Genomic DNA, 57,671 nt, shown 5'->3' on the forward strand with positions numbered 1-57,671 from the left:
ACATATTTACGTTGAATAACACACGATATTAACATTAGTTGTCTATTTATTTTTAGTATTATATATTTAAGAAGGGTATTGTCATCCTTTCTAAAGAAAGCGTTTTTATAACAAAAGAATAATTTAAATTATAAAGTGGAAAGGAGAATATTTGAGAATAAGAGGAGAAATAAATTTTTTTTATGATGAAATACATAGGAGGTATAAAAAATGAAAAAGTATATTTTATTGGGCATGAGTTTTGTTGTTTTTTCAATATTTGGAATCATGAATACTGAGGTGAAAGCTGAACAGATGACCTTAACTTCCTCTGGGGAAACTGTTATTTATAATAAATTTGGACAAGAAGTCAAACCTGAAACACTGTTTGTACAACCAAGAGGCACAACATCCCCGACTACTTTAAAGTGGCTGAGGTTTGGATCTAACTATCACTCTAACCCATTTTCAGGAACAGGCACACGATATAGTGGCTATATTTTTGGAATTAATAATACAAATAAAGCTAAGTTGACTTTTTCATTAGGAGGATTTGCTTGCTTTGTGACTGATCGCCCCGATCCAGCTTCTGTAGTAAATATTTACAATATGCCTTTAAGCGGATCTCCTTATACCTTAGAGACAGCTAGCTATTTTTATTTTGCTGTAGATAATCCTATTTGTGGACAAACTTATAGCATAATTCCATTATAGAAAAGAAAAAAGGCATTATTTATATCTTTTTTGAAAATGATATGTGATATAATGTTCAAAAATTAGGAGTTTATATGAAAAGAAAATCTCTATTTGTAATTTTATTGATTCTTCTAGTATCAATGATTTTTATTTGGTTATTTACTTCAAAAATAAAACATGATAAGAATGAAGTAAATCGTACAATAATTATGGATAAAAATGGAAATAAAATAGATCCTATCCAAAAAGTGACTGGAAATTTAGGAAAATGAGATAACTTACTATGCTTGTTTTTAAACAAATAATTAACTAAGTTCTTCTCTAAAAGTATGAATGAACCAATGAGGTATTTATAGAATAAGTATAAAATATGACTCATTGTCAAATAGTTTTATTTCAATTAAATCACCTTTAGTAAAATTTTCGGCGTGTCCTCTTTTAATATTATTAAACAATCTTAGAGAGAATGGCATGACAGGAACATCCGTACATAAATGTTTCAGCGAGACCTAATCTACCAAGGAAAGTATGTCAAATAAAACTGGAAAAATTTATCCTTTAAAAAGGAGAGTATCAAATAAACGGCCAGTGTCTATTTAGGGTACACCCTATTGTTACATTTTTCAGAGATTTTATTATTTCAATTTTAAGTAATATATATAATGTTGCAATAGTATACAAATTGTAATAATAAAAATGGACTGATGCATACTGTATTTAAATAAATTAAATATTTATTTAAATACATAGGAATGGGGAAAAAAAATGAAAGTAATGTCTAAATTATTATTAGGTGCGGTGGTTGGAGTAAGTTTATTCGCAGGAGGTAATTCTGTAGCTGCAGGTTCTATTGATGATGGAACTGACCATGGAGGCGTTTTTGATAATATACCAGTTTATGTTAAAAGTTATGAGGATAAGTCATATGCTCTTACTTGGAGTAAAGTAGCAAATATGGATGAAGTTAGCATGCAAAAGACTACTAACGATGACTCTCAAAAATGGGTTATGAAGTATGATAAAGCTACAAATACCTACAAACTTCAAACTTATTCACAATACTTCACTAGTACTGGTATGCAATACGGATATTTACATTCATCGTCTGGTTTTGATGTGAATAGTGATAGAATCGTAGGAGCAATTCCGTCATCGAAACCAGTGGAAGCACAACAATGGAAAATTCGTCATCTAGGGATGGTTTCGGGAAAAGGGAATGTATATCGATTGATTAATAATCATGAACAGCGAGTGTTGAGCCATAGAGGTACTTTATTGGGTGATAATAACTATTTAGTTACCCAAGAATTTAATGATGCTAGCTATCAAACTTTTATTCTTACATCCGCTAGATAATTAGAGGGGATAGTTTAGTTCTTTATATCTTTTCTGATTTATGTCGATTGTACCAAATGATGTAAATTAAAAAAACACAACGAGAGTAGAACAATAATCTTTCTCGAAATACAATTAAGAGACCAATGTTGATAGATTGATATGCTCCCTATAAAGTAGGTAAGGAAAAAAATTCCAAATCTACTTTATAGGGAGTTTTTTGTATGCCTAAGAAAAGCCTTTGTTCTCCAGAAGAAACATATCAGGTCATTTCAGAGGTGATAGATGGTCGTTGCAACGTGAATAGTATCACTAAGAAATATTCTCTTTCCATTGGGATTATAGAAAGTTGGGTGCATAAATATAACGAGAATGCATTTGAGGGGGTAAAAGAGGCGAAACCCTGGAATAAGTTATTGATAGTATAAAATTTTCCGAAGTGAACAAAATTTCACATCAGTCCTTATCATTTCGTTACAACATAGTTAAGTATATATATAAATTTCTCCGATTAATTAAACTGAAAAGTTATTAATAATATACGTTATAATAATACTGATAAATTAAATAGAGGTGTTCAATATGAAAAAAATAGTACCAATCAGTATTTTATTATTAATTCTTCTTACCGGATGTGGATCAAAAAATACTGAAACAGCTCAATCCACCAATGGTCAAATAATTCAAAGTATTAATGAAACGGAATCCTCATCTAATACAAGTGAGAATCATTCACAACAATCAACTGTTCAAAAATCAGAAGAAACAACTTCTACTCTTTCAGAAAGCAAGACAATAGAGTCTACTGTCTCAGAGAGTGAAATAACTGAAAGCGAACAGTCAACAACGATTCCAGAGGATTCAGCAACATCCTCAACAGTACCCTCGGAATCCATAAATGATCCGTTAAGTGTTTACTCAGACGAACAAATTGAATATGCACGTGTGTGGTTAACTATTAATGGTATAGCTTATAAAAATGATTTAGGTAATGCAGGTTTTACATTAAATGTTACCCATTCTCCAGCGGGTACAAAAATCAATCCTTATGATGAGAATAGTATAGTTTATCCACAAGAGACAGTGACCTTAACCGGAAAATATGGGTATCAAGGTTTAGTTGTTTATTCTAGTAACCATGATGGTTCAATAATGTATTATCCTGTACCAAGTCACTTTCAACAGTCAGATGATCCAGTTATTATGAAGCAGGAAGAACAGAAAATACTCGATAATGCGCAGAGAATAACTATACCTACTGGAAATACAGAAGATATCCAGATGTTGATCAGTGCGATGAATATATTTAACTAAGTAAAAAATATCCTATACTAGCTTTACTGATATTTAAAAAATAATATATATATATATATAAACAAACAAGTACCTTGTTCTTTAGCAAGGTACTTGTTTGTTAGCTTAAGTGAGATTTTATTCATAATATCAATGTGTAACTGGAACTTTAAATTTTATTGAACTAAAATCTTGGCTATTTTGGTTGACTAAATCACGCACGTAATAATATTCAACGTTAATTTCATCAACGTTAGTATTCTTCATATCATCGTCTAATAAGAAGTAAGCTTGGACCACACCTGTGGTTCCCAATTTTAAAGGAGCTGTCTCTGGCTGACCGCTTGGTTGGTGTTGTAATGTAGGATAAACATTAATGCCATCTTCTGTAACTAAATCAAAGTTTCTATAAAATTGCGAACCATCGTTAAAACCATTAATTGAATGGTTTGTCATGCGAATGTCAAGTCTGATGATAGTGTCTAATTTTGGAACTAAGTAGGTTTGTCCTCGAGTGACATCATCAGGCTGGGCACTGGCCTTAATAATTTCGATAGTAACTGCAGGTTCTCCATTTAAGTAGATTGTGGCCGGATCGTTTAATCCATGAAGTGTTGTCGTATCATTTGATGATTCGCTCTCTGAATCTGAGTGATCAGAGGGTGTTGCGGATGATTCATTATCTGTAGTTACTGTACTAGCGATTACCGAAGAGACTGTGTTTGTAGGACTTGTAGGTTTGCAGCTTGTTAATGTAACCAAAAAAAATAAGCTACTCATTGTTAAAAAAACCTTGTTTTTCATATACTCGTGAACTCCTAAGTGATAGATATAGTTTGAATACATATTATTATAACGATGGATATTTTAAAGTAAAGAACAAACTAGGATACTTTCTTCTGGTAATGAAGAGCAAAAATAAGCATTATCCTAGATTATCTATAAAAGAAATATCGACTATAAAACTTTCTCCAAGTTTTTAGTCGATATTTCTTTATATTCAGTAACTATCTATGAGAGTTGTCCTAGTCTTTTCCACTATCGCTAGTTGATGGGGTGAAAAAGCTACTGGTAATAATCAAGAAATAGGCTCATATATTGGTGAAATCGCACATTTTTTTCCGATAACCTGTCGGAGTCATTTGCGTTTCACGTTTAAACAGGCTAGTGAAGTAATTAGGGTCTTCAAAACCAGCTTCCAAGGCAATATCGATGATTTTCAACTCTGTATGCAGTAACAGGTACTCGGCTTTTTTGATGCGCATTTGATTTAAATACGTGAAAAAAGTCATACGAAAATGTTTTTTAAAAAAACGACAGAAATGCTCTTTGCTATATCCAATATGACGACTGATTGCTTCAAGAGTGATCGTGTTTTGGTAATTTTCTTCAAGGTATAGAATGATTTTTTTACAGCGATAGGTGTTGAGTTTGTTTTTACTAGCAACTAGTTTCGCAGGATTTACTTGAGTACTACAGCGCGAAAAATGTTTGATCAGTAAGAACAATTGTGCTTTGATCGTCAGTTCAAAGCGAGATTCTTTCAGGGCAAATGTATCAATGATCGTGGTAACAAGTTGTTGGATTTCCGCAATACTTGAACAATCATTTGCAAAATGGATCGCTGCTTGTTCTGGTGAATGGAGCAATGGATCAAGATAAGTTTGCTGTATATGATCGGAAACGCGACTTTCAATGAATGAAGCATCAAATACGATGGCAAAAAAAGCACAGGCATTCACTTGGTGATTGAGTGCTTCATGTAATTGATTCGCAGGAATAAACATAACCTCTCCTTCATGAACAACGTAAGATACTCCTTCTATTTTGACTTCCATGAGTCCTCGATAGACATAAAGAATCTCTAGTTCTCGATGCCAATGGGGGTGGATCATATTTTCCTGATGGGCGGGATGATTCGTATAGTGAACGGCAATTGGAAACAAACTATCGCCATGTTCGGTCATTTCCTTTAGTGTCGTATCAATATCTTGTTGACTGGGATTGGGGGTAAAAATATCGTTTGGTCTAAACATCACATTTCCTCCATTTTGATCAATATTACAAGGTATTTTGATTAAGATAGCGATTACATACCGTTGTAAATATCAATATAATCAATTTGTGAATAAGAGGAGGAATGATCATGAAGAAACAACGAAGATTTTTGCTACTTGCTTTTGTCATGGTGTTAGGAATTACTGGCTGCGGTACGGCACAAAGCGAGTCTTCAGATGATGGTAGTGTAACATTAGAGATTTTCAATATCAAGACAGAAACAGCCGAGCAAATGGATGCCTTAGTGGAGGATTTCGAGAAAGACCATCCGCAAATCAAGATCAACTTGACGACGGTTGGCGGAGGAACCGATGCGACAGCAGCGCTGCAATCAAAATTTTCCTCAGGGGATGAACCAGATATCTTTATGTTGGGTGGCTTGGCGGATACGCAGATCTGGCAACATAAACTCTATGATCTTGGGGAAACGACATTAGCAAAACAGGCAATTGAGGGAACATTGGAGGGCGCCACACTCGACGAGACGATCTATGGGGTGCCGATGAATATCGAAGGATATGGTTGGTTGATCAATCAGGAGATTTTTAAACAAGCCGGAATCGATAGTGGATCAATCAACTCCTTTGAGTCATTTGAAGAAGCCGTTCAATTATTGGATAGAAAAAAAGACGAACTTGGGCTACAAGGCGTATTTGGTTTTAGTGGAGCAGAAACGTGGGTATCCAGTCAGTATAGTTCGAATTTTCTTGCTCCGGAGTTTGAGAACAGCTTAGAAGTGACCTATGAAGCACCGGAATTAAGCGTAGATTATGCCGAGCAAATGAAAAACTACACCGACTTAGTCATTAAGTACAATGCACAACCAATGGAGGCAATGGATTACAGTACGTCCGTTGAAGAGTTATTTGCCAGTGAAAAGGTGGCTATCATCCATCAAGGCAATTGGATCGTGCCGACATTGGATAGCTTAGATGAGACGTTCACGAAAGAAAAACTAGGGATTCTTCCTATGCAGATCGAATCATCAGGGGAAAGCAACATCGTGGCGGGGCCAGCTTGGTATTGGGGGGTCAATAAAGACAAAGACCAAGAAGTCATTGATGCGTCGATCGAATTTTTAACGTGGATGTATACGGATGAGCAAGCGATGACAGCAATCGTTGATGAGTTTCAATTTATTCCGGCTTATACCAACTTTTCCAGCGAAGCGATCAATGATCCGTTATCCAAAGAAATCTATACGTATTTAAGCGAAGGTAAAACCGTTCCATGGGTCCATAATTCCTATCCAGATGGGTTTGGGCAAAATATATTTGGCGTCCAGATCCAAGCGTATGCAGCCGATCGAATCTCTTGGGAGGAGTTTATCGATACCTTGCAGACCAGTTGGGCACAAGAGAGGAAGTAAAGTGGTGAACTGCTAGTTTTTATCTAGTGAGACACAAGGAGGGTTCTCATGTTAACAAATCGCACAAAAGCTTTTTGGTTACTACTTGCACCAGCGTTATTGGCGTTAGCGATTGTTTTATTCATTCCATTAATGACAGGGGGGTATTACTCACTCACAAACTGGAATGGCAATACAGTAGGTGAATTCGTTGGATTTGAAAACTATCTTCGGGCATTTAATGATCAAGGATTTATCGACAGTTTACTGTTTACCGCAAAATTCTCATTTTTCAGTGTGATTTTGATCAACATCGTGGCTTTAGGTCTAGCGATGTTCGTGACACAAAAATTAGGTAGATGGACGACTTTTTTCCGTACAATCTTTTTCATGCCAAATCTGATTGGAGGGATCATCCTAGGATTTATTTGGCAGTTTATTTTCAATAAAGCATTTGAAAGTCTAGCAACTATGACGGGTATCAATTTTTTTGCTGGTTGGCTGAACACGCCGGAAACGGGGTTTTGGGGGCTCATTATTTTATTTGTTTGGCAAATGAGTGGCTATATGATGCTGATCTATATCTCCTTTCTCAACAATATTCCAGAAGAGATTTTGGAAGCGGCAGATATGGATGGGGCGAATCCTTTGCAAGTCTTTTTCCGTATCAAATTACCCATGTTGATGCCAGCTTTCACCGTCACTTTGTTCTTGACGTTGTCCAACGCATTTAAAATCTATGATCAAAACTTAGCTTTGACACAAGGTGGGCCGTTCAATTCCACACAAATGGTGGCGATGAATATCTACAATGAAGCATTCGGGATGCGAAAAATGGGCTATGCACAGGCTAAAGCGGTGATTTTTCTGGTTATTATTGTGATCATCTCAGTGGTTCAAATCTCGCTGACACGAAAAAAGGAGGTCAGTGCATGAAACAACCAAAAGTAAAACATCCACGACAGTTTAAGAAGCCTGTACTGATTTTTAGCGGATTGGTGCTTGCTAGTCTGTGGTTTTATCCTTTTTTCTTAGTGGTGATCAACTCTTTCAAAACCAAAGCAGAGATATTCCAAAATACACTCACTTTACCAGCTGGGCTAACACTTGATAACTACATCGAGTCGTTCGAACGGTTAGATTTTTTCAAAAGTGCGGCCAATTCGTTACTGATAACGATCGGATCACTAGTGTTGATCGTGTTCGTTTCTTCAATGGCGGCCTACGCGTTATCGAGAAATACGAGTCGCTTAAGTTCATTTCTTTATTTTATTGTAGCAATTGGCTTATTGATTCCTTTTCAAGGAATCATGATCCCCTTGATTTCACTTTTTGGGCAAGTCAGTATGCTGAATCAGCCAGGTTTGATGCTGATGTATCTAGGATTAGCAACAAGTATGTCGACCTTTTTATATTATGGTGCTTTACGAGGGATTCCGAAATCATTAGACGAAGCGGCATTGATCGATGGGGCAAACACCTTCCAAATCTACTGGAAAGTCATTTTTCCTTTGCTGAAGCCTACGACAGTGACAGTGATCGTGTTGAACGCCTTATGGTTTTGGAATGATTATCTGTTGCCTTCATTAAGCATCAACAAAGCAGGAATGTATACGATTCCTTTACGGATGTTTTATTTCTTCGGCGAATTTAATAAGCAGTGGCACTTGGCACTGGCTGCGCTAGTGATCGTCGTCTTACCGATTATTATTTTATTTGTTGTCTTGCAAAAACATGTCGTAAAAGGCATTTCAGATGGCGCAGTGAAGTAGGAGGAAAATAAATGAAGTTTACAAACGGTTATTGGTTGGCAAAAGAAGGATTTCATCTTGAACACCCGAACCATGTCTATGAAGCTCAAGTGAATGAGGATAAGTTGACCCTTTTCTTGCCTTATAAACCGATCCAGACAAGAGGAGATACCTTGAATCTAGGGATGACGACCTTGTCTTTTGAATCACCAAGAGAAGATATCATCAAAGTACAACTGGTGCATCATGACAAAGCACAAGCAGGTCCACATTTTCAACTAAACAGGCAATCATCTTCTGTCATGATCGATACAGAAAATGAAGAATTTTATACCTTCCAATCAGGAAAATTAGTCGCGCGAGTGCCGAAAAGCGCCGCATTCCAGATTGATTTTCTCGCGGAAGGAAAACGTTTGACATCTTCTTTACCAAAAGCACAGGCATTGGTCAAAAGTAGTGACGGCCAGTGTTATATGCGGGAACAGTTGGCATTAGATCCGTATGAATATGTCTATGGCTTAGGTGAACGATTCACCCCATTCATCAAAAATGGGCAAATCATTGATTGTTGGAATCAAGATGGCGGTACTGGTAGTGAACAAGCGTATAAAAATATTCCCTTTTATTTAACGAATCAAGGCTATGGTGTCTTTGTCAATCATCCTGAAAATGTCTCATCTGAAGTCGGTTCGGAGAATGTTTCACGCACACAATTCAGTGTAGCAGGTGAACGATTGGAATACTATGTCATTTATGGACCCGATATGAAAACGATCTTAAGAAAATACACTGATTTAACTGGCAAACCTACCTTGCCACCTGCATGGTCGTTTGGTTTGTGGTTATCAACTTCCTTTACGACGGACTATCGTGAAGAAACAGTCATGCGATTTATTGAAGAAATGCAGACACGAGAGATTCCGTTTGATGTCTTTCATTTTGATTGTTTTTGGATGAAAGAATTCGAGTGGTGTGGTTTTGAATGGAATCGCGAGCTGTTTCCAGATCCGCAACAACTGATTGAAAAAATCCACCAGAAGGGCTTGAAGGTCTGCGTATGGATCAACCCGTATATTGGACAAAAAGCAGCAGCCTTTCAAGAGTGTAAAGAGAAAGGCTATTTCATCAAAGATAAAGATGGCGAAGTTTGGCAATGGGATCTTTGGCAAGCGGGTCAAGGAATCATTGACTTTACAAATCCAGAAGCACGTCAATGGTACAAAGAAAGACTGAAGGAACTCATAGAAATCGGTGTCGATTCCTTCAAGACGGATTTTGGTGAACGTATACCTACTGATGTGAGTTATTACGATGGTTCTGACCCGAAAAAAATGCACAACTATTATGCGTATCTTTATAACGAAGTCGTCTTTGAATTATTAGCGGAATTACGCCCAGATGAAGCCGTCGTATTTGCTCGTTCTGCTTCGGTTGGTTCACAAAAATTCCCAGTTCATTGGGGAGGGGACAACTTATCGGAATATCCGTCCATGGCGGAATCATTAAGGGGTGGACTCTCATTTGTGTTATCCGGTTTTGGCTTCTGGAGTCATGATATTGGTGGATTTGAAGAGAATGCGACAGCGGATATTTATAAACGTTGGACACAATTCGGATTATTGTCTACTCATAGTCGCTACCACGGCAACATTGAGTATCGAGTGCCATGGAACTTTGGGGAAGAAGCTGTGTTGGTCAGTCAACGATTTTCTAAATTAAAAAACCGCTTGATGCCTTATATCTATGAGCAAGCGGTAGAAACAGCGCAAACGGGCATCCCGATGATGCGTCCAGTGATGCTGGAATTTCCAGAAGACTATACGACGCATACGATCGACAAACAATATATGTTCGGTGAACGGTTGTTGATTGCACCGATTTTCAATGAGCAGGGAAAGGTCACTTTTTATTTACCAGAAGGGCGTTGGACGAATTATTTAGATAATCGTGTATATGAAGGACAACAATGGCACACACAGACCTATGATTACTTCCACTTACCCCTCATGGTCCGTCCTAATTCATTGCTCATTGAAGGTTCCATAGATACGACCGCTGCTTACGACTATACAAAAGACTTGACCGTGCACGTTTTTGAGCTGACTGAAAAAGTGACACAACGAGTGGTAGATCAACAGGGGGTTCCGGTTGGTACGATCACTGTTACCCCTGAAGATAATAGCTATCAGGTCAAGATAGAAGGGTTATCAAACGTCCAAGTGGTGTTCAGAAATCGAAAAGTTCAAGGAGCAATAGATCATCCACTAGGCTGTTCCATCCTCGTTGAACACTAGAAGAGTCGTTTGATTTCAGACAACCAAAAAGACGAAACGACACCTTCACATCAACCAATGGGAGTAGGTAGAGTGTGCGTGTTGTCTCGTCTGTTTTGTCTAGCCATCAATGGTGGTTCCGAATGAATGGGAAATCGAAAGAGAGAATTTACTCTCCCATCACCATGACGTGACAGGTTCGATTTCGTACACGGTTTTGGTCAAAGTCAACAAAGTAAATATAGCCAACAGACCCAATCTCTAATTTTCCTTCGCTCAAAATAAAGCTTTCGCTTGCACCGAAAAAGGAAGAGCGGATGTGGGCATCGCCATTTAAAATCGTTGCAGGATCGGTTGGATAGTTAGGATCATCCAGACCCATCAGGAATTCTAAATGCTTCGGTCCTGGATAACGATAATTTGTGTTCTCAGATAGTTCTCTCGGAATGATTTTATCTAAAATACGATTTAGATCTACTTGTAGAAATTCATCGCCATTAAAATCGGTATCGTGCATGTACTCTTCAAAAATCACTGAGCAAGTCGTATGAGGAGATTGAACGAGACAAATACCATTCGTGATCTGACTTTTCTCAACAATTGCTTTTACTTGTTCAGTAATATTATGATAAGACACACGATTACCGTTTGAAGTCAAAGTTAATTGGTCTTTTGCAAATTTCATCTATTTAAGCTCCTTTTTCAGTTCAGCTACTTTCTGGATCATATTCGTCAATGTTTGAACAGGGTCGTCAGCTGCTACGATGCCGCTCGTTCCCCCAGTGCCATCTGCGCCAGATAATAACGCCTTTTCTACATCTTCCACAGTAGAGATTCCCGCAGCTTGTAAGATTTGGATAGTTGGATTAATCGCACGAACAGCCTCATTGGTTGCCTTCATATAAGAGATATCGCTTGATTGCCCAGTACCAATCAACTCAGTTGGTTCGCACACCATCACATCAGGATGAAGTGTTGCCACTGCTTGTGCTTCTGCAATGGAATCTGCACAAACGATTGTAAGGATACCTAGCTCATCCGCACGTTTCACAGCTTTTGTCAGTTCGTTCACAGTCATTGGATGTTCCGCATGATTTAAAAATGTAGCGGTAACACCTGCTTCAGCAAGTGCTTCAGGAAGAATATAGCCCATGCCGCGGCCTACTTGAAGTCCGTCTAAATGTTGGACAGTAATGAATAAATGATCGGTTTCGTTTTTGATTCGTGCAGCATCGACATGCTGGACAGTGAATAAAATGTCAATATCGTGTGTACCAGATAGTTCATCTGCTACCTTGGCTAAGGCAAGTGCTTGGTCGCCATATAAATAAGCTTTTGGATTAACAACAAAGAATGGGGTACGTAAGGTTCTTTTTTGCATAATTACACTCCTTTATTCATGAGAAGCTGTGTGGAAGACATTAAAATAATGCTCTAGAGTTTTAGCGATTGCTTCGTTTGCATCATGGATCAAGTCAAAGTAATTTTCTGGTTGCTCTTCACGGATCTTATCCATTGCTGCCGTGATGAAGTCGGTGAAGATATTGATTTTACGAATGCCGTTGAGCGCACATTTCTCAAGATTTTCATCGCCAGAAGAAGAACCACCGTGTAATACTAAAGGAATAGCTAGTGCCTCATAAAGCTGCTGTAGAACATCAAAGTTGATTTTAGGTGTACCTGTATAGTGACCGTGGGCGGTACCGATAGATACTGCCAATGAGTCTACGCCAGTTGCTTCTGCAAATTTCACAGCTTCACTAAATTCTGTATAGATGGAGTCACTCTCCTCTGATTCTAAGCTATCTCCAGCGCCGACGTGACCGATCTCTGCCTCAACAACCACACCAAAAGGATGAGCATAATCAGCGATCGCTTTTGATCGGCGAACGTTCTCTTCGAATGCATCTTCTGATGCGTCGATCATGACAGAAGTAAATCCTAGATCAATTGCTTGCTTGATGATTTCTTCGTCTTGACCATGATCTAAATGCAAGGCGACAGGTGAAGTACTTTGTTCTGCTAAGAATCTACCAATCAAAGCGGCTTCTTCTAACGACATCATCGCCATATGAGACTGGGCGAACGCTAAGATCAATGGTTTCTTTAATCGTTCGGCCGTTTTTACGTACGTTCTTGCGCTATCTAAATCGAAGAAATTGGCAGCAGGGATCGCGTAATTATTTTTATCTGCCTGTTCAAATAATTCTTTTGTGGTAACCAGCATGTGGATTCTCCTTTATTCGTTGATTTTCTTCTCGATTTCAGCATACATCGCATCGGTACCGATACCTGTCAACAAAGGCAGACCCATAATGACACGATCTTTGATCGAATCTGGTACGACTGTCGTACTTACAATAATGTCGTATTCGTCGATTTTATTCATTTCGTCGGCTACTTTTGATTGATACAATTTCACTTGCTCCGTTAACCCTTTTTCTTTTAACCATTCTTTTACTTTGTTCGTTACAACAGTAGAAGTTGCAACACCTGTACCACACATAATCAATAATTTTTTCATTCTAGTTTCCTCCTATTCAGCTGTTTTAGCTGCTTGTTTTTTTGGTAAAATTTTGTTGACGTAGATCAATCCGAAAAGAACAACTGCCCCGATGATCGCTAAACCACCCCAGCTTAAAACTTTTGTTAGTCCGACATACATCCAAGTTGTCCAGAGTCCACCTTCTGCCATCGCAGTAATCGTTGAGTTTCCTTGTAAATCAAAGTTTGCCGAACGAGCAGCTGTTGTTACTAAAGGGGCAACCCAAGATGTGATGTAAAGAATACTTACCATGTAGAGTGTTCCAGCAATCACTGTTCGAATGATATTTCCTGCAAAGACTGCAGCCATCAAACAGATCAAGAATGGAATCGTTGCTAAGTCACCAAAAGGCAAAGTTGTATTGCCGGGTAGGATAACCGCTAATAAGATCGTAATCGGCACGAGTAATAAGGAAGAAGAAAGAACAGCTGGATGACCTACAGATAACGCAGCATCCATTCCGATATAAAGTTCTCTTCCTGGGAAACGTTTCTTGACAAATTCATTGGCAGCTTCTGATATTGGAGTAAGCCCTTCCATTAATAAAGCAACCATTTTAGGCATGATCACCATAACGGCACCTGTTTGAACCGCCAATTGTCCAGTACCCGCAACATCATAGCCAGCTAAAATCCCCATCACCAAACCAATCAAGAAGCCCATTACGGTTGAATCACCAAAAACACCGAATTTCTTTTGAATCGTTTCTGGGTCAGCTTTCCAATCTCTCAATCCTGGGATACGATCAAAAATCCAGTTCATTGGTAATGCAAAGACAAATCCTGGAGCTGCTGTTCCATGAGGGAACGTAATATTGGGGAATCCATAAAATTTGTTGATGATCGGTCCTAAAATATCGCCCATCAAAAGGATCATCATCAAATAAATCACTGTTGCAGCGATCCCCATAGCGAAATCACCGGTCAAAGCAAAAATAAGTGAAGAAATAAATGCAGCATGCCAGATGTTCCAGATATCGACATTCAATACTTTCGTCAAGCCGAGTAAAATCAGTACGATATTCAATACTACACCAATTGGAATCGCGAGACTCCCCAAAATCGTTCCATAAGAAATCGCTGCTGCTGCTGGCCAACCGACATCGATCGTGGTCAAGTTTAACCCTAATCGCTCAACCATGTGCTGTGCCGCTGGTCCCAAGCTGTTTCCTAGTAAGTCGATTACTAGGTTCAATCCAACAAAACCAACACCAACTGTCAACGCCGAAGTAAATGCTTTTCCTGGTTTTGTTCCTAAAATGATCCCGAAAATAAAGATAAGAATAGGAAGGACAACAATCGAACCTAAATCAACAAACCACTGTAATGCGTCTAACATAAATGTTCCTCCTTAATGTAAGCCATATTTTTTGATAATCGCTAGATATTCTGTTTCTGTAGTGAGTGTTAAGAGTTCCTCTAAAACGCCAGGTTTCTGGAACATCTCAATCAATTGTTGCAACATCTCCAGTTGTTCATGAGGTTCTTTCAACGCAAGCATGAACAACAATGAAACATCTATTTCTTTATCATTGGTGCCCATTTCAATAAATGGTAATGGTTTATTGAGTGACATGAACGCCACTTGTGATTCATTGACGTATTGACTATCTGTATGTGGGATCGCAACGCCTATACCGTTGATTGCTAAGCCTGTCGGAAATACTTCCTCACGACGAATAATATTTTGATAAAAATCATCCGTGACACACTGTTTTTTTCGTAGTTCTTCTGATAGTTTTTGCAACGCTTCTTCTTTCGTTGCGAATGATTGATTCAATAATGCAAGTTGATGATCAAAAAACAAGCTCATTCCCTCCTCTTAAAAGTCTGTGATAAAGTTCATCTGGTGTTTGACTCGCTACAATCCACTGGATTTCTTCTGAGGAATTGAATAAGTCATAAATTGAAGCAATCAATTCTTTTGCTTCGGTCATATTTTCTTCAGCGATTGCTAATAAAACAATCAATTGGATCTTCGTGTCTCCCCAAACAATTGGTGAAGCAAGTGTGACAAATGCCAATTTTGTTTCTTTCACTGTGTGTGGATCAGCATGAGGGATCGCAACTCCCGTTTTTAATCCTGTACTACCTAATTCTTCGCGATCAAATAAAGAGCGTTTAAAACCGTGACTAACTAAATCTTTTTCAAAGTAATCATCGGCCAAAAAAGACAAGATCGCTTCTTTTGTAGAAAAGGGCTTTTGTATATAAATGAAATCTGGGTCAAGATATTTTTTTAGTAAAGTGGGCGATTGATATTTTTTTGAATGGAATTTTTTTTCATTTTCGTTCAAATTAGAAATTCTTGCTGAAATGTTTGTGATTTCCTCGGTAGTTGGTAAAGCAGACACGTACATAACAGGCGGTTCTACTTCTTCTAAAGGAATTGTTGAAATGATTAGATCAACCATCTCCAAAGAAGTGTGAGAGAGTTTGTTTGATTGAATGATTTCTAAAACAGTATTCGCCGAAATGGTCTGCTTGATCCGATTGAAAATCAATTCTGAAGTGGCAAGGCCAGAGCGACAAACGATGAGGATATGATTTGTCATCTTTCGCTTTTCAAAAGCCAGTTGGAAATGAATCGTGAGAAAAGAGACTTCATCCTCTGTTAAAGAACAACGGAATTCTTTCTCTAACTCGCTAATCGCATACTTGGTCAATGTGAACATCGTCGAATATTGTGTTTTGATACTTTTAAGCAAAGGGTTCTTGATCAACATACCTGTTTTCAGACGATGGATCATGGGTACGATATGTGAGAGCAAGGCTTGTAATAACAGTTCATCTTGCGTCAAGTCGATTTTCAATAAAGTCGACATTTTATCAATGATTCGTTTCGTGGAAACAGTGATTACCGAATCTGGTTTATCCGTACTTTGGACATAAGGTTCGATCCCATGTGCAAGTAAGAGCGAGCAGATATATTGGATATCTGACTCCTGTAATGAAATAGACAAGGATTCATTGACCATTTCGGCAAATGAACGAGCAATCATATACAGTTTCATTCGTTTCAATTCATCAAAGACTAGCTGTTCTTGCTTTTCGATGTGATGATCTAAAAGAAGCCTAGATAAAAAAATCTGTAAAGATAAAGACAGTGATTCCACAAAATAGTTATTGATTTGTCGTCCAATTTGCTGGATCATCCCATAAATAAAATGCTCTGTCAGGTCGATAATTCGATCATCAAACAGCGAAGGAATAGAAGTATGTTGACTTCCTTCAGTTTCCATATATGGTTCTAAGAATGATTTGAAAGCATTCTGTTGAACAGACTCATCTGCGATTAATTGCAACCCATGTGACGTTACTTTTCCTGTGATCTGTTTCGATTGGCAAAATCTTACGATGTCATCTACATCATTTTTGATCGACTGCTGGCTCACAAAAAAGTATTCAGCAAACTCATGATAACGCATGGCTTTTTCTGAAAAAAAATAGTTCCCGAATATAAACAAGCGACGGTATTCTGGGGAGTATTCATCAAGAATGAGTTGCTCATATACCAACAAAGAACGTGCATTTTGTTTCGCTGATTCAGTACCTTCTAAGCGAATACCCTTGCGAGGTAGTTTAGTGATCACGGCACCAGTTTCTTTTATTTTTTCTTCCAAACTTGTTAAGTCGTTGTAAACTGTCTTAGGAGAGACATACAACTGTTTTTGGAAAAATGCTGCTGGTTGATACTTTTGTTGGTCTAAAAGTAGACGTAGCAACAGCTTTTCCCTTTTGCTTAAACTCATCAAACCCACCTCCGGAAGCGCTTCCTTAATTCTATCTTAATGAAATTTTGTTATGTAGTAAATGATAATTAATTACCACATTAATGTGGTAGTCCTTGGTATAACAATGTTTTTTCGATTTCAACGGACAGTTTATGAGTGGGACAAGGTAATGACAAAAAGGAATCAATCAAAGTTTAATGCTTAGCGGAATGTTTAAAGAGGACGAGTGAGTAAAAAAGAAGTTGTTGTTTCAATACTGATTTTTAGTTGTTATTGTTTGGCTTAAATAAATGCCAATAGAATCCAAGTGCATGAAAAACGAAGGCTTTAGAATGAAAAAGAGAATAGGCAAAGTGAGCAAATCAGTGTTAATTTTTATCAAGAGAATTTGAACAAATCGATGTATTTATTAAAGTGGATTTTACTCTGAGCGTTCTGATTTCATATGTGCAGCTGTGCGAGCGGAGCTAGAAAAAACATAAAGAGCATATAGCTATTATTTTAGAGAGTGACTATCCGTACAGAAGTAATGTTTTTTTTATTATTGATAAAGAAATCAGCGGAGAGTTGCCAAAAGAGACAGTTATCAGTATCAATGTTTGGGAAGAATCAATGTAACAGTTGGAATCAAAGAGATATTTAATAGAATTGGTACTTAAAATAGCATAAAAAATAGTCTAGATGACCTATTTAGAATAGAAGTGAGCATTCAAAATAAGCCATCAAAGCTAAAAAAAATTTTTGGCTTTGATGGCTTATTTTTTGAAAAAAATACTTTACGATTATGACCTCAAAAGGGTATTTTCTGACTAATATGAACAATTATCGACAGAAAATGGTATAAGTGATGTATATCCGCTTGTGAGAAAGTTAAATAGTTAGTCTATTTAAAAACATCTATTTTGGAGTTGACGCGAACATGAAAATCATACTAAGCAATATTTTAAGAAACGTGTTACTTGCTTCATATGTGAATTTAATTGCTATTGGAATTGCAAAAATATTTTCAAAACAAGAATTTGTTATATTGTACCCAAGTACTATTGGATTGATTTTAGGACTAGCTACACTAGGTGAACAAAGTATTGAACAAAAACTTGGCAAGCTCAAAGTTTTTTTACTGATGTTTCTTCTGTCATATACATTTGAAAAGACATTGGAATATCTAGATAGTATAAAAATCAGTATACCGCTTCATGAGTATCTATGGATAATGTTCGCAGCCTCTTTAGGGATGTGTTTTTATTATCTAAGGAATTATTTTATAAAAAAAGAGCCGATGTTTTAACTTGCTTTTAGATTCATCTAGTCAAAGATATTGAGAAAGGACTACAGAATCTGGTTAGATTCCTTAGTCCTTTTTACTATGTCAATAATAATTGAGTAAGCGCTTAATATTAGCGGAATTGATTTTTCTGACTCTTTTGTTTGTCTAGATAGGTTTCTTGGATCAGGAAGAGTAATTCTTTCCATCTTGTTTCATTATCTAATGACTCTAAATAAAAAATCTTCTTATTTGCTGTTGACCGTTCTAATGTATCTGTGATGACGATATCTGATAAAGAATAATTATCTGTGATCATAATTTGCTTTTCATTGAATAGATGTCTAAGCTGATTCTCAATAAAAAAACTTGCAGTAAAGTCTTTGGACAGATATAAATAGATTCTCACTTCTGACTTCATTTCAGAAGTGAGAAGAGTATATAGTTGATTTGATAAGTAATTTTTGTGCTTTTCATTAAGAGCAAGGGATGACAGATTCGTTTCAATGATCGACATATATTCATTTTTTACATCTGAATGAAAAGACCAAGACGGGACAAATAAATCATTAAAACAATCTAATACATCGCCAACTAAAAAATAAAAAGTATTGAATAATGTTATATAGTAGTTAAATAGATAGAGTTCTTCTTTAGAAGTGTTATCGTCTAACAAAATAGCGTTTAGGCTAAGAATATCTCTAGACAGCGCACAGTAAGGATGGTTTTCTTTAACAAAAGTTTTTCCTAAATCGATTTTGTCCTGTGTTTGAATGATATCTGAAATAAAAATACGTGCAAGGAAATTAAAATATTGAATTTCCGTTTTTTCCGCGTTTCTTTCGAGAGGACCCAATATATTCTGTTGATAAATCGAAGCTATACCAAGAATTTCATGAACAATCGTGAAGAGCGTTTGGATCAATCGGTCTTTTGGTGGAGTCACATAATTCTGATTTTTGACTCTGATTTGCAAAATAGCATAGAGAATACAAAGGGATCTATTTTTTATATTTGATCGTTTGTGTGAGTTGGTCAATATTTCTTCTGGAATATTCTTTAGAATGCTTTCAAGGGATATATCACAAAAAGGCCATTCTATATCTTGAAATGAATCCTGCAAGAATACATAAGAAAACAACCGTATATTCATTTCATTTCCTTTTAAAGAATAAATTCCTTTTGTAATAGTAATTGTGAAGTCGAAAGCTGAGAATAATTCATTTAGATTCTGGGTAATCTTATTCAGATAACTAGTTGAGATAAAAAGCTCATTTATGATTGTGTTTTTATCAAGTGAAGTTCTAGTGAGTAATAAAACAGTATAATTAAACATCGTATTTCTTTTAAGTAATTGAAGCTTTAGATTGTATGCCACATCGATTGCTTTTATTTTAAATGTGGGATGGATTTGAATAATACCAGATTTTTTTATCACGATAAAGTCTTTGAGATCTTGATTTTCTTCTAAATGTTTTTTTATAGTTGAAATGGCTTCTCTAACGGTTCTTTTAGATAACTTCAAATCTCGTGAAATATCAGCAGTCGTTGTTTGATCTTTATTTACAATAAAAAATAGAACTGCTAATTCTTTTCTTAAATAGTCTGGTATCATCCTCATTTACTCCATTTCTTGAATACAATTTTTGTCGTTTATTCTACAGAAATTGTGGATAGTAGTCGTTTTTTCGTCATGTTATTATATCACTGTTGGTATAGATATGTAAAACGATAAAATGTTATTTTTAAAAATTTCAAATCCTGTATTTAAATGTTTTTCATTTTTTTAATGTTATTTTTTAGATGGTTGGAAAATACATTTATCAAGTTTACACATCTGTATGGGGAAAATAGGTTGAAAATGAAATGGAGAGAAGCAATGAAAAAGAAATTTGTAGCTATTTTTAGTGTCATGCTATTAGTAAGCCCTTCCTTAGTAGGAACAGGACAAGTAGTGGCGGAGACTATTGAAACAGAGCAGTCACAGGAACTAGAGGCGCAAGAGGTCGACAAAGGAGATATGACTGGTAGCACTGAAAGCATGCTTGAAAATAGCACAACTAGTGAATCGATTGAGAGCATTGTAGAAGATTCTACCAATCAATCTAATAACACTGAGGGAGAAAATGAGAAAGCATCTTTCAGTGAAGATTCAACGCCCATTGTAGAAGTGGAAGATAGTTCTTTAGCTAACACAGTTGGAGAGGATTTAGTGTCGCAAGAAGAAACTACAAATGGAGAAGTCAGTTTAATAGTCAATGAAGTTGCATCTGGTCACTTGGGTACAGTTGATTGGGTAATTGAGGCCGATGGCACTTTGCATATAGGGGCAGGTCAATTATCGCCAACGGTTATGACGAATGGGCGTTCACCATTTTTTTCATACGCTGATCAAATTACTTCAATAATTTTTGAAGGAAAGGTAATAGCAGGTGAATTTTTAGAAATGCTATTTTGTGATTTGAACAAAGTTAGAAACATAGAAAATCTAAGCTATCTTGATACGAGCCAAACCACTAATATGCATTATATGTTTTCGGGTATGTCTGGATTAACTTCAATTGATGTATCAGGATTTGACACAAGTAAAGTGACGGATATGAGACAGATGTTTGCTGGAGCAAGCAGTTTGACCTCTCTTGATATATCAAATTTTGATACGAGTTCTGTCACGTATATGGGAGAAATGTTTTATGCAATGACAAATTTAACTTCACTTGATTTATCCAATTTTGAAACACCTAATCTTACGAATATGATGGGTATGTTTTCTTATGCGGGTATAAAATCACTGGATATATCAAATTTTAATACCTTGCAAGCAAAAATGGGTCCAGATACTTTTTGGCAAACGCCGATTGAACATATCAAGCTAGGAGAAAATTTTGTATTTAAAGATTCTCTATTAGGTTCACCACCAATTGATAATACCTACATTGGAAAATGGCAGAAAGACCAGTCAGGTCCTCTTTATACTTCTTTAGAGTTAGCAACTAATTATATGGGTGCAACCATGAAGGGAGATTGGTATTGGGCTACTTCACAAGAAAGTATTGAAGTGATTGATTCTTCTATCTATAAAGGGGATAAATGGGAAGCAAAAGATAATTTTGTTTCTGCGAAAGATAAAGACGGGAATCCAGTGGCTTTTGAAGATCTGACAGTTGAAGGCACAGTGGATACTACGAAGGCTGGTACGTATGAAGTGAAATACAGCTATGACGGAGCAACAAGCATTGCTAAAATCACCGTGAAAGAAATCCAAACGGCTGTAAATGTCCATGACTCCACTGTTTATATCGGTTCAACATGGAAAGAAGAAGATAATTTTGATAGTGCAGTTGATAAAGATGGGAATCCAGTAGGTATCGAGGCAGTGGCAGTTGAAGGCACAGTAGATACAACGAAAGTCGGCACATATGAAGTAAAATACAGCTATGACGGCGTGACAAGTATCGCTACAATTACGGTGAAGGCGAACCAAACAGTAGTGAATGTCCATGACTCCACGCTCTATATCGGTACGAATTGGAAAGCAGAAGATAACTTTGACAGTGCGCTTGACGGAGAGGGCAATCCAATAGGCATCGAAGCTGTGACAGTCGAAGGCACGGTAGATACCACGAAAGCTGGCACATATGAAGTAAAGTACAGCTATGCCGGCGTGACAAGTATCGCTACAATCACAGTGAAAGCAATCCAAACAGCTGTAAATGTCCATGACTCCACTGTTTATATTGGTTCAACATGGAAAGCAGAAGATAACTTTGACAGTGCGGTTGATGAAGATGGCAATCCAGTAGATTTCAAAGCTATAACGGTGGAAGGTGCGGTGGATACAACGAAAGCTAGCACGTATGAAGTGAAGTACAGTTATGCCGGCGTGACAAATGTCGCCACGATCACGGTGAAAGAAATCGGAGCGCCGACCATAAATGTCCATGACTCCACGCTTTATGTTGGCGCAACATGGAAAGCAGAAGACAACTTTGACAGTGCAGTTGATGAAGATGGTAATCCAGTAAGTTTCGAAGCTGTAACGGTGGAAGGTAGTGTAGATACAACGAAAGCTGGTACCTATGAAGTAACCTATAGCTATAAAGGTGTAACGAGCACCGCCGCGATCACTGTTAGAGCTAAGGACAAAAATGGAACTACAAGCAATGATAATAAAGGTACACATTCTCAAAATACAAACAATAAAACAAGCAACAAAACTAGTAATAGAACGAATAATAAAATCAGCAATAAAAATCTACCCCACACTGGAGAGCAAACAAACCATATATGGCAACTAGTTGGAGTAGTAACATTTCTTGTTTCATTAATCTATTTAACAAGAAGAAAGAAAGTCCAATAGGATGATTCAAGTAGATAGAATGTTCAATCATCTGCTAATAGACTAAAGTTGATTTCTTATTTTTTGATCAAACAATACCAGCATGAGAACGAATTTTGTTTGAAAAAATCAAAATTGTTGAGCTGATATTAGGTGGTTCTGATATGTATAGATTCACCTTTTATGCAAAAATTAGGTAGTTGAAGTGATTGAGATGCTTAGTGAGAAAATTTAAAAATGATTGGAGAGAGTGGGATAAAAAGAGTATTCCACCAGAAATAAGTCGAATAATCCGAATGTAATTCCATATATATTCAACATCTTTCATTTCGTTATTATGATATATTGTTTTTCGACATAATTAATTCGTTTTTAGACACAAAGTAAGGCTGGGATTCTATTAATGTCCCAGCCTCTTTTTTGATTATTTTATTCCTACGCAATAGCCTATTAAGTAGTAAAAAAATCTATACTGATTTATGGGGATTTTTATCGGTATTACTAAGGTATTTAGGATTTGAATTAAACTGTGACCATGAACACGTTGCGAACAAATAGTGTGTTTATGTGTATAGTATGAAATATAGTTAGTTTTTTTATAAATTTAAAAAAATGTGTTCAGATGTTATAAATAATTTTTAAACTTTAAAACTGCTTCTTTACGAAAAAAATTTTTTTGTAATATATAAATAACTCTTATTTAGAGTTATTATAATTATATATTGTGAAATAAATTATTTGTTAGGAGGAGTATTTATGCTTAAAAATTTTTTACAAAAAGTTATACATAAGTCAGAAGAAATAAATTCAAAAGAAGTTTTATCTAAAAAGTATCGCGAAGTAAAAGGGTTATCTTTTGTACAAAATGATGATGAAACAATAGTGATAAACTTTTTAAATAATATGGATAAAGAGTTTCCTGTATGTGAAACTGGTTGGAGACAGCAGGGAGATTATTTTGAGCAATTTTTAGCAGCGGTTTTTCGATTAGCTAATTATGAAGTTGAAATAACAAAAAAAGAATATCGAAAAGATAGATATGTATATACAGGAGACAACAATATAGATTTGATTCTAAAAAAAGATAATGAGTGTATTGCGGTGCAAGCAAAACATTACCGTTTAAATACTAAATCTCCAAAAATTATTACAGTAGACTATATCAAACATTATTCTGGAATTTCAGATAAAGGATGGACAAATAAATTATTCATCACTACTTCCTTATTTAATCCATATGTATATATGGAAATAGAAAAGAATGAAAAAGCGCAAAATATTGAATGGTATGACAGATATGGATTGTTACAGCTATTGAATCAGTTGATCCCAAAAACTATGGAAAAATATATTTTTTTAAAAAGTTTGCCTGAAAAAGTGGTTAAATGTCCAAAATGTGAATCTGGCTTTATTGTAGATAGATGGAGTGAGAAAAACCATAGTTATTTTAGAGCTTGTACTATGTATCCTGAATGTAAGTAAAGGTAAATAAGGACTTAAAATAAGCATTCATTAGAATCTAGGGTGGTTTTAACGAATGCTTATTTTTGACTTTAGGGAAGATAAAATGTAAATCGTGTTAGAAAAATATATTAACGAATGTTTTATCATTTCTATATATATACCTGTTTATTAAGCTACGAGCATAATACTGACCCCCAGAAGTTAGATCAAAAATCTAACTTTGAGTGGAATTAGCAAGAAAAACTAGAGAATAAGCTGAACTTTTTTCAAATTCTCTAGGAGATAGATAGCCAAGAGTAGAATGCATCCGCTTGGTGTTTTAGTAAGTTTCTATATATTTGAATATTTCCATTTGAGCCTGATCGATATCTTTGAATTGAGCATCATTAACCAACTCTCTTTTTATTGTTTTGTAAATAGATTCCATTAAGGCTTTATCGTAAGGGGTTCCTTTTCAAATCCTACTAGAAATTACCTCTTTTTTCTTATTTCTGAGTGGAATTTCGTACTTGTGTACTGCGATTCTAGGTCTGTATGAATAATTAATCCTGAATCAGAACGCTCTTTTCCAAATGATTGGAGGAACGAGTCTATAACTAATTGCTCTTTCATTCTCGGTGATATCGCCCACCCAAAAATTTTTCTCGTGCAAACATCAATAAAGACAGATAAATAAGGGGTGTCTTCTTTCAGCGGAATGTAGGTGATATGCCCTAACCAAATTTTATTTTTTTGCTTGAAATTTTTGAATAATAAGATTGGGGCGTGAAAGAGAGGGGGATTTCCGGGTATAACACTTATATTTATAGGTACTACCTTTTGCATAGAGGCCGAGTTATAGTGGTTTATAAAACTAATATGGCAAAAGTGATAGAATCAGTTTTACTTGTTTTACCTGATGATGAAACAAAAGAATTACATGTAGTTCAAAATTTAACACCTTATCTACAAACTACGTCTATAATTATAGAAGATGAAGAATATTCTGCTGTAGTTGGTGAAAAAGAAGAAATTGGTGATCTTTATGATTATACAATTCCAAAAGAGGAAGAAGAAATCTCCAATTAGCTTTCCCAGTGCAGTGTATTAAGAAAGGAAGTGCACAATGTTTTATGGGAAGAATCTTCAAATAATTAGGATGTTGCATGGTCTTTCACGTAAAGAACTTGGAGAAAAACTACGTGTGTCTGAGCAGGCTATATGGCAATTTGAAAAGCAAATGATAGAACCGTCATTTGAAAATATCTTACAAATGAAAGAAATTTTACAAGTGAAATCTTCTTTTTTCTTTGAAGAATTTATTATTGAAAAGACTTTTTTTGAAAGTAATGTTGCATATAGAAAAGCAGATATTTCTTCAAGAAAAAAACTAATAGCGAAGTAGTTTATTTAAATGTTGCTTCGAAAGTAATTAGTTATTTAGAAAGTTTTTTAAATGTGCCCCCTAATAAGTTATTAGATCTTAGACAAAAAATTTCTAAAATGTTATTTGATGAAATAACAAATGAAAAAATAGAAGAGATTGCTACTCTTTCAAGAAAGTTTTTAGATATTCAATCTGATAATGGTAATCTATTATTATCATTAGAAAAGGCAGGAATTTATGTTTTAGAGAAAAATGTTGGTGGGAAGGCAGATGCTTATAGTGCATGGTCAACACAAGATGTTCCGATCATTGTATTAGGTATAAAAAAATCAGCAGTGAGAAGAAATTTCGATTTGGCTCATGAATTAGGACATTTGTTACTACACCCACATGTTGACTTCTCTCTGTTAGAAAAAAATGAACGACAACAAGTAGAAAGAGAGGCAGATTATTTTGCTTCGTGCTTTTTATTGCCTTCACATATTATTCAAGAAGATTTAGAAAAAATAAAAAAGATTTCAAATCCAGATAGTTATATCTCTTTAAAAGCAAAATATAATGTATCAATTCAAGCACTTGAAATGAGAGCTTACAAATTAGGGTTTCTTACACCAAAACAACATAGTTATTTTTATCGACAAATTTCTATAAAAAATTACAGATTAGAAGAACCCTTGGATAGGGAGATTGTATTTAAGCGTCCCGGAAAAATCCGTAGTATTTTTAACTTGGTTCTAACGAATAAGTTAACTGATTTACCAAGTATTGAAAATAATTTTAGAGTTAATAGAATCTTATTAGAAGAAATGTTTTCAATTGAACCAGATTTCTTCGTTCCCTTTACAAAGGAAGAAAACTTTACAGATTTAAATAATGTTTTGAAACTTAACTTTGATTCTGTATAGTTTATAAGTTTTATCAAAGTATATATTTGATTTGAGAAACTAAGGATCAATTTGCAATAGGTAAAAAAGAATAATGAACGTAACTGTGGTCAAACTGTGACCACACCAAAAGAAGAACGCTAGAAGCCCCTATGTTATAGGATTTCTAGCGTTTTTCTTATTATTCCCACTCCACAGTTGCTGGTGGTTTAGAGGTAATATCGTACACGATACGGTTCACGTGTGCGACTTCATTGACGATGCGTACAGAGATTTTTTGTAGCACATCCCATGGGATACGTGCAAAGTCAGCTGTCATGCCATCGATCGATGTGACCGCACGGATACCGACTGTGTAGTCATACGTACGACCGTCACCCATGACACCAACAGAACGGATGCCAGGTAAGACGGTGAAGTATTGCCAGATGTCGCGGTCAAGACCGGCAGCGGCGATTTCTTCGCGTAAGATCATATCTGATTCACGGACGATCTCCAATTTTTCTTCAGTGATCTCACCTAAGACACGGATACCAAGACCTGGTCCAGGGAAAGGCTGACGCCAAACGATTGAATCAGGCATACCAAGCTGTGTACCTAATTCGCGGACTTCGTCTTTGAATAATGTATTCAATGGTTCGATCAATTCAAATTGCATGTCCTCAGGCAAGCCACCTACGTTGTGGTGTGATTTGATTGTTTGGGCAGTTTCTGTTCCACTTTCGATCACGTCGGTGTACAGTGTTCCTTGGGCTAAGAAAGACACGCCTTCTTCGCCGGCAAGTTTCGTTGCTTCATCGTCAAATAAGTACACGAATTCGTTACCGATGATTTTACGTTTTTGTTCAGGATCAGAGACACCTGCAAGTTTATTTAAGAAACGTTCTCTTGCATCTACTTTGATGATATTCAAGCCGAATTTTCCGCCTAAGCTCTCCATGACTTGATCCGCTTCGCCTTTACGCAATAGACCATGGTCAACGAAAATCGATGTTAATTGATCACCGATCGCTTTTTGTAAAAGGACACCAACGACACTTGAATCCACTCCGCCAGATAAACCAAGTAAGACTTTTTTATCGCCAACTTGTTCACGGATTTTTTCGATCTGCATGTCGATGAAATTGTTCATTGTCCAATTGCCTTCACAGTGACAGATGTCAAAAGCAAAATGACGTAATAATTCGATTCCGTATTCTGAATGACGGACTTCTGCGTGGAATTGGATACCGTAGAAGTTACGTTCTTTGTCTTGGATCGATGCAATTGGGCAATCGCTACTTGTAGCAACAGTTTCAAAACCTTCTGGTACTTTGGTTACTAGATCCCCATGGCTCATCCAAACGGTTTGTTGTTTTGGTGTTTGGCTGAATAGTGCTGCATCGTCGGCTGTTACTTCAAGCAATGCTTTGCCGTATTCACGGTTTTTCGCAGGCTCAACAGAACCGCCTAGTTTGTACGTGATCAATTGCATACCATAACAAATACCCAACACTGGAATTCCTAAATTGAAGATTTCAGGATCAATGCCAAAAGCATTCTCATCATAGACACTGTTTGGTCCTCCAGAAAGGATGATCCCTTTCGGATTCATGGCTTTCACTTCTTCAGCTGTAATGCGGTGGCTCAATAATTCAGAAAAAACACCTAAATCACGGATGCGTCGTGTAATCAATTGATTATATTGACTACCGTAATCTAGTACGATGATTTTTTCAACGTTTGTCATATCGGCAACGTTCGTCACATTTATTACCCCTATCCCTTTAAAATTTATCTCAAAATAGTTGAACTATTTTAAAATGCTAATATTTTCGCATGAAAATCGAATCAATAATATGATTTTCAGTTTTATGGAGAATTATATCGGCTCTTCCACGAGTAGGCAAGATATATTCGTTTAAATTCTTCAAATTCACATTTTTCCATACATCTCTTGCCATTTTAAACGCATCTTCACGATTGCCAATGGCAAATTGGTAGTAATAGTTTTGTGGATGTTGAAAAGCTGTATCAAGTAACGCGCCAAAGCGATCCAAATACCATTTTTCGATCAATTCAGAATCTGCATCAACGTAGACAGAGAAATCAAAAAAGTCACTGACGTAAATTTGCTGATTAGCTGGTAGTTGAAGCGTGTTGATTCCTTCGACAATCAAAATGTCCGGTTGTTGGATCAGTTCATATTCATCGGGAATAATATCATAGACATCGTGAGAGTAGACTGGAACTTTGGTTGTTTCTTGACCGGATTTCACTTGATTAAGAAAATCGATCAACCTTTCCATGTCGTAGCTTTCCGGAAATCCTTTACGGTCCATGATACCACGTTCTTTTAAGACTTTATTCGGATATAAAAAACCATCTGTGGTGATCAACTGGACATTTCTTCGTTTGAATGTCCGAGACAAAATCATTTGCAATAAGCGTGCGGTGGTACTTTTACCAACTGCGACACTTCCGGCAATCCCAATAATAAACGGTGGGACTTGAGTGTATTTATGAAGGAATAACCCTTTGCTCAGAGAGAGGGATTCAAACTCTTTCATATGCAGAAAAATCAAGTGTGCAAGTGGTACATAAATGTCGCGAACATCTTGCATGGAAATACGGTCATTCAAACTTTTTATACTATCTAGTTCATCTTGTGTCAATGGAGCTTGACCATTTCGGTAAAATTCGCGCCACTCTTCTCTTGCCACACGGTAATAATTCATTGGATCATTCATACATAGCCTCCTGGATTCTCCCATCAATGGACCTATTTTAACATAAATGCGTGTCAAACCCTACCACTTAGGCGAGAAACTAATTGGTTTTTTCTCAAATCAAAGGATGGGAGAATGAGGGTTCTTTCTTTTTTGATAACTGAAAAGAGGCAAGGAGAATAGAGGACTGTATAAGAAAAAAGTAACAGTTCAACTCAAAGTTAGCTGAAATGGCAGGAATAGAAGTAACATTCTGGGAAATAAAACGACACCCACCAAAATTTGAAGAACAAATTCAGTGGATGCCGCTTTACTTTTCGAGGATAACTCTCTCTATGTGATCTTTTATCGGTGTTGATTCACAACATTGAAATACTTGTTTTATTTTGGTTTCAATATTCATCGTTTTGGCAAGTAATAGGTGCCAGTATCAGCAGCGCTCATCACTTGCGTAGTGTGACATGTTTGATTAAAAATCGCTTGGATTTCTTTTTCAGCTTCTGGATAGAAGTAAAAGTTTTCTGATTCTCTGTTCTTATAAAGATAAAAATGAATGGTTGGAAATGTTGGTAGAGAGACAAAACAAACAGGTTCAATAGCTAAAAGTTCTTGCGCAAAGGTATTGGCTAATAGCATTCCTTTTCCTTCTGTAATCATTTTCATTGCTCCTAAACTATCTGGACAAACAACATATTTTGGTTCGTTGGTCAGCTGTTTGGCTACTTTTTTCGTAATCACTTGATGTTCTACGTGGTCGAGTAAAAAGATAAAAGGTAACTCTTCCAGTGCTTCCGCGGATAATATAGCACCTGGTTTTACAAAGTAGCTACTGACTGCTACTTTAAGTTCCAAAGTGGCTAACCTTGTTTGAATAAATTTGGGGTGATCTAAGGTAGCAGAAGTAATGGCAAAGTCGATTTCTTTCTGGCTTAGTTTATTTAGCAGATCCAATGAAGGAATATAACGGTAGTCGATCGTAAAGTTTTGATGCCGGATTGGATATTTGTTTGCTTCAAAGATAAACGAAGCATCGCTTGTACCGACACGCAAAGCAGGATAGTCTACTGATTCATTTAATGAGATATTCAATTTCTTCGCTTCCGTCAAAATCAATTCTACGGAAGGAAGGATTGATTTTCCATGGGTACTCAATATGATCTTTTTCCCGTGACGTTCAAACAAATCTGTCCCGATTTCTTGTTCTAAACTTTTTAAAGAACTACTTAACGAAGAAATACTAACATGTAGCTCTTTTGAAGCTTGCGAGAGGCTGTTGAAACGGGCAATCATATAGAAATATTCTAATTTTTCGATCGACATACAGCTATGCCTCCTTTATCATTTTATTCTCCTTTTAAATGTCTCATGGGCCTCTTAAAAAAACAATAGTTATCGTGAAGCACACATAGAGATTAAACAATCCTTAATAAATGTGAAACGAATCACTATTACTTTTAATAGGAAATGTAGCATGACAGTTTTATCAGTCGCTAGTTGATTTTTATGCGAGTCAATGATTCATAGACTCTTGATCGAAGGCTAGTGATTGATAGGTTGCAATAGATGAAGCGAATCTCAACTAGGAAAGGAAATCAATACACCTAAGAAAGCAAAAAAATGCGGAATAAGATACACTTACTTAAAGCGGTTTACTACTGATTTTTTGGTGGCGTGAGGTTTGCTGATAACATAAAAAAGCCTCCTTAATACATAAAGGGCGACGTACTCAAATAAATATTGGTAAGTGTAATTTGCAATTGTAAGGCGGAATTGTAATCACGTTAATTGAGCTTTGGGTTTCTCGTTTTTTAATTGTCTTTTTTTCGTAATTGTAATTGTCATACATACGAAAAAGATGGTATGATTTTGTTATGGAAGACTATCGCCGAACCAAAACAACCGTAAGCCTAATCAACTATCACTTCGTTTTTTGCCCTCGATACCGTAGAAAGATCTTTCTAAATCAAAAATTAGATAAGCGATTTAAAGAGTTGATCAATCAAATTGCTGAAAATCAAGAATTTTGCGTGATGAATTCTCAGAGCTAAAAGCTATGCCTAGCCTGTGGACACGCAGTTATTTCGTATGTATCTAGTCAAACAATCAAACGATATGTTGAAAATCAACGAAAGAGGTGAACATTTCATGACTCAATCCATGACAGTGAAAATAAAACTGGAACCGACGAAATCAGATAGAGAGTTAATACGCTCTTCTTCTTTGGTCTATATTGCGACAGTTAATTCTCTTGTTTCAGAAATGGTGAGTAATGAAAAAATCACCAAAAAGTCATCTAAAGACATAAATGTGTCCCTCAATAGTGCTGTTAAAAATCAAGCGATTCGTGATGCTAAATCTGTTTATCAAAAAGCAAAGAAAAGCAAACTTAAAAAGATTCCTGTATTGAAAAAACCAGTTATTATATGGAATAATCAAAACTTCACTGTTTGTCCGTCGAGTATTCGTATGCCTTTTTTGATTAGTGGTAAATCTAAAAAAATTGAAATTCCCGCAAACATCTCAGAGTATGAACGTTCGTTGTTAAATCAAGCGAGTAAAGTCGGTACACTAAGAATCACTAAAAAAGGGAAGAAGTATATAGCCCAAATTTCGATTGAAATTTCAGAAAGAATAACGACATCTGTTAAAACAATGGGTGTAGATTTAGGGATAAAAATACCTGCGGTATGTTGCACAGACGAAAATGAAGTTAAGTTTGCTGGTAATGGCCGAATGAACAAATATGTTCGTCGTTATCATAACTCCCGTAGGAAAGAATTAGGTGATACTAAAAAGCTGAATGCCATAAAAAAATCTAAAGATAAAGAACAACGTTGGATGAAAGACCAAGACCATAAAATTAGTCGTGAAATCATAGATTTTGCTATCAACTACAATGTGGGAGTTATTCGCTTAGAAAAACTGGCGAATATTCGCAAGCAGACAAGAAAAAGTCGTAAAAACAACCATTCTTTAAGTAATTGGTCATTCTATCGTTTAGCTTCTTATATCGAATACAAAGCAAATTTAGTAGGTATCAAAGTTGAATATGTTAATCCCGCCTATACAAGTCAGAGGTGTCCAGATTGCGGACATAACCATCATGCAAAAGACCGTAGGTATCATTGCACTAATTGTGGCTATGTTGGGCATCGTGATGTTGTCGGTGCTAAAAATATTATTTATGCACCTGTACTTGATGGTAAAAGTCAAGTAGCCTAAACAGCTATATGCTCTGGTTTAGGATGGGGTATTGGCATGCCCTTAGCTTTGGGCTAGTACAAAACAGAAATGGACAGCGTACGGTTTAGCACCAAAGAATCCCACCTCAATTCCGAAGGAATGAGGCTTGCGAAATAACTCGTGGGAGTGTCAATCGTTACTGTCTCTCGACATTTCCGAGCGATAACCTATGTTCTTCAGAGTAACCTCACCTAATATGATTATTTTTTCAATCACATCATAAAGGTCAGCGGAAGTAAGAGTCAATAATACTCATTCTTTTAATCAAGTGATCATCTCGCGGTTTGTCATCATAAAGGCGATAATATCAAGGGTTATGCTCGTCCTATTCACCCTGTTCCTACTTTCACGAAACAGATTACGCAAATACCGAAAAAGGGTAAATAGAGATATTCTAAGGAATGCGATTTTTTCTTTTGTATTGCATTAAATAGCTTCATTCGGTAAAAGAAAACCGAAGACATACAGTTTCACTTGCACCTTCTCATGGAACACGTTAGACTATGAACAACTAACAGATAAGAAGGATGGAAACTATGACGAATCATTATTATTCCGAACACCCAGAGACTGCTCATGAGTTTGACGAATGGTCATTTGAGCTAAGAGGAAAAACCTTTCAGTTCGTGACGGACTCCGGCGTGTTTTCACGTGAAACAGTCGATTATGGCTCACGTGTATTGATCAATGCCTTTGAATGGGCACAGTTACCAGAAGGCAAAATTTTGGATGTTGGCTGTGGCTATGGTCCGATTGGGCTTTCTCTTGCCTATGCGAGTGAGCGTTTTGTTGAAATGGTAGACATCAACGCCAGAGCGGTTGATTTAGCCCAAGGAAATGCGAAGCGAAATCAAATCAAAAATGTAGCGATTCACCAGTCAAACATTTATGAAGAGGTGCCAGAAACAGACTACGCTGCGATCGTCAGCAATCCGCCAATCCGTGCAGGCAAAAAAGTCGTACATGAAATCTTGACGGGTGCGTATCCTCGTTTACGTACGGGCGGTACTTTAACGATCGTCATTCAGAAAAAACAAGGTGCACCTAGCGCACAAAAGAAAATGCAAGAAACATTTGGGAATGCAGAAATCGTGATCAAAGATAAAGGCTATTATATTATCCGAAGTGTAAAAGAAGATTGAACATAATCGAATGAAAATAACGAAGCAGTCGAAGAAATAAGTAAGATTTCTTTGACTGTTTTTGTTTGTTCACATATGAAGAGGGGAACTGGATAGGTAAGATAAACGGCAGAATAAACAAAGTGAAAATTGCAAAAGACAAGAAACGAAAAATAAAAAAATTTGAAATAAAATAACTTGTTTCTGATTTTTTGTTGTTTTAAAATAAAATTGATTTAATAGATATACAAGCAATTTTTATTTTGTTTTAAATAACGTTGGATAGTTCTGTTGGAAGCAGGTGTATGGTTATCGATATAGCATAAACAGATAGGAGAACTAGACAGGAAATAAAATATTTTATGTTAACCATTTGTTGAGAGTTACAGCGAGAAGTTATTTAAGAAGTAGCGGAGGAGGAAAGAGGATGGAGTTTTTTAACAAAGAAGAAATGGAGAAACTTATATATAAATGGAGCAATAGAATGGGGAAGTACAAAATACTATATTTGGATCATGCTTTTTTTCGTACAACAGACTATCAAGAGGAACAGAGCCATAAACAAGCAATTTTGCAATTTTTAAATAATAAGGATCATCATTTCAACAAAAAAGACAGCAGCTCAATAGAGAATATCATTTTTAGCGAACTTTTATCGTTTGATCACCTAGAGCAGTACCCGATTTTAGTCAATCCTGCGTTGATGCGAGGATCAAATCTTAGCTATAGCGATTTTTTTGCTGATTATGGACATTATACCCATGCTTTTCTTTATGGTAGGGAAGATCATTCTAGTGCAGAGAAGGATTTTTATCGCTTAAATAAAGAATTATTTCCAGAGCAAGAGCGTTTAGTTATTAAAGAATGGAATGATGACTGGTCGACATTTTTTCGTATGGGTAGAAGGCATAAAGGAAACCGCTTATTCACAGTATACGATCCACAACAAAAACGTATAACTGTTATTTACATACCACTAGTAGAGGAGGAACCATATGAAATTATTGGATAAGGAGACGAATCGATTTGTATTGACCATGGTTGAAAAAAACGTTTGGATGAAAGATTTAGCAATCAACTATGTATTTTTCCAAGAAAAGAATGATCAAGGATACGACAGCCATAGAAAAGCAGCCCTAGCATTTGTTACGTTCATCAATCAGAGACGAGGGCATGATCGAATTGAGTATACAGATAAACTTGATTTTCCAGTCAATATAACAGCATCCTATTCCATAAACCCAAGTGTAATGGAAGCAGAACGAATTTCATTCGACGCTTTTTTTTCTACATATAGTGACTTGAAAGGGCAGTATCTTTCAGATTATGCCTACGCTTTTTTTAAAATCCCTTTTTTCTATAAAGGAAGTAAAAAAGATTTCATTGAACTAAATGATTACTTGTTTCCTAGGAAAGAAATGTTAGTCATTTATCAATGGAACAACACGTGGTCCGATTATTTTGCTTATGGAAAACATTCCGGAAAAGGAGCATATCTGTGGACGATTTATGATCCAACAAGAAAAAGATTTACGGTATGCGGGGCATCTACATTGAATTGAATGAGGAGGACAGAATGAAATTCTTAAAAGAAGAGACGTTTCAGTTTGAAAAGAAGCTTTGTTCAAAAAAATTTCCAAGAGCTAGGCTTGGACTCGATTATGTATTTTTTGAAGAAACAGATTATCGTGGATGGCCCAGTCATCGTAAAGCTGCCCTCGAATTCATCAAAGTGAAGAATGATGAAAGAGGTGTTCCAGGAATTCTCTATACAGATGTACGTTACTTTGATGATTTACCTATCATATGTAGTCCGATTAAATTGATATATGCAGTGAATCCAGAGTTAATGTATGGGAAACAGATAGAGGTAGATGCTTTCTTTTCAGTTGAAAAAGCAGATAAAAACAACTATGTTTCTGGTTACGCCCAAACATTTCTTTGTTCTATGTATTCTAATATTGGAGATGAAGCAGATTTTATTTTTTGGAATGATGTATTATTTCCTGATAAAACTGCGTTAACGATATACAAGTGGAATGATAATTGGTCGAATTATTTTTCTGCGGGTAGGGAATGGATGGGTACTTTCTTTTGGACAATTTCTGACACTACATCAAATAAACTGATAGTTATCGGTTGTTCTTTGACTGATTGAGGAGAAGTGGATGTCAAAACACCAATTAGCTCAGAAATGTTGAGTTCAATTGGTGTTTTATTGTATAGATCATTTAGTTAAAAGGAGGTTTGTTCCGCACCTATATAGTCAGTGGAGGTGAGGAAATAAAGTTGGACTAGGGAAAGTGAGAGCGAACTTCGAAAAATAAATCGTTGTTTATAAAATTTAGCTGGCAAATATTTATCTGAGACGCATTTACTTTTGACCAAGCCTTTTTTCCCTCTATCCATTTCGAAAACCATTTGGTACACTGTTAGGGAATTTACATATATAAAGGGGGAACAAAAGTGAAATTGACAATTCGAGATATTGCTGAGATGGCGGGTGTTTCAGTGACGACTGTGTCACAGATATTAAATAATAAAGGCAGCCGTTTTAGTGAAAAGACACGAAAAAAAGTGTTGTCGATCGTGAATGAACATCATTACAAGCCAGATTATTTTGCTTCCAATGTGATCAATCGTCACTCAAAAACGATTGGCATGATCGTGCCAGATGTGACGGATTTCTTCTTTTCCAAAGTGATCGAAGGGGTTGAAAGTTATTTAAACCCATTAGGATATGTCATCATTCTTTGTAACTCCAGACATAGTCAAGAAAATGAATTGAAGTACTTAAGAGAACTTTCTCATCGATCCGTGGATGGTTTATTGTTAGCGACGCCGAATGTGTTGCCTCAAGAGTATGCCCTTGATAGTGGTTTTTATAACAATATGCCGATCATCCTGATCGATCGGGGGTTGAATCGTCGAGACAATGGTCGTTTGATCGTGAAGGAATATGAAGGCGCTTATCAAGCTGTATCGTTGTTGATCAAAAATGGTCATACTAAAATTGGTATGCTAAAAGAGACAACTGGCTATTATCAGTTAGAAGAGCGATTCAATGGTTATCGTCATGCATTAAAAGACCATGGACTTGCGTTCAACGGTAAGTTTGTAGAAGAAGGGGATCTGACTGTCCAAGGAGGGTACGAAGCAAGTAAGCGTTTGTTACGTCATAAAGATGTGACGGCGGTATTTTGTGGCAATGATGCCATGGCAATTGGTTGTTATCAAGCGATTGATGAAATGGGCAAGCGTATTCCAGAGGATGTTTCGGTCATCGGGTTCGATGGATTAAAATTGTCTGAGTATATGATCCCTAAGTTGACAACGGTCAAGCAACCGAGTTTCGATATTGGTTTTTATGCAGCTCGCTTTTTGATTGATACGATTGAATTTCCCCAAAGAAAAGTTCCGAACAAAGTGTTTGAAACAAAATTAATTATTCGTGAGAGCGTAAAAACATTGACAAAGGTCTAGTAGGGCGTTATATTGCTTATGTAAGTGTTTACAAAGCTGGTAAGATACATTGCGGGAAAATAGTAAACCGGTTTACTAAAGTGGTTTACCTTTTTCGAATTTCCTGTATAATACCGAATGAAGAACGAGGAGGATTACGGCATGCGGATGGTCGATTTGATCGAAAAAAAGAGAGATGGACACCAATTATCAAAGGAAGAGATTTCGTATATTGTCACGAACTACACAAATGATAACATTCCTGATTACCAAATCAGCGCATTATTGATGGCTATCTTCTATCAAGATATGACCGATGAAGAAATTACTGATCTAACGCTGGCAATCGCTCATTCTGGTGATGTGATCGATTTGAGTTCCTTAGATGGAATCAAAGTCGATAAGCATTCTACTGGAGGCGTGGGGGATACAACTACCTTGATTTTAGCACCGTTAGTAGCAAGTGTTGGCGCAACCGTGGCAAAAATGTCGGGGCGTGGTCTTGGCTACACAGGTGGTACATTAGACAAGTTAGAGGCTATTCCTGGATTTCGAATCGAACTATCAGATGAAGAATTCATCCGCACCGTGAACGAAAGTAAAGTAGCAGTGATCGGGCAATCGGGCAATCTCGCCCCAGCAGATAAAAAATTGTATGCCTTGCGTGATGTGACGGCAACGGTCAACTCGATTCCTTTGATCGCAAGCTCGATCATGAGTAAGAAAATTGCCGCAGGAGCGGATGCGATTGTACTAGATGTGACGACGGGTGACGGTGCCTTCATGAAAAATATCGAAGATGCAAGACGTCTAGCAAAAACGATGACACGGATCGGCAAGTTGGCCGGTCGCCAAACAGTGGCAGTGATTTCTGATATGTCTGAACCGTTGGGCGAAGCAATTGGCAACAGCTTAGAAGTCGTTGAAGCTATTGAGACACTTCAGGGGAACGGACCGGAAGATTTAGTGGAAATGTGCTATGCTTTAGGTAGTCAAATGGTCGTTTTAGCCGAAAAAGCGGCATCGATCGAAGAAGCGCGTGAAATGCTGAAAGAAGCCCTTGAATCAGGAAAAGCTTTAGCTAAATTCAAAGAAATGATCCAGAACCAAGGGGGCGACCCAACAGTTGTCGATGAACCTGCGCGGTTGTTAACTGCTCGTTACATTTATGAACTGCCAGCGAAGACAACAGGTGTCGTGACAAAAATCGTTGCGAACGAATTAGGGATCGCAGCAATGATGCTTGGTGCAGGGCGTAAAACAAAAGAAGATTCAATCGATCATGCAGTTGGTTTGCGATTGAATAAGAAAATCGGTGATAAGGTAGAGGCTGGGGAATCGCTATTGACGATCTATAGTAATGAAGAAGAGATTTCGCCAGTGATCGACTTGTTATATAAAAATATTGAAATCGGTGATACGGCTGAGAAGCCAATCCTGATTCACGACATCATTACAGAGTAGAAGGAGAAGAGACATGGAATTAAATCGAATGATCGACCACACAATTCTAAAAGCAGATGCAACAAAAGCAGATGTGATGCGCATTATTGAGGAAGCAAAAAAACATCATTTCTATTCAGTATGTATCAATCCAACATGGGTTGCCTTGGCGAAAGAGGAACTACAAGGTGAGCCAGTCGCTGTTTGTACCGTCATTGGTTTCCCATTAGGAGCAAACACAGCCGAGACAAAGGCATTTGAAACAGCGAATGCGATCGAAAATGGCGCAGATGAAGTGGATATGGTCATCAATATCGGTGCCTTGAAATCTGAACAAGACGATGTCGTGAAAAAAGATATCGAAGCGGTAGTCGAAGCTGCAAAAGACCGCGCGTTAGTTAAAGTAATCATTGAAACAGCCTTGTTAGAACAAGCGGAAATCATCAAAGCTTGCGAATTAGCGAAAGCTGCAGGAGCTGATTTTGTGAAGACATCTACTGGTTTTTCAACAGGTGGCGCGAAAGTGGAAGATATCCGCTTGATGCGTGAAACGGTTGGTCCAGAAATGGGCGTAAAAGCTTCAGGAGGTATCCACAATGAAGCGGAAGCCGTTGCGATGATCGAAGCAGGTGCCACACGAATCGGTACAAGTGCTGGTGTGTCGATCATGTCCGGTTCAACTGGCGAAGGCTATTAATATTCTAAGGAGAAAAAGATGTCAGAAATCAAACAAGAATGGATCGATATCGCTATCGACGCCTTGGATAAAGCGTATGTGCCTTATTCCAAATTTCCAGTAGGTGCTTGTTTAGTGACAGCATCTGGGAAAACCTATCAAGGATTGAATATCGAAAATGCGTCATTTGGTTTAACGAATTGCGCAGAACGTACCGCGTTTTTTAAAGCAGTATCTGAAAAAGAAATGGACTTTACACATCTAGTCGTTGCAGGTCATACGCCTGAACCGATTTCTCCATGTGGTGCTTGTCGCCAAGTAATGGCAGAATTTTGTGAGCCAGAGATGCCAGTCACGTTGGTTGGCGACGATGGTGTGACGAAAACAATGACCGTAAGAGAGTTATTACCTTACGCATTTTCAGAAAAAGATTTATAAACTATGTTCAATTCAGTCAGCTGACTGTTGAAAAAACAATTACTTTTAGGGGGCTTTACAGAAATGAAAAAAGCAAAATTATTTGGTTTAGGTGCTATCGCACTATCAGCAGGCTTACTTTTAAGCGCATGCGGTAACGGCGGTTCAGATTCTACTGATTCAACCGGTGGAAACAGTGCATCAGGAACAGCAACTGCAGCATTGATTACAGATACAGGTGGCGTCGACGACCGTTCATTCAACCAGTCAGCTTGGGAAGGGTTAGAAGATTGGGGTAAAGAGCAAGGCTTGTCACGTGGAAACGATGGCTTCCAATATTTCCAATCTGCCAATGAATCAGATTATATTCCAAATATCGATCAAGCGTTAAACGCTGGCTTCAAAACAATTTTTGGGATCGGGTTTAAATTGAAACCTGCAATCGAAGAACAAGCAACAAGTAACCCTGAAACAAACTTTGCAATCATTGATGATGTGATCGAAGGAAAAGACAACGTCGTTTCAGCAACATTTAAAGACAACGAAGCTTCTTACCTTGCAGGAATCGCAGCAGCTTACACAACTGAAACAAATGTGGTTGGATTTATCGGTGGTGTTAAAGGTGAAGTAATCGACCGTTTTGAAGCTGGTTTCAATGCCGGAGTTAAAGCAGGCGCTGAAGCGTTGAACAAAGACATCGAAGTATTGAACCAATATGCAGGTGATTTCTCAGCTCCAGATAAAGGACGTTCAATCGCACAAGGTATGTACGCACAAAATGCTGACATCATTTTCCATGCTTCAGGTGGTACAGGTAACGGTGTCTTCCAAGAAGCAAAATCATTAAATGAATCAGGCGACAAAACAGTTTGGGTAATCGGTGTTGACCGTGACCAATCTGACGAAGGAAACTACACATTGAATGGTGAAGACAAAAACTTCACATTGACATCAACACTTAAAGGTGTAGGAACAGTTGTAAAAGATTTAGCTCAACAATCAGCAGACGGTAACTTCCCTGGTGGCGAACACACTGTTTATGGTTTGAAAGAAGACGGTGTAGGTATCACTGAAGGCCAACTTTCTGACGAAGCGAAAAAAGCAGTAGACGAAGCAAAAGAAAAAATCATTTCAGGTGACATCGAAGTTCCTGAAACTCCTGAAAGCTAATAAATACCATTTCTATAGCCTTGTTGGACAATTGTTTAACAGGGCTATCGTTTAGTTATCTACTAATGTTGTTTTTTTATGCAAGTTGCTAGGTACCCCGATTTGGATAAGGGAACAACTTGTTACAAGTAGCTTAGCTTCTTGGATTTTGGTTACTCGATGAGCGACGTTTTGTGAACGATCGTCATCGTCCCTTTTATTTTTTAAACAATGTCGCCTGGATATAAATTGTTAGGATGTGAAAAATGTGGATCAAGAAAATATTGTCATCGAAATGCGAAATATCACGAAACAATTCGGTACTTTCAAAGCAAATGACAACATCAACCTTCAAGTAAAAGCAGGAGAAATCCATGCCTTGCTTGGTGAAAATGGTGCAGGTAAATCAACGTTAATGAATGTTTTATCAGGTCTTTTAGAGCCAACATCAGGTGAGATTTTGATGCACGGCAAAGAAGTAAACATCACGAGCCCGACGAAAGCCAATCAATTAGGGATCGGAATGGTGCATCAACACTTTATGTTAGTCGATGCATTCACAGTAACAGAAAATATCGTACTAGGAAGTGAGCCAAGTGCAGGCGGTATCTTGAATCGCAAGAAAGCCCGGGAAGAAATCAAACGATTATCTGAACAATACGGCTTAGCAGTGAATCCGGATGCGTACGTTCGTGATATTTCTGTCGGTATGGAACAACGTGTGGAGATTTTAAAAACACTTTATCGTGGTGCAGATGTCTTGATTTTTGATGAGCCGACAGCTGTATTGACGCCGCAAGAAATCGATGAATTGATCGTGATCATGAAAGAGTTGGTCAAAGAAGGAAAGTCGGTCATTTTGATCACGCATAAATTAGATGAGATCAAAGCAGTTGCCGATCGTTGTACGGTCATTCGCCGTGGTCAAGGGATCGGAACTGTCAATGTGAAAGATGTTTCTTCGCAACAGTTAGCCGATATGATGGTCGGAAGAACCGTTTCATTCAAAACAATGAAAAAAGAAGCACGTCCACAAGAAGTGGTGCTTTCTGTAGAAAATCTTGTAGTTAAAGAAAACCGTGGATTAGAAGCGGTAAAAGATTTGAGTCTAGAAGTTCGAGCGGGTGAAGTGTTGGGGATCGCTGGAATCGATGGGAATGGCCAATCGGAGTTGATTCAAGCGTTAACCGGTTTACGTAAAGTTGAAAGTGGAACGATTCGTTTGAAAGACGAAGAGATCACGAATAAAAAACCACGTAAAATCACAGAATCTGGGCTAGGACATGTGCCAGAAGATCGACATAAATATGGCTTGGTTCTTGATATGACTTTATCCGAAAATATTGCCATGCAAACCTACTATCAAAAACCGTATAGTAAAAATGGCTTGTTGAACTATGGTGTGATGAATGAACATGCCAGAGATTTAATCGATGAGTATGATGTACGAACAACGAGCGAATTAGTGCCAGCGAAAGCTTTATCGGGTGGGAACCAACAAAAAGCCATCATTGCTCGTGAAATCGATCGTGACCCTGATCTGCTGATCGTTGCGAATCCGACACGTGGGTTAGATGTTGGTGCAATCGAGTTTATCCATAAACGTTTGATTGAACAACGTGATAAATTCAAAGCAGTTTTATTGGTTAGTTTTGAATTAGAAGAAATTTTAAATGTGTCCGATCGTATTGCGGTAATCCATCAAGGAAAAATCGTGGGGATCGTTGATCCAAAAGAAACATCTGAAAACGAGCTAGGTCTATTGATGGCGGGTTATACTTTAGAAGAAGCACGTAGAGAGTTAGAAAAGGTTGGTGACACACATGAATGATCGTAGCGAAAGGTTCCGTAATCTGCTAGTGCCTATATTTTCGGTTATTTTAGGGTTGATTCTAGGTGCTATTTTGATGGTTGCCTTTGGTTATCATCCAATCCAAGGATATTCTTCGATGTTGAATGCTTCGTTAGGTTCACAACGAAGTATCGGTGAAACGTTAAGACAAGCAACACCTTTGATTTTTACAGCCTTAGGTTTTTCTGTTGCAAATTCAGCCGGATTCTTTAATATCGGGCTTTCTGGACAAGCACTTTGTGGCTGGATCATAAGCATTTGGACGGCGTTAGCTTTTCCAGATCTACCAAAAATCATTTTATTGCCAATGTGCGTGATTTTAGGTGCACTTGCTGGGGCAATGGCCGCAGCTATTCCAGGATTGTTACGTGCGTTCTTTGGAACAAGTGAAGTTATCGTAACGATCATGATGAATTATATTTTGCTCTATTTAAGTACGTATACACTTCATGAAATAATGCCTGAATCTTATCGTTCAAGTTTAGACTCTTCAAATATGATCAGTGAGAATGCTTCCTTACGTATTCCTTGGCTGACCCAGATGTTTGGAGGCTCTCGTGTGAATGGCGGACTCTTCTTGGCACTGATTGCGTTAGTGCTTGTATGGATCGTCATGAAGAAAACAACCTTAGGCTTTGAGATCCGTTCTGTTGGATTGAATCCATATGCCTCTGAATATGCGGGAATGAGTAGTAAACGAACAATTGTCTTATCTATGGTTATCTCTGGTGGATTAGCTGGACTAGGTGGTGTGGTCGAAGGACTGGGAACATACCAAAACTTCTTCGTTCAAACAACTTCATTATCCATTGGGTTTGACGGTATGGCCGTTTCCTTATTAGGTTCTGGTTCTGCCATCGGGATTTTGTTATCTGCGCTATTATTCAGTGTTCTAAAAATCGGTGGATTAGGGATGCAAACTGGTGCTGGGGTACCGTTTGAAATCGTCAATGTATCGATTGCCTTGATCATCTTCTTCGTGGGGATCAACTTCTTGATTCGTTTCCTTATGGCGAAATTCTTCCAAGGGAAAAAACAAGAAGAGATCGTCGCAACGATTGAAACGAAACCAAATCATCAAAATCAAGAAGGAGGAGAGCTGTAATGTCAACAGTAGAACTGATTTCCTTGATCCTTACATCAACACTTGTTTATTCAACACCGTTGATTTTAACCTCCTTAGGCGGAACGTTTTCTGAACGAAGCGGGATCGTCAACGTTGGGTTAGAAGGCATCATGGTGATGGGGGCGTTTAGTGCAGTCGTCTTCAACTTGACGATGAGTGACACATTAGGCTCAATGACTCCTTGGATCGCTATTTTAGTCGGTGGCGTGGTTGGTGTTCTCTTTTCCTTGATACATGCAGTCGCTACGGTCAGCTTACGAGCGGACCATATCATCAGCGGAACGGTCATCAATTTGATGGCACCTGCTTTGGGTGTATTTTTGATCAAAGCATGGTATGGTAAAGGTCAAACAGATAATATCTCACAAAACTTAGGTTACTTTTCATTCCCTGGACTATCTGATATTCCAGTGATTGGTCAAATTTTCTTTAGAAGTACGTTTTTACCAGCGTATTGTGCGATTTTGATTGCTGTTATCGCATGGTTTGTCATCTTCAAAACTAAATTTGGTTTACGTTTACGTTCTGTTGGGGAAAATCCGCAAGCTGCGGATACACTAGGGATCAATGTGTACGCGATGCGCTATTCAGGTGTCTTGATTTCTGGTCTTCTTGGAGGAATGGGTGGGGCTGTTTTTGCTCAATCGATCTCTGGGAACTTTTCAGCAGGAACGATTGTCGGTCAAGGGTTTATCTCAATGGCTGCAATGATTTTTGGTAAATGGAATCCACTAGGCGCGATGGGCGCATCCTTATTCTTTGGGTTTGCACAAAGTTTAAGTATCATCGGCGCACAATTACCAGTGATTTCTTCAATTCCACCAGTTTTACTACAGATTGCACCTTATCTGTTAACGATCATCGTTTTAGTCGCTTTCTTAGGTAAAGCATCTGGTCCAAAAGCAAACGGTAAGAATTATATAAAATCCAAATAATCGTTTAGTGATTAAAAAGGGCGGGTTACGGGAAGTTTTTTTCGGCTCGTCCTTTTTACTTTATAAAGAAAATAAATAGAAAGAAGGAATACTCATGTTTAAACGTGTACATTTGATCGTCATGGATTCAGTCGGAATCGGAGAAGCACCCGATGCCGAAAAATTCGGAGATAAAGGCTCGGATACTTTAGGTCATATTGCCAAAGAAGCTGGGTTGACGATACCCAATTTGGAACAACTTGGATTAGGAACGATTCGTCCTTTAGAAGGGGTCGAAGCAGTGCAAGATCATCAAGGGTATGCGACAAAATTGGAAGAAGTTTCTGTCGGCAAAGATACAATGACAGGACATTGGGAAATCATGGGCTTGAATATCAAAACCCCATTTCGTGTTTTTCCAAACGGCTTCCCTGATGAATTATTGAAGAAAATCGAAGATTTCTCTGGACGTAAAATCGTTTGTAATGAACCTTATAGTGGAACAGCGGTCATTGACGACTTTGGTGAGCATCAAATGAAAACCGGCGACTTGATCGTTTATACGTCAGCTGATCCAGTGTTACAAATTGCAGCACATGAAGAAATTATTCCTTTAGAAGAACTTTATCGGATTTGCGAATATGTTCGTGAAATTACAAAAGATGATCCTTATATGATCGGTCGGATCATTGCCCGTCCATACCTTGGTGAGCCAGGTAACTTTACGCGAACAAGCAACCGTCACGATTACGCATTAGATCCATTTGGACATACGGTTTTAGACTCATTGAAAGAAGCGGGCAAAGATGTTATCGCAGTCGGTAAGATCAATGATATTTTCAATGGTCAAGGTATCACCGATTCTGTCCGCACGAAGAGTAATATGGACGGCGTGGATCAATTATTGAATGTGATGAAACAAGACTTTACTGGTTTGAGTTTTACAAACTTAGTCGATTTTGATGCATTATACGGACACCGTCGTGATGTAGTTGGTTATGCACATGCTATCGAGGCGTTTGATTTACGTATTCCAGAATTATTAGATGCAATGGCTGATGATGATCTATTATTGATCACGGCTGACCATGGGAATGATCCAACCTTCACTGGTACCGACCATACTCGCGAATATGTGCCACTACTTGCTTACAGTAAACAAATGAGTGGACAAGGTAGTTTACCACAAGGTTATTATGCGGATATCTCTGCAACGATTGCCGAAAACTTTGACGTAGCAGCAACTGAAAATGGCGAAAGCTTTTTAAAACTATTGAAATAACGACGCGCATCATCCATCAATGAATCATCATTGGCTTTATTATGTAAGATAGAATAATCAAAATTTTATATATAGGAGAAAAACAATGAAATTAAATGAGATGTTACAAGAGACGACAGCGTTTATCAAAAGTAAAGGCGTTGGAACAATCGATTTTGGCATGATCTTAGGTTCAGGTTTAGGTGAATTAGCAGAGGAAATCGAAGAAGCAATCGTGATTCCTTATGACAAGATTCCGTTCTTCCCAACTTCGACAGTTGTTGGGCATGCGGGTCAACTTGTCTATGGAACACTTTCAGGTAAAAAAGTACTCGCGATGCAAGGACGTTTCCATTTTTATGAAGGTCATTCGATGCAAACAGTCACTTATCCAGTACGAGTGATGGCTGCATTAGGCGCTCATTCAGTTGTTGTGACGAATGCGTGTGGTGGCGTGAATGAATCATTTGCACCAGGTGATTTGATGCTGATCACGGATCATATCAACTTTACAGGTCAAAATCCATTGATTGGACCAAATGACGAAGAAATGGGCCCTCGTTTCCCTGATATGAGTGAAGCTTATACAAAAGCGTATCGTGAAATCACAAAAGCAGCAGCGGCATCGCTAGACGTAGAATTAAAAGAAGGCGTGTATATGGGCTATTCTGGTCCAACGTACGAAACACCAGCTGAGATTCGCATGTCCCGAGTGATGGGAGCAGATGCAGTGGGCATGTCGACTGTACCAGAAGTCATTGTTGCAGCCCATAGCGGTTTGAAGGTCTTAGGAATCTCTTGTATCACCAACTTAGCCGCTGGTATGCAAGCAAACTTGAATCACGAAGAAGTCGTTGAAACAACTGAAAGAGTCAAACAAACATTTAAATCATTGATCAAAGAAACACTTTCTTTACTATAAAAAATTGATTGAGAGGTCCGAAAATGAGTGTTCATATCGAAGCAAAACCAGGAGAGATTGCAGACAAGATTTTACTTCCTGGCGATCCACTAAGAGCGAAGTATATTGCAGAAACTTTTTTAGAGAACCCAGTTTGCTATAACCAAGTACGCGGTATGCTTGGTTATACTGGAACGTATAAAGGGGAAAGAGTCTCTGTTCAAGGAACAGGAATGGGTATGCCCTCAGCGATGATCTATGCGCATGAGTTAGTCAATTCTTATGACGTAAAAAAATTGATTCGTGTTGGTACGTGCGGTGCCTTGTCAAAAGACGTACATGTTCGCGACTTGGTGTTAGCACAAGGAGCTGCGACAAGTTCTTCTATGATCGAAAAAAATTTCAACGCCTTCCACTTTCCACCCATCTGTGATTTTGACTTATTGTTAAAAGCATACGAAGTGGCAAAGGAAAAAGGCTTTACTACACATGTCGGCAATGTACTATCAGAAGATTCTTTCTACAAAGATGATTTGACAGAGACATTCAAGTTAGCAGAACTTGGTGTGATGGGCGTGGAAATGGAAGCTGCTGCGTTGTATTATCTAGGTGCAAAATACCATGTGCAAACACTAGCGATCATGACTGTCAGTGACCATCTGATCACCGGCGAAGAAACAACAGCCAGCGAACGTCAAACAACATTCAACGACATGATTGAAGTTGGATTGGAAACGGCGATTCAAGGGTAAATAATCACTAAATAATAAAAAAATGACTGTCCAACTTTCTTTTAAGAGAAAATGAGGCAGTCATTTTTTTTGATAAATAAAAAAAGACTAGAAAGAAGAGGCATTCTTCCTAGTCTTAAAAGCTGCTACGTTGACGATCAACAGTAGTTGCTAATTACTCTGGAATTAAATATCAGCATCCAAAGTCAGTGACTCTAATAATACTCGTCCTGCACTACCACTTCCAGGGAATCCATGTAATCGATAAACTTCGACCAGTTGCCCTTTTCTACCTGCAAAAGCTCGGCGTGCTTGAACCATTCCATCAAATCTTCTGATAGAAGAATAGTAGGCAATTCCTCTATGTGTCTCAAAAATATATCTTCCGTCGACATAAACGGCGTATCTATGTGAGCTGTTAAATTGTTCGTTAGTTATAGTTAAATAAGCAAATGCTTGACTTCCTTCTCTCCCTGCAGATAATAAACGAGTTTCAGTGACGCCTGTTTCTACTTGAATATTGTCATATTGCGCCCAACCATTCCATGTAGAAGCAAAACGGACAAGGTATGTATTTTCAGTGTCTGGAGTCGTGAATGTAAGCTTACCACGTTCCCAGTTCTCATTATTATGTTCACTACGTTCTAATACATCGAAACCGACACCGTGATTCATGATCCCCAATTCAACACGTCCAGGTGCTGATTCGCTTGCTGCAACATCATAACTGAATGTATACGTGGTATTTGGTTTTAATGTCACATATTGGTGAACATTCTCGCCATTTCTTGCTAAAGCAAAGTTATTTCCATTAACGGTTTGAAGTGTGGGATTATTTGAATCTGGGTCACTAACGATCCAACGATCAAACCCGTCATTAAAGTCACCATTATGGATATACAATTGTTGCTCAATTGCCTGTTTGCTTGTACTAACGAAGTCAGTTGTTGATAGACTTGTTGCGAATGTCGAAACGGATCCTCCTAAACTTAAAAATACCATACCTGCTGCCATCATTGTTTTTAAATTATTTTTGATCATCTTGTATCTCCTCACTCTATATTTTATATTTTTTTTGATTTTGTTTGTAAGATGCAGCCATATAGTTTGTCTGTATCTCACAAATTAATCATAACCGAGAAAATAGCGGTCTTGTAAACGCTTTTTCCTCTATAACATTTATTATTAGAAAAAAATGATAAAATAAATAGTTTTATGAGGTTGATTTTTATCTTAATTTCATTTATTAGCAACATAAGAAAAGATGGAGAGTGGTAGAGATAGCTCATACAAATGAAAAATTCCTCTTAGAAACAGGATATAAGAATGAGATTTATATAAGTTTCTACAAAAATGTTCGCTCCACAACTGAATGATTGTCTGCCATCTTGCTGTGCAAAAAAAGGAAGAGGTATAATGAAAAAGTAATAGGTCATGTTTGGAGATAATTGAGAAAGGGGTAATGAAAATAATAAAGAGTACTTTTACATAGCAAGTTGATAAATTGGAAGTGAAATACCAAAAGATATTGTTTATTTAATAAACATAAGCATTGTATGTTGGGAATGCGATGAGAAAGAGAATTACAGTGTTTTAACTATCTAGGAGATTACTGCTTGATTTTTCAGGAGACGGTGAGAAGGGGGACAAGATGGATGACTCATAGTTTTATTAATTGGTGGTCAAGATGAAGATAGATCATATGCGGCTAACTCTCATAAAAAGTATCATTTTAACTGTCTGGATAACCATTTTTTGTATAACAAACTTCGGAATAATAAGAAGTAAGACCATTTTCATACTATTAGAAAATAACCAATTGGGTCTAAATCTGATAATGATTTTATTTATTTACTTACTTTGCATGCCCGAATTAAATCGAGCATTACAAGGTATGAATCTGTCAATGATGAAACAAGTAGGATTCACTTTGCTACTTTTGTTAGTGACGAATTTTATATATATGGTACTTGTATTTGGCAGTTTTGCAGTAGTCTCACAAAATTACGATAGTGTTGTTCTATTTTCTGTCATAGTGATTGCCCCAATAAGAGAAGAATTAGTTTACCGCTACCTATTTTTGAGTATAACTGAGTCTAATTGGTTGAAAATAGTACTTGGTTTTGTTTCAACAGGATTCTTTTTCTATGGGCATAGCTTTACATATGGCGGAAATCTATTAGCGATGGTCCAAGTCCTATTTTTGACTTTAGCTACAACCTATCTATACGTGAAAACCAACAATATATTATCTGCTATTATGTTACATAGCTCGTATAATCTATTTGTCCTCTCGCTATCTATTATCCAATAAACAGCCCGACCTAGAAAGAATAGCTAGGCTGGTCTGTTAGTAAAATCTCTTACATAACGAATCTTTCGAGTTGTTCAGAAATGATTACAGATTGGTTCATAACCTGAAAAAGGAGATTTATAGTATACAAAGACAAACATAACGAATAAGATATACAGAACTAATTGGAGTCTACTATATTTTGTAATAGTAATAGCTGTATAGCACGAAGAGATAAACTACCGCTATTAAAATCTTTCCTAAGATCATAGCTTTTGAAAAGAGAGTTGCTCAGAATTTGTCCATTGTTCATGCGCCATTGGTGTGACAGGGGATAAACCAAACATTCTTTTTTCTCTCAATGTTACGCCTTCTCTCATAATTTTTTGTTTATTCAAACAGTACTTACTATTATAAACTTTAGTTATTATGTAAATTGATGTCATTCGCATTTGATAGCTAAGACTGCCGTCTATCCAATATCAAAAAAAACAGCCCCTTTCATCTCTTACAATAGTAGGAGGTGAGGGGGCTGTCTTACTTACAATAAAGGATCTATTATAAGTAGTATTTTTTGATGACAGTCAAGTCGTCGTTTAATTCATAAACAAGTGGTTGACCTGTTGGGATTTCAAGATCCATGATGTCTTCATCAGAGATTCCTTCGATGTGTTTTGCTAATGCACGTAAAGAGTTACCATGTGCAGCAACTAAGACAGTTTTGTTGTCTAACAAAGCTGGTGCAATTTCGTCTTGCCAGAATGGCAATGCGCGTTCTAAAGTAACTTTCAAGTTTTCTCCACCAGGTACGTCGCGTTTGTCTAACATTGCATAACGACGATCGTTTGCTGCTGAACCTTCATCAGTAGCTTCCATTAATGGAGGAAGAGTGTCGTATGAACGACGCCAGATGTGAACTTGTTCGTCACCGTATTTTTCTGCTGTTTCTTTTTTATTTAGTCCTTGTAATTTACCATAATGACGTTCGTTCAAGCGCCATGATTTGATTTGTGGTACCCAAAGTTGATCTGAGTATTCTAAAATCAAGTTACAAGTTTTGATGGCACGAGTTAATACAGAAGTATAAGCAACATCAAATTCGATTCCAGCTTCTTTGATTTTACGTCCGCCTTCTTTTGCTTCTTCGATTCCTTCTGGTGCTAGGTTTACATCTGCCCAACCAGTAAATTGGTTCAATGCATTCCATTCGCTAAGACCGTGACGAGAAAAAACTAATTTTGGCATGTTTAACTCTCCTTTAAAATAAGTGTTATTTCTGAAAATTTCAGTTCTGCCTTATTGTACAATGTTTTTCATAAGATTTCCATTGTAAAATGAAAGCTGTTTGTTTAAAAGACCACAGACGAACTAAAAAAAAGGCTGTAAACAAGCGTTATTACAGAGCTTTCACTCAAAAAACTTGTTTGACAACCTTTTTATCTATTAAGTAAAATAATTTCTGTTTGTTTAGTGTGGGTTCTTTCGATCAATTATTGAAATCAACGGGTTTGTACTTGCTAATTAATTGAATAATTGCTGAAGCTCTTTTTCAGGTAGATTGATATATTTGTAGCAAGTGCCGACTGAAACGCCACATTTTGAAGAAATAAATTGGATCGTTTCTTTCTTTTCATAGTACAGACGACGAATTTTTTTGATTGTTTTGGCATCGATTTTTGGGCGTCCGCCAATTTTTCCTTTTTTACGTGCTTCATCTAATCCAATCAGCGTGCGTTCTTTGATCAATGCACACTCCATCTCAGCTAATCCCTCCATTAATTGGAAGTAGACCGTCCCCATAGGTTCGCGAGTATCGATTTTTTCTGTGATGCTGACTAGATGTAACCCACGGTCTTTAAATAATTTCGTGAATTCTGTTAGTTGTCTTGTCGATTTTCCTAGATGGTGAAGCTGGCAAACAACTAATGTATCGCCTTGCTCCATTTTCTCGATAACATTTTCTAAACAAATTGCGTCAGATAAAGTATCTTTTTGACCATAAGTTTCGTGAAAAATTTCGTGACAACCAAAATCAGAGAGTTTTTGCATTTGAGCCGTTAAATCGACATCATTGATAGTTGTACGTGCATAACCGATAATCTTCATGGTGATTCCTTTCTAGCAAAGTTTTCTAAGTGTTTGAGACAAGTAAAAATGTAGCATAAAGTAACTGAAAAAGATAGTTTTTTTAGGCATTTTCAACGAATCTCTTTCGCATTATTTTTGAAAGGGAGTATCGAGTACAGACACGCCATTTTCAGAGGCAACGACAACCTTTGAAACCATATTTAAAAACAAGCCGTGTTCGACGACACCGACTAATTGATCCAAATAAGTCGCTAACTTTTCGGGGTCTTCGATTCGTTCTAAATGAAGGTCAATAATATAATGCCCACTATCCGTTACGACGGTCTTCCCAGTTTCTGTTTGACGTAATACAGGCTGATAGTTTTTTTCTTCAAAAAGACGCATCAGTTGTTTAGATCCATAAGGAATGACTTCGACAGGGAGTGGAAAGCGTCCTAGTTGATCCACCATTTTTGATCCATCGACGATCCAGATCGTTTGTTTTGAATAAGAGGCGACGATTTTTTCAAATAAAAGGGCAGCTCCGCCACCTTTGATTCCTTGAAACTCGGCGCTGATCTCATCGGCACCATCGATCGTCAAATCGACGACTGGGACTTCATCGATACTTTTCAAAGGGATACCTAAGCTTTCTGCTTGTGCTTTTGTACCACTAGAAGTAGTGACACCAGTGATTTTCAATCCTTCTTCGCGCATGCGTCGGCCGATTTCTTCTACCATATAATAGGCAGTAGAACCAGTTCCTAGTCCAACGATCATGCCATCTTCAACAAATTCTGCAGCTTTTATGCCTACCAATTGCTTTAAGTTCATTCCTATCCCTCCAGCATTTTTATAGCTCTTTATCTGCTATTTTAGCTTGATTTCATCGAAAAAGATAGGGAGCATAACACAATTTTTATAGGATAGAAAAAAATGTATATGTTTGGTTGACATTCTTTTTTATCCGTGATATTCTAACCAAGGTGCTTTATCTACAGGTCTCTGTTAAGAGACGTGCTGACTGTTTATCAAAGCATATTTGATAAAGATGCATAACTGCATTTATTTTTTATCGCAAAAAAAGAACCACCTGGATGTGTGGAACTAGATGTGAATCGTGGGAAGGAGGAACTAGGAATGCCTACAATTAACCAATTAGTACGTAAACCTCGTAAATCAAAGGTGGAAAAATCTAATTCACCTGCTTTGAACAAAGGATATAACAGCTTTAAGAAAACTCAAACAAACGTGAACTCTCCTCAAAAACGTGGGGTAGCTACACGTGTGGGAACAATGACACCTAAAAAACCGAACTCAGCTTTACGTAAATACGCTCGTGTTCGTTTGTCAAACTTAATTGAAGTTACTGCTTATATCCCAGGGATTGGTCACAATTTACAAGAACATAGCGTGGTACTATTACGCGGTGGACGTGTAAAAGACTTACCAGGGGTACGTTATCATATCGTTCGTGGTGCACTAGATACTGCTGGTGTGAACGACCGTAAACAAAGCCGTTCTAAATACGGTACGAAAAGACCTAAAGCTTAATTTTAATTATTTACTACAAATGAAAATCGAACCTACTATATAGTAGTCATTCGATCAACTATGAAGAATATTTCGGAAGGAGGAGTTACGGATGCCACGTAAAGGTCCTGTTGCAAAACGTGATGTTTTACCAGATCCTATTTATAACTCAAAATTAGTAACTCGCTTGATCAACCGTGTAATGGTTGACGGAAAACGCGGTGTTGCTGCTAATATTATCTATAATGCCTTTGATTTGATCAAAGAATCTACAGGTAACGATCCATTAGAAGTGTTTGAACAAGCAATGAACAATGTTATGCCTGTTCTTGAAGTTAAAGCACGTCGTGTTGGGGGTTCAAACTATCAAGTACCAGTTGAAGTTCGCCCTGAACGTCGTACGACTTTAGCGCTACGTTGGGTAGTTAACTACGCTCGCTTGCGCGGTGAACACACAATGGAAGAACGCTTAGCGAAAGAAATCATGGACGCTGCAAACAACACTGGAGCTTCTGTTAAAAAACGCGAAGACACACACAAAATGGCAGACGCGAACCGCGCATTTGCTCATTATCGTTGGTAAGATCCTCTCTGTCTGTCGGCTAAACCCGCAGCAGAAAGTCAATTTACAATCGATTTAAATAAAGAGAGGAGTAAGAAAATGGCAAGAGAATTTTCGCTAGAAAAAACTCGTAATATTGGTATCATGGCTCACGTTGATGCAGGTAAAACTACAACAACAGAGCGTATCTTGTACTATACTGGTAAAATCCATAAAATCGGTGAAACTCACGAAGGAGCTTCACAGATGGACTGGATGGAACAAGAACAAGAACGTGGTATCACGATTACATCTGCTGCCACTACTGCGCAGTGGAAAGGTTACCGCGTAAATATCATCGATACACCAGGACACGTAGACTTCACAATCGAAGTTCAACGTTCTCTACGTGTATTGGATGGTGCTGTAACTGTACTTGATGCACAATCAGGTGTTGAACCTCAAACAGAAACTGTTTGGCGTCAAGCAACTGAGTACCGAGTGCCTCGTATCGTATTCTGTAACAAAATGGATAAAATCGGTGCAGACTTCTTATACTCAGTAAAATCATTGCACGATCGCTTACAAGCGAACGCGCATCCAATCCAATTGCCAATCGGTTCTGAAGATAACTTCACAGGTATCATTGACTTGGTAACGATGAAAGCAGAGATCTACACAAACGATCTAGGCACAGACATCCAAGAAACTGAAATCCCTGAAGAATATGCAGAACAAGCACAAGAATGGCGTGAAAAATTAGTCGAAGCTGTTGCTGAAACAGACGAAGAACTAATGATGAAATATCTTGAAGGTGAAGAAATCACTCAAGAAGAATTGATTGCCGGTATCCGCCGTGCAACGATCAACGTTGAGTTCTTCCCTGTGTTAGCTGGTTCAGCATTCAAGAATAAAGGGGTCCAATTGATGTTGGATGCTGTTCTTGATTACTTGCCATCACCACTAGATATCGAAGCAATCAAAGGTATTGACTCAAAAACAGACGAAGAAACAACTCGTCCTGCAGATGACGAAGCTCCTTTTGCTTCATTAGCATTTAAAGTAATGACTGACCCATTCGTAGGTCGTCTAACTTTCTTCCGTGTTTATTCTGGTGTCCTTGAAAGTGGTTCATACGTATTGAACGCTTCAAAAGGCAAAAAAGAACGTATCGGTCGTATTCTACAAATGCACGCAAACACACGTCAAGAAATCGACAAAGTGTATTCAGGTGATATCGCCGCTGCTGTTGGATTGAAAGATACAACAACAGGGGACACATTGTGTGCGTTAGATGCACCAGTTATCCTTGAATCAATCGAATTCCCAGAACCAGTTATCCAAGTCGCTGTTGAGCCTAAATCAAAAGCTGACCAAGATAAAATGGGTGTTGCGTTGCAAAAACTTGCAGAAGAAGATCCTTCATTCCGTGTTGAAACAAACGTTGAAACAGGTGAAACAGTTATCTCAGGTATGGGTGAGTTGCACTTGGACGTATTAGTAGACCGTATGAAACGCGAATTTAAAGTTGAAGCAAACGTTGGTGCGCCTCAAGTTTCTTACCGCGAAACATTCCGTGAAGCAACAAAAGCGGAAGGTAAATTCGTACGTCAGTCTGGTGGTAAAGGTCAATACGGTCACGTATGGGTTGAATTTACACCAAACGAAGAAGGAAAAGGCTTCGAATTCGAAAACGCAATCGTTGGTGGTGTGGTTCCACGTGAATACATCCCAGCAGTTGAAAAAGGATTAGAAGAATCAATGAATAACGGTGTTCTTGCTGGATACCCATTAGTGGATATCAAAGCAAAACTTTACGATGGTTCATACCATGACGTCGATTCAAATGAAACAGCGTTCCGTGTTGCTGCATCAATGTCTCTAAGAGCTGCTGCAAAACACGCACGTCCTGTGATCCTTGAACCAATGATGAAAGTTACGATTACTGTACCAGAAGATTACTTAGGTGATATCATGGGACACGTAACAAGCCGACGCGGACGTGTTGAAGGAATGGAAGCACACGGTAATTCACAAATCGTTAATGCGATCGTTCCATTGGCAGAAATGTTCGGATACGCGACTACATTGCGTTCAGCAACTCAAGGTCGTGGTACATTCATGATGGTATTTGACCACTACGAAGATGTACCGAAATCTGTTCAAGAAGAAATCATTAAGAAAAACGGCGGAAAAGCTGAATAATTTCTTAAAGCAAGGTAGTCTCGTGAAGAGATTTATCTAGAGACTGTATTTTTTATGCAGTTTCGTGTAAAATAACTTTTGATGATACGGGCATGTGATCGGCAATTTTGTCTATCACATACCTATCAGACAAATAAAAATTAAACTGTAATTTTAGGGAGGATATTTTAAAATGGCAAAAGAAAAATTTGACCGTTCGAAACCACACGTTAACATTGGTACTATCGGACACGTTGACCATGGTAAAACAACTTTAACAGCTGCAATCACAACTGTACTATCTAAGAAAAACGGCGGCCAAGCAATGGCTTACGATCAAATCGATGGTGCTCCTGAAGAACGCGAACGCGGAATCACTATTTCAACAGCTCACGTTGAGTACGAAACTGACGCACGTCACTACGCTCACGTTGACTGCCCAGGACACGCGGACTACGTTAAAAACATGATCACTGGTGCTGCTCAAATGGACGGCGGAATCTTAGTTGTTTCTGCTGCTGACGGCCCTATGCCTCAAACTCGTGAACACATCCTATTATCTCGTCAAGTTGGTGTACCATACATCGTTGTATTCTTGAACAAAGTAGATATGGTTGATGACGAAGAATTACTTGAATTAGTTGAAATGGAAGTTCGTGACCTATTAACAGAATACGAATTCCCTGGTGACGATGTTCCTGTAATCGCTGGTTCAGCTTTAAAAGCTTTAGAAGGCGACGCTTCATACGAAGAAAAAATTCTTGAATTGATGGCTGCAGTTGACGAATATATCCCAACTCCAGAACGTGAAAACGACAAACCATTCATGATGCCAGTTGAGGACGTATTCTCAATCACTGGTCGTGGTACTGTTGCTACAGGACGTGTTGAACGTGGACAAGTTCGTGTTGGTGACGTTATCGATATCGTTGGTATCGCAGAAGAAACAGCTCAAACAACAGTAACTGGTGTTGAAATGTTCCGTAAATTATTAGACTACGCTGAAGCAGGCGATAACATTGGTGCGTTACTACGTGGTGTTTCACGTGAAGACATCCAACGTGGTCAAGTTTTAGCTAAACCAGGTACAATCACACCTCATACAAAATTCTCTGCAGAAGTATACGTGTTGACTAAAGAAGAAGGTGGACGTCATACTCCATTCTTCACTAACTACCGTCCACAATTCTACTTCCGTACGACTGACGTAACTGGTGTTGTTGAATTACCAGAAGGAACTGAAATGGTTATGCCTGGCGACAACGTAACAATGGAAGTTGAATTAATCCACCCAATCGCTATCGAAAACGGTACTAAATTCTCAATCCGTGAAGGCGGACGTACAGTTGGTGCCGGTGTCGTTACAGAAATCAAAGCTTAATTCACTTTAAGCCTAACAAAGTAACATTTATTCGGACGTTGAAGTTCGAGGTAAGGATCTTGATCCTTTGCCTCGAACTTTTTTTATTTGAGCAGACGATTGGTTGGGGACGCAAAGTATGTAATATAGAAATACCAATAAAAATTCTTAATATGTAGCGAATTGCCTTTTTTATATAAATAAGCGAATGAAAATCAGGAGGGGAGGAACAACAAATTCTCCTGCAAACAGAGAAGGATTTCTCGTTTTTTAGTTAAATGAAAACTTATGAAAATAAATTGTTTTTTACAGCAAAAAAACCTTGCGTTGTGCATTTAGATATATTATAATGACAAAGGTG

General features: G+C 37.6%; 54 protein-coding genes and 1 pseudogene. 37 read left to right on the forward strand and 18 right to left on the reverse strand.

Annotation, left to right across the window (positions count from 1 at the left end; all coding sequences use genetic code 11):
- Positions 1-210 precede the first annotated feature (210 nt).
- The 5 genes from CUS89_RS14290 to CUS89_RS14310 all read left to right on the forward strand — a co-directional run bounded on the left by CUS89_RS14290 (position 211) and on the right by CUS89_RS14310 (position 3,324).
- Positions 211-693, forward strand: a complete 483-nt coding sequence (locus tag CUS89_RS14290) for a hypothetical protein (protein ID WP_104872617.1) — start codon at positions 211-213, stop codon at positions 691-693.
- 74 nt (positions 694-767) lie between these two features.
- Positions 768-947, forward strand: coding sequence for a DUF3149 domain-containing protein (locus tag CUS89_RS14295; RefSeq protein WP_104872618.1), 180 nt, complete (start codon positions 768-770; stop codon positions 945-947).
- A gap of 493 nt (positions 948-1,440) precedes the next feature.
- Entirely contained in the window at positions 1,441-2,031 is a 591-nt protein-coding gene (locus CUS89_RS14300) for a hypothetical protein (protein ID WP_104872619.1), read from the forward strand.
- A gap of 203 nt (positions 2,032-2,234) precedes the next feature.
- On the forward strand, positions 2,235-2,438 hold the full coding sequence (locus tag CUS89_RS14305) for a helix-turn-helix domain-containing protein (protein ID WP_104872620.1): 204 nt from the start codon (positions 2,235-2,237) through the stop codon (positions 2,436-2,438).
- A 154-nt stretch (positions 2,439-2,592) separates the two neighbouring features.
- Positions 2,593-3,324, forward strand: coding sequence for a hypothetical protein (locus tag CUS89_RS14310; RefSeq protein WP_104872621.1), 732 nt, complete (start codon positions 2,593-2,595; stop codon positions 3,322-3,324).
- A gap of 129 nt (positions 3,325-3,453) precedes the next feature.
- On the opposite strand, the gene CUS89_RS14315 is transcribed toward CUS89_RS14310, so the two are convergent.
- Both CUS89_RS14315 and CUS89_RS14320 read right to left on the reverse strand, forming a co-directional pair.
- Entirely contained in the window at positions 3,454-4,107 is a 654-nt protein-coding gene (locus CUS89_RS14315) for a hypothetical protein (protein WP_104872622.1), read from the reverse strand.
- Positions 4,108-4,394: 287 nt separating this feature from the next.
- On the reverse strand, positions 4,395-5,339 hold the full coding sequence (locus tag CUS89_RS14320; RefSeq protein WP_104872623.1) for a helix-turn-helix transcriptional regulator: 945 nt from the start codon (positions 5,337-5,339) through the stop codon (positions 4,395-4,397).
- A gap of 110 nt (positions 5,340-5,449) precedes the next feature.
- Here CUS89_RS14320 and CUS89_RS14325 point away from each other — a divergent pair, with 110 nt between their 5' ends.
- The 4 genes from CUS89_RS14325 to yicI are packed head-to-tail and all read left to right on the forward strand — an operon-like array spanning position 5,450 to position 10,754.
- Entirely contained in the window at positions 5,450-6,730 is a 1,281-nt protein-coding gene (locus CUS89_RS14325; protein WP_104872624.1) for an ABC transporter substrate-binding protein, read from the forward strand.
- Positions 6,731-6,778: 48 nt separating this feature from the next.
- Positions 6,779-7,645 (forward strand): carbohydrate ABC transporter permease, encoded by an 867-nt coding sequence (locus CUS89_RS14330; protein WP_104872625.1) that lies wholly within the window; start codon positions 6,779-6,781, stop codon positions 7,643-7,645.
- Positions 7,642-8,481 carry a carbohydrate ABC transporter permease gene (locus CUS89_RS14335; protein WP_104872626.1) on the forward strand — a complete coding sequence of 280 codons (840 nt, stop codon included), beginning with the start codon at positions 7,642-7,644 and terminating at the stop codon, positions 8,479-8,481. Before CUS89_RS14330 ends, CUS89_RS14335 begins: the two co-directional genes overlap by 4 nt.
- 11 nt (positions 8,482-8,492) lie before the next feature.
- Positions 8,493-10,754: an alpha-xylosidase gene (yicI, locus tag CUS89_RS14340; protein ID WP_104872627.1), complete on the forward strand. Its 2,262-nt coding sequence runs from the start codon at positions 8,493-8,495 to the stop codon at positions 10,752-10,754.
- Positions 10,755-10,902: 148 nt separating this feature from the next.
- Here the strand turns inward: yicI and CUS89_RS14345 are convergent, their stop codons facing one another.
- Genes CUS89_RS14345 through CUS89_RS14375 form a run of 7 tightly spaced genes read right to left on the reverse strand, consistent with a single transcriptional unit; the run spans position 10,903 to position 17,029 of the window.
- Positions 10,903-11,418 (reverse strand): YjbQ family protein, encoded by a 516-nt coding sequence (locus tag CUS89_RS14345; protein ID WP_019722787.1) that lies wholly within the window; start codon positions 11,416-11,418, stop codon positions 10,903-10,905.
- On the reverse strand, positions 11,419-12,114 hold the full coding sequence (locus CUS89_RS14350) for a triose-phosphate isomerase (protein WP_104872628.1): 696 nt from the start codon (positions 12,112-12,114) through the stop codon (positions 11,419-11,421).
- 12 nt (positions 12,115-12,126) lie between these two features.
- A complete protein-coding gene (locus CUS89_RS14355; RefSeq protein ID WP_104872629.1) occupies positions 12,127-12,960 on the reverse strand; it encodes a class II fructose-bisphosphate aldolase in 834 nt (277 codons plus the stop codon).
- A gap of 12 nt (positions 12,961-12,972) precedes the next feature.
- Positions 12,973-13,257: a PTS sugar transporter subunit IIB gene (locus tag CUS89_RS14360; RefSeq protein ID WP_104872630.1), complete on the reverse strand. Its 285-nt coding sequence runs from the start codon at positions 13,255-13,257 to the stop codon at positions 12,973-12,975.
- A gap of 12 nt (positions 13,258-13,269) precedes the next feature.
- Positions 13,270-14,616 (reverse strand): PTS galactitol transporter subunit IIC, encoded by a 1,347-nt coding sequence (locus CUS89_RS14365; protein WP_104872631.1) that lies wholly within the window; start codon positions 14,614-14,616, stop codon positions 13,270-13,272.
- Positions 14,617-14,628: 12 nt separating this feature from the next.
- On the reverse strand, positions 14,629-15,084 hold the full coding sequence (locus CUS89_RS14370) for a PTS sugar transporter subunit IIA (RefSeq protein WP_086335282.1): 456 nt from the start codon (positions 15,082-15,084) through the stop codon (positions 14,629-14,631).
- Positions 15,074-17,029 (reverse strand): BglG family transcription antiterminator, encoded by a 1,956-nt coding sequence (locus tag CUS89_RS14375; protein WP_104872632.1) that lies wholly within the window; start codon positions 17,027-17,029, stop codon positions 15,074-15,076. Before CUS89_RS14375 ends, CUS89_RS14370 begins: the two co-directional genes overlap by 11 nt.
- Before the next feature lie 901 nt (positions 17,030-17,930).
- Here CUS89_RS14375 and CUS89_RS14380 point away from each other — a divergent pair.
- On the forward strand, positions 17,931-18,299 hold the full coding sequence (locus CUS89_RS14380) for a hypothetical protein (protein ID WP_104872633.1): 369 nt from the start codon (positions 17,931-17,933) through the stop codon (positions 18,297-18,299).
- Between the two features lie 109 nt (positions 18,300-18,408).
- On the opposite strand, the gene CUS89_RS14385 is transcribed toward CUS89_RS14380, so the two are convergent.
- Positions 18,409-19,890, reverse strand: coding sequence for a helix-turn-helix domain-containing protein (locus tag CUS89_RS14385; protein WP_104872634.1), 1,482 nt, complete (start codon positions 19,888-19,890; stop codon positions 18,409-18,411).
- Positions 19,891-20,154: 264 nt separating this feature from the next.
- Here CUS89_RS14385 and CUS89_RS14390 point away from each other — a divergent pair, with 264 nt between their 5' ends.
- Positions 20,155-22,635, forward strand: a complete 2,481-nt coding sequence (locus CUS89_RS14390) for a bacterial Ig-like domain-containing protein (protein ID WP_104872635.1) — start codon at positions 20,155-20,157, stop codon at positions 22,633-22,635.
- A gap of 735 nt (positions 22,636-23,370) precedes the next feature.
- Complete coding sequence (locus CUS89_RS14395) at positions 23,371-24,096, forward strand: restriction endonuclease (protein WP_258082439.1); 726 nt, start codon at positions 23,371-23,373, stop codon at positions 24,094-24,096.
- Between the two features lie 304 nt (positions 24,097-24,400).
- On the opposite strand, the pseudogene CUS89_RS16480 reads toward CUS89_RS14395, so the two are convergent.
- Positions 24,401-24,913, reverse strand: a pseudogene (locus CUS89_RS16480) (DDE-type integrase/transposase/recombinase); the annotation flags it as partial.
- A 5-nt stretch (positions 24,914-24,918) separates the two neighbouring features.
- On the opposite strand from CUS89_RS16480, the gene CUS89_RS14410 reads away from it, so the two are divergent.
- Genes CUS89_RS14410 through CUS89_RS14415 form a run of 3 tightly spaced genes read left to right on the forward strand, consistent with a single transcriptional unit; the run spans position 24,919 to position 26,349 of the window.
- Complete coding sequence (locus tag CUS89_RS14410; RefSeq protein WP_104872638.1) at positions 24,919-25,146, forward strand: hypothetical protein; 228 nt, start codon at positions 24,919-24,921, stop codon at positions 25,144-25,146.
- Between the two features lie 37 nt (positions 25,147-25,183).
- Positions 25,184-25,462, forward strand: coding sequence for a helix-turn-helix domain-containing protein (locus tag CUS89_RS16485; protein ID WP_258082440.1), 279 nt, complete (start codon positions 25,184-25,186; stop codon positions 25,460-25,462).
- 26 nt (positions 25,463-25,488) lie between these two features.
- Positions 25,489-26,349, forward strand: a complete 861-nt coding sequence (locus CUS89_RS14415; RefSeq protein WP_445610458.1) for a spr1629 family repressor/antitoxin — start codon at positions 25,489-25,491, stop codon at positions 26,347-26,349.
- A 160-nt stretch (positions 26,350-26,509) separates the two neighbouring features.
- Here the strand turns inward: CUS89_RS14415 and guaA are convergent, their stop codons facing one another.
- The 3 genes from guaA to CUS89_RS14430 all read right to left on the reverse strand — a co-directional run bounded on the left by guaA (position 26,510) and on the right by CUS89_RS14430 (position 30,356).
- A complete protein-coding gene (gene guaA, locus CUS89_RS14420) occupies positions 26,510-28,075 on the reverse strand; it encodes a glutamine-hydrolyzing GMP synthase (protein WP_071867748.1) in 1,566 nt (521 codons plus the stop codon).
- Positions 28,076-28,133: 58 nt separating this feature from the next.
- A complete protein-coding gene (gene coaA / locus CUS89_RS14425; protein WP_019723173.1) occupies positions 28,134-29,057 on the reverse strand; it encodes a type I pantothenate kinase in 924 nt (307 codons plus the stop codon).
- Between the two features lie 378 nt (positions 29,058-29,435).
- Entirely contained in the window at positions 29,436-30,356 is a 921-nt protein-coding gene (locus tag CUS89_RS14430) for a LysR family transcriptional regulator (RefSeq protein WP_104872639.1), read from the reverse strand.
- 551 nt (positions 30,357-30,907) lie between these two features.
- Between CUS89_RS14430 and CUS89_RS14435 the strand changes: the two genes are divergently transcribed.
- From CUS89_RS14435 to deoD, 17 genes are all read left to right on the forward strand, one after another.
- Complete coding sequence (locus tag CUS89_RS14435) at positions 30,908-31,084, forward strand: transposase (RefSeq protein WP_441316168.1); 177 nt, start codon at positions 30,908-30,910, stop codon at positions 31,082-31,084.
- Positions 31,085-31,181: 97 nt separating this feature from the next.
- Positions 31,182-32,258: an RNA-guided endonuclease InsQ/TnpB family protein gene (locus CUS89_RS14440; protein ID WP_104872640.1), complete on the forward strand. Its 1,077-nt coding sequence runs from the start codon at positions 31,182-31,184 to the stop codon at positions 32,256-32,258.
- A gap of 557 nt (positions 32,259-32,815) precedes the next feature.
- Positions 32,816-33,421, forward strand: a complete 606-nt coding sequence (locus tag CUS89_RS14445) for a class I SAM-dependent methyltransferase (RefSeq protein WP_104872641.1) — start codon at positions 32,816-32,818, stop codon at positions 33,419-33,421.
- A 406-nt stretch (positions 33,422-33,827) separates the two neighbouring features.
- Positions 33,828-34,412 carry a hypothetical protein gene (locus CUS89_RS14450; RefSeq protein ID WP_104872642.1) on the forward strand — a complete coding sequence of 195 codons (585 nt, stop codon included), beginning with the start codon at positions 33,828-33,830 and terminating at the stop codon, positions 34,410-34,412.
- Positions 34,396-34,962, forward strand: a complete 567-nt coding sequence (locus tag CUS89_RS14455) for a hypothetical protein (RefSeq protein WP_104872643.1) — start codon at positions 34,396-34,398, stop codon at positions 34,960-34,962. Before CUS89_RS14450 ends, CUS89_RS14455 begins: the two co-directional genes overlap by 17 nt.
- Before the next feature lie 14 nt (positions 34,963-34,976).
- The gene (locus CUS89_RS14460; protein ID WP_104872644.1) at positions 34,977-35,558 is read left to right on the forward strand and encodes a hypothetical protein; all 582 of its coding nucleotides are present in this window, start codon (positions 34,977-34,979) and stop codon (positions 35,556-35,558) included.
- A gap of 308 nt (positions 35,559-35,866) precedes the next feature.
- The gene (locus tag CUS89_RS14465; protein WP_104872645.1) at positions 35,867-36,883 is read left to right on the forward strand and encodes a LacI family DNA-binding transcriptional regulator; all 1,017 of its coding nucleotides are present in this window, start codon (positions 35,867-35,869) and stop codon (positions 36,881-36,883) included.
- 141 nt (positions 36,884-37,024) lie between these two features.
- A complete protein-coding gene (locus CUS89_RS14470) occupies positions 37,025-38,326 on the forward strand; it encodes a pyrimidine-nucleoside phosphorylase (RefSeq protein ID WP_104872646.1) in 1,302 nt (433 codons plus the stop codon).
- 13 nt (positions 38,327-38,339) lie between these two features.
- A complete protein-coding gene (gene deoC, locus CUS89_RS14475; protein WP_066026475.1) occupies positions 38,340-39,002 on the forward strand; it encodes a deoxyribose-phosphate aldolase in 663 nt (220 codons plus the stop codon).
- A gap of 18 nt (positions 39,003-39,020) precedes the next feature.
- On the forward strand, positions 39,021-39,419 hold the full coding sequence (locus CUS89_RS14480) for a cytidine deaminase (RefSeq protein WP_104872647.1): 399 nt from the start codon (positions 39,021-39,023) through the stop codon (positions 39,417-39,419).
- 63 nt (positions 39,420-39,482) lie between these two features.
- Positions 39,483-40,568 carry a BMP family lipoprotein gene (locus CUS89_RS14485; protein WP_104872648.1) on the forward strand — a complete coding sequence of 362 codons (1,086 nt, stop codon included), beginning with the start codon at positions 39,483-39,485 and terminating at the stop codon, positions 40,566-40,568.
- A gap of 247 nt (positions 40,569-40,815) precedes the next feature.
- Positions 40,816-42,378 (forward strand): ABC transporter ATP-binding protein, encoded by a 1,563-nt coding sequence (locus CUS89_RS14490; protein ID WP_104872649.1) that lies wholly within the window; start codon positions 40,816-40,818, stop codon positions 42,376-42,378.
- Complete coding sequence (locus CUS89_RS14495) at positions 42,371-43,504, forward strand: ABC transporter permease (protein ID WP_019723071.1); 1,134 nt, start codon at positions 42,371-42,373, stop codon at positions 43,502-43,504. The genes CUS89_RS14490 and CUS89_RS14495 overlap by 8 nt, the downstream gene beginning before the upstream one ends.
- A complete protein-coding gene (locus CUS89_RS14500) occupies positions 43,504-44,460 on the forward strand; it encodes an ABC transporter permease (protein ID WP_104872650.1) in 957 nt (318 codons plus the stop codon). Before CUS89_RS14495 ends, CUS89_RS14500 begins: the two co-directional genes overlap by 1 nt.
- Positions 44,461-44,554: 94 nt before the next feature.
- Positions 44,555-45,721 (forward strand): phosphopentomutase, encoded by a 1,167-nt coding sequence (deoB, locus tag CUS89_RS14505; protein ID WP_104872651.1) that lies wholly within the window; start codon positions 44,555-44,557, stop codon positions 45,719-45,721.
- An 85-nt stretch (positions 45,722-45,806) separates the two neighbouring features.
- On the forward strand, positions 45,807-46,622 hold the full coding sequence (locus CUS89_RS14510) for a purine-nucleoside phosphorylase (protein ID WP_104872652.1): 816 nt from the start codon (positions 45,807-45,809) through the stop codon (positions 46,620-46,622).
- A gap of 23 nt (positions 46,623-46,645) precedes the next feature.
- A complete protein-coding gene (gene deoD, locus CUS89_RS14515) occupies positions 46,646-47,353 on the forward strand; it encodes a purine-nucleoside phosphorylase (protein ID WP_104872653.1) in 708 nt (235 codons plus the stop codon).
- 165 nt (positions 47,354-47,518) lie between these two features.
- Here the strand turns inward: deoD and CUS89_RS14520 are convergent, their stop codons facing one another.
- Positions 47,519-48,373, reverse strand: coding sequence for a carbohydrate binding domain-containing protein (locus CUS89_RS14520; RefSeq protein WP_104872654.1), 855 nt, complete (start codon positions 48,371-48,373; stop codon positions 47,519-47,521).
- Between the two features lie 865 nt (positions 48,374-49,238).
- Between CUS89_RS14520 and CUS89_RS14525 the strand changes: the two genes are divergently transcribed.
- Positions 49,239-49,646 (forward strand): CPBP family intramembrane glutamic endopeptidase, encoded by a 408-nt coding sequence (locus CUS89_RS14525; RefSeq protein ID WP_181055378.1) that lies wholly within the window; start codon positions 49,239-49,241, stop codon positions 49,644-49,646.
- A 537-nt stretch (positions 49,647-50,183) separates the two neighbouring features.
- Here the strand turns inward: CUS89_RS14525 and CUS89_RS14530 are convergent.
- The 3 genes from CUS89_RS14530 to rpiA all read right to left on the reverse strand — a co-directional run bounded on the left by CUS89_RS14530 (position 50,184) and on the right by rpiA (position 52,526).
- On the reverse strand, positions 50,184-50,870 hold the full coding sequence (locus CUS89_RS14530; protein ID WP_010734478.1) for a 2,3-diphosphoglycerate-dependent phosphoglycerate mutase: 687 nt from the start codon (positions 50,868-50,870) through the stop codon (positions 50,184-50,186).
- A 276-nt stretch (positions 50,871-51,146) separates the two neighbouring features.
- Positions 51,147-51,731, reverse strand: a complete 585-nt coding sequence (locus tag CUS89_RS14535) for a recombinase family protein (RefSeq protein ID WP_104872656.1) — start codon at positions 51,729-51,731, stop codon at positions 51,147-51,149.
- A gap of 111 nt (positions 51,732-51,842) precedes the next feature.
- Positions 51,843-52,526 (reverse strand): ribose-5-phosphate isomerase RpiA, encoded by a 684-nt coding sequence (rpiA, locus tag CUS89_RS14540; protein WP_104872657.1) that lies wholly within the window; start codon positions 52,524-52,526, stop codon positions 51,843-51,845.
- Between the two features lie 306 nt (positions 52,527-52,832).
- On the opposite strand from rpiA, the gene rpsL reads away from it, so the two are divergent.
- The 4 genes from rpsL to tuf all read left to right on the forward strand — a co-directional run bounded on the left by rpsL (position 52,833) and on the right by tuf (position 57,331).
- The gene (rpsL, locus tag CUS89_RS14545; protein ID WP_010734475.1) at positions 52,833-53,246 is read left to right on the forward strand and encodes a 30S ribosomal protein S12; all 414 of its coding nucleotides are present in this window, start codon (positions 52,833-52,835) and stop codon (positions 53,244-53,246) included.
- Between the two features lie 91 nt (positions 53,247-53,337).
- Positions 53,338-53,808 (forward strand): 30S ribosomal protein S7, encoded by a 471-nt coding sequence (rpsG, locus tag CUS89_RS14550; protein WP_010734474.1) that lies wholly within the window; start codon positions 53,338-53,340, stop codon positions 53,806-53,808.
- A 78-nt stretch (positions 53,809-53,886) separates the two neighbouring features.
- Positions 53,887-55,971, forward strand: a complete 2,085-nt coding sequence (fusA, locus tag CUS89_RS14555; protein WP_086335294.1) for an elongation factor G — start codon at positions 53,887-53,889, stop codon at positions 55,969-55,971.
- Positions 55,972-56,143: 172 nt separating this feature from the next.
- Positions 56,144-57,331, forward strand: coding sequence for an elongation factor Tu (tuf, locus tag CUS89_RS14560; protein ID WP_104872658.1), 1,188 nt, complete (start codon positions 56,144-56,146; stop codon positions 57,329-57,331).
- The last annotated feature ends 340 nt before the right edge of the window (positions 57,332-57,671 follow it).

The organism is Enterococcus mundtii, assembly GCF_002947535.1.
Lineage (GTDB): Bacteria > Bacillota > Bacilli > Lactobacillales > Enterococcaceae > Enterococcus_B > Enterococcus_B mundtii_B.

Excerpts from the sequence above, each read along its gene's own strand:
- CUS89_RS14305 (WP_104872620.1), top strand. The coding sequence starts at position 2,235 with ATGCCTAAGAAAAGCCTTTGTTCTCCAGAAGAAACATATCAGGTCATT.
- CUS89_RS14290 (WP_104872617.1), top strand. The coding sequence starts at position 211 with ATGAAAAAGTATATTTTATTGGGCATGAGTTTTGTTGTTTTTTCAATA.
- CUS89_RS14335 (WP_104872626.1), top strand. The coding sequence starts at position 7,642 with ATGAAACAACCAAAAGTAAAACATCCACGACAGTTTAAGAAGCCTGTA.
- CUS89_RS14470 (WP_104872646.1), top strand. The coding sequence starts at position 37,025 with ATGCGGATGGTCGATTTGATCGAAAAAAAGAGAGATGGACACCAATTA.
- rpiA (WP_104872657.1), bottom strand. The coding sequence starts at position 52,526 with ATGAACTTAAAGCAATTGGTAGGCATAAAAGCTGCAGAATTTGTTGAA.
- CUS89_RS14510 (WP_104872652.1), top strand. The coding sequence starts at position 45,807 with ATGAAATTAAATGAGATGTTACAAGAGACGACAGCGTTTATCAAAAGT.
- CUS89_RS14435 (WP_441316168.1), top strand. The coding sequence starts at position 30,908 with ATGGAAGACTATCGCCGAACCAAAACAACCGTAAGCCTAATCAACTAT.
- CUS89_RS14530 (WP_010734478.1), bottom strand. The coding sequence starts at position 50,870 with ATGCCAAAATTAGTTTTTTCTCGTCACGGTCTTAGCGAATGGAATGCA.
- CUS89_RS14480 (WP_104872647.1), top strand. The coding sequence starts at position 39,021 with ATGTCAGAAATCAAACAAGAATGGATCGATATCGCTATCGACGCCTTG.
- CUS89_RS14320 (WP_104872623.1), bottom strand. The coding sequence starts at position 5,339 with ATGTTTAGACCAAACGATATTTTTACCCCCAATCCCAGTCAACAAGAT.
- CUS89_RS14330 (WP_104872625.1), top strand. The coding sequence starts at position 6,779 with ATGTTAACAAATCGCACAAAAGCTTTTTGGTTACTACTTGCACCAGCG.
- CUS89_RS14440 (WP_104872640.1), top strand. The coding sequence starts at position 31,182 with ATGACTCAATCCATGACAGTGAAAATAAAACTGGAACCGACGAAATCA.
- yicI (WP_104872627.1), top strand. The coding sequence starts at position 8,493 with ATGAAGTTTACAAACGGTTATTGGTTGGCAAAAGAAGGATTTCATCTT.
- rpsL (WP_010734475.1), top strand. The coding sequence starts at position 52,833 with ATGCCTACAATTAACCAATTAGTACGTAAACCTCGTAAATCAAAGGTG.
- CUS89_RS14315 (WP_104872622.1), bottom strand. The coding sequence starts at position 4,107 with ATGAAAAACAAGGTTTTTTTAACAATGAGTAGCTTATTTTTTTTGGTT.
- deoC (WP_066026475.1), top strand. The coding sequence starts at position 38,340 with ATGGAATTAAATCGAATGATCGACCACACAATTCTAAAAGCAGATGCA.
- CUS89_RS14430 (WP_104872639.1), bottom strand. The coding sequence starts at position 30,356 with ATGTCGATCGAAAAATTAGAATATTTCTATATGATTGCCCGTTTCAAC.
- CUS89_RS14355 (WP_104872629.1), bottom strand. The coding sequence starts at position 12,960 with ATGCTGGTTACCACAAAAGAATTATTTGAACAGGCAGATAAAAATAAT.
- CUS89_RS14345 (WP_019722787.1), bottom strand. The coding sequence starts at position 11,418 with ATGAAATTTGCAAAAGACCAATTAACTTTGACTTCAAACGGTAATCGT.
- fusA (WP_086335294.1), top strand. The coding sequence starts at position 53,887 with ATGGCAAGAGAATTTTCGCTAGAAAAAACTCGTAATATTGGTATCATG.
- CUS89_RS14455 (WP_104872643.1), top strand. The coding sequence starts at position 34,396 with ATGAAATTATTGGATAAGGAGACGAATCGATTTGTATTGACCATGGTT.
- CUS89_RS14395 (WP_258082439.1), top strand. The coding sequence starts at position 23,371 with ATGCTTAAAAATTTTTTACAAAAAGTTATACATAAGTCAGAAGAAATA.
- deoD (WP_104872653.1), top strand. The coding sequence starts at position 46,646 with ATGAGTGTTCATATCGAAGCAAAACCAGGAGAGATTGCAGACAAGATT.
- CUS89_RS14300 (WP_104872619.1), top strand. The coding sequence starts at position 1,441 with ATGAAAGTAATGTCTAAATTATTATTAGGTGCGGTGGTTGGAGTAAGT.
- CUS89_RS14360 (WP_104872630.1), bottom strand. The coding sequence starts at position 13,257 with ATGAAAAAATTATTGATTATGTGTGGTACAGGTGTTGCAACTTCTACT.
- CUS89_RS14495 (WP_019723071.1), top strand. The coding sequence starts at position 42,371 with ATGAATGATCGTAGCGAAAGGTTCCGTAATCTGCTAGTGCCTATATTT.
- CUS89_RS14375 (WP_104872632.1), bottom strand. The coding sequence starts at position 17,029 with ATGAGTTTAAGCAAAAGGGAAAAGCTGTTGCTACGTCTACTTTTAGAC.
- CUS89_RS14500 (WP_104872650.1), top strand. The coding sequence starts at position 43,504 with ATGTCAACAGTAGAACTGATTTCCTTGATCCTTACATCAACACTTGTT.
- CUS89_RS14365 (WP_104872631.1), bottom strand. The coding sequence starts at position 14,616 with ATGTTAGACGCATTACAGTGGTTTGTTGATTTAGGTTCGATTGTTGTC.
- tuf (WP_104872658.1), top strand. The coding sequence starts at position 56,144 with ATGGCAAAAGAAAAATTTGACCGTTCGAAACCACACGTTAACATTGGT.
- coaA (WP_019723173.1), bottom strand. The coding sequence starts at position 29,057 with ATGAATGATCCAATGAATTATTACCGTGTGGCAAGAGAAGAGTGGCGC.
- CUS89_RS14520 (WP_104872654.1), bottom strand. The coding sequence starts at position 48,373 with ATGATCAAAAATAATTTAAAAACAATGATGGCAGCAGGTATGGTATTT.
- CUS89_RS14445 (WP_104872641.1), top strand. The coding sequence starts at position 32,816 with ATGACGAATCATTATTATTCCGAACACCCAGAGACTGCTCATGAGTTT.
- rpsG (WP_010734474.1), top strand. The coding sequence starts at position 53,338 with ATGCCACGTAAAGGTCCTGTTGCAAAACGTGATGTTTTACCAGATCCT.
- CUS89_RS14535 (WP_104872656.1), bottom strand. The coding sequence starts at position 51,731 with ATGAAGATTATCGGTTATGCACGTACAACTATCAATGATGTCGATTTA.
- CUS89_RS14380 (WP_104872633.1), top strand. The coding sequence starts at position 17,931 with ATGAAAATCATACTAAGCAATATTTTAAGAAACGTGTTACTTGCTTCA.
- deoB (WP_104872651.1), top strand. The coding sequence starts at position 44,555 with ATGTTTAAACGTGTACATTTGATCGTCATGGATTCAGTCGGAATCGGA.
- CUS89_RS14350 (WP_104872628.1), bottom strand. The coding sequence starts at position 12,114 with ATGCAAAAAAGAACCTTACGTACCCCATTCTTTGTTGTTAATCCAAAA.
- CUS89_RS14325 (WP_104872624.1), top strand. The coding sequence starts at position 5,450 with ATGAAGAAACAACGAAGATTTTTGCTACTTGCTTTTGTCATGGTGTTA.
- CUS89_RS14310 (WP_104872621.1), top strand. The coding sequence starts at position 2,593 with ATGAAAAAAATAGTACCAATCAGTATTTTATTATTAATTCTTCTTACC.
- CUS89_RS14390 (WP_104872635.1), top strand. The coding sequence starts at position 20,155 with ATGAAAAAGAAATTTGTAGCTATTTTTAGTGTCATGCTATTAGTAAGC.
- CUS89_RS14485 (WP_104872648.1), top strand. The coding sequence starts at position 39,483 with ATGAAAAAAGCAAAATTATTTGGTTTAGGTGCTATCGCACTATCAGCA.
- CUS89_RS14295 (WP_104872618.1), top strand. The coding sequence starts at position 768 with ATGAAAAGAAAATCTCTATTTGTAATTTTATTGATTCTTCTAGTATCA.
- CUS89_RS14460 (WP_104872644.1), top strand. The coding sequence starts at position 34,977 with ATGAAATTCTTAAAAGAAGAGACGTTTCAGTTTGAAAAGAAGCTTTGT.
- CUS89_RS14450 (WP_104872642.1), top strand. The coding sequence starts at position 33,828 with ATGGAGTTTTTTAACAAAGAAGAAATGGAGAAACTTATATATAAATGG.
- CUS89_RS14385 (WP_104872634.1), bottom strand. The coding sequence starts at position 19,890 with ATGATACCAGACTATTTAAGAAAAGAATTAGCAGTTCTATTTTTTATT.
- CUS89_RS16485 (WP_258082440.1), top strand. The coding sequence starts at position 25,184 with ATGTTTTATGGGAAGAATCTTCAAATAATTAGGATGTTGCATGGTCTT.
- CUS89_RS14525 (WP_181055378.1), top strand. The coding sequence starts at position 49,239 with ATGATGAAACAAGTAGGATTCACTTTGCTACTTTTGTTAGTGACGAAT.